At 69.9% G+C, this 55,956-nt stretch carries 53 protein-coding genes and 1 tRNA gene (2 of these 54 running past the window's edge); 21 read left to right on the top strand and 33 right to left on the bottom strand.

What is annotated here, in order from left to right; translation table 11 throughout:
- Positions 1-405: the 3' portion of a universal stress protein gene (locus MPPM_RS18680; RefSeq protein ID WP_096487917.1), read on the top strand. It extends 414 nt beyond the left edge of the window; 405 of the gene's 819 nt are visible here — the last part of the coding sequence; the start codon falls outside the window, past its left edge; it ends in the stop codon at positions 403-405.
- Positions 406-534: 129 nt separating this feature from the next.
- Here the strand turns inward: MPPM_RS18680 and MPPM_RS18675 are convergent, their stop codons facing one another.
- The 4 genes from MPPM_RS18675 to MPPM_RS18660 form a co-directional block, all read right to left on the bottom strand.
- Positions 535-984, bottom strand: coding sequence for a host attachment protein (locus tag MPPM_RS18675; protein ID WP_096486350.1), 450 nt, complete (start codon positions 982-984; stop codon positions 535-537).
- A 25-nt stretch (positions 985-1,009) separates the two neighbouring features.
- Positions 1,010-1,822, bottom strand: coding sequence for a universal stress protein (locus MPPM_RS18670; protein WP_096486349.1), 813 nt, complete (start codon positions 1,820-1,822; stop codon positions 1,010-1,012).
- A 217-nt stretch (positions 1,823-2,039) separates the two neighbouring features.
- On the bottom strand, positions 2,040-2,516 hold the full coding sequence (locus tag MPPM_RS18665) for an Hsp20/alpha crystallin family protein (protein WP_096486348.1): 477 nt from the start codon (positions 2,514-2,516) through the stop codon (positions 2,040-2,042).
- A 181-nt stretch (positions 2,517-2,697) separates the two neighbouring features.
- Entirely contained in the window at positions 2,698-3,630 is a 933-nt protein-coding gene (locus tag MPPM_RS18660; protein WP_162296271.1) for a helix-turn-helix domain-containing protein, read from the bottom strand.
- 711 nt (positions 3,631-4,341) lie between these two features.
- On the opposite strand from MPPM_RS18660, the gene MPPM_RS18655 reads away from it, so the two are divergent.
- On the top strand, positions 4,342-9,030 hold the full coding sequence (locus tag MPPM_RS18655) for a flagellin hook IN motif-containing protein (RefSeq protein ID WP_096486346.1): 4,689 nt from the start codon (positions 4,342-4,344) through the stop codon (positions 9,028-9,030).
- Between the two features lie 121 nt (positions 9,031-9,151).
- Here MPPM_RS18655 and MPPM_RS28570 read toward each other — a convergent pair whose 3' ends face one another.
- Entirely contained in the window at positions 9,152-10,153 is a 1,002-nt protein-coding gene (locus tag MPPM_RS28570; RefSeq protein WP_197705054.1) for a hypothetical protein, read from the bottom strand.
- 501 nt (positions 10,154-10,654) lie between these two features.
- Here MPPM_RS28570 and MPPM_RS18645 point away from each other — a divergent pair.
- Genes MPPM_RS18645 through MPPM_RS18625 form a run of 5 tightly spaced genes read left to right on the top strand, consistent with a single transcriptional unit; the run spans position 10,655 to position 15,191 of the window.
- On the top strand, positions 10,655-11,425 hold the full coding sequence (locus tag MPPM_RS18645) for an ABC transporter ATP-binding protein (RefSeq protein WP_096486345.1): 771 nt from the start codon (positions 10,655-10,657) through the stop codon (positions 11,423-11,425).
- A 22-nt stretch (positions 11,426-11,447) separates the two neighbouring features.
- Entirely contained in the window at positions 11,448-12,674 is a 1,227-nt protein-coding gene (locus tag MPPM_RS18640) for an ABC transporter substrate-binding protein (protein WP_096486344.1), read from the top strand.
- Positions 12,671-13,528, top strand: coding sequence for an ABC transporter permease (locus MPPM_RS18635; RefSeq protein WP_096486343.1), 858 nt, complete (start codon positions 12,671-12,673; stop codon positions 13,526-13,528). The genes MPPM_RS18640 and MPPM_RS18635 overlap by 4 nt, the downstream gene beginning before the upstream one ends.
- A gap of 11 nt (positions 13,529-13,539) precedes the next feature.
- Positions 13,540-14,097: an OsmC family protein gene (locus MPPM_RS18630; protein ID WP_096486342.1), complete on the top strand. Its 558-nt coding sequence runs from the start codon at positions 13,540-13,542 to the stop codon at positions 14,095-14,097.
- A gap of 5 nt (positions 14,098-14,102) precedes the next feature.
- Positions 14,103-15,191, top strand: a complete 1,089-nt coding sequence (locus MPPM_RS18625; RefSeq protein WP_096486341.1) for an acyl-CoA dehydrogenase family protein — start codon at positions 14,103-14,105, stop codon at positions 15,189-15,191.
- A gap of 111 nt (positions 15,192-15,302) precedes the next feature.
- Here MPPM_RS18625 and MPPM_RS18620 read toward each other — a convergent pair whose 3' ends face one another.
- Both MPPM_RS18620 and MPPM_RS18615 read right to left on the bottom strand, forming a co-directional pair.
- Entirely contained in the window at positions 15,303-15,740 is a 438-nt protein-coding gene (locus MPPM_RS18620) for a phospholipase A2 family protein (protein WP_096486340.1), read from the bottom strand.
- Positions 15,741-15,870: 130 nt separating this feature from the next.
- On the bottom strand, positions 15,871-16,134 hold the full coding sequence (locus tag MPPM_RS18615) for a hypothetical protein (RefSeq protein ID WP_096486339.1): 264 nt from the start codon (positions 16,132-16,134) through the stop codon (positions 15,871-15,873).
- Positions 16,135-16,404: 270 nt separating this feature from the next.
- Here MPPM_RS18615 and MPPM_RS18610 point away from each other — a divergent pair, with 270 nt between their 5' ends.
- A complete protein-coding gene (locus MPPM_RS18610) occupies positions 16,405-16,659 on the top strand; it encodes a hypothetical protein (RefSeq protein WP_096486338.1) in 255 nt (84 codons plus the stop codon).
- 47 nt (positions 16,660-16,706) lie between these two features.
- On the opposite strand, the gene MPPM_RS18605 is transcribed toward MPPM_RS18610, so the two are convergent.
- The 6 genes from MPPM_RS18605 to MPPM_RS18580 form a co-directional block, all read right to left on the bottom strand.
- Positions 16,707-17,456 carry a Crp/Fnr family transcriptional regulator gene (locus tag MPPM_RS18605; RefSeq protein WP_096487916.1) on the bottom strand — a complete coding sequence of 250 codons (750 nt, stop codon included), beginning with the start codon at positions 17,454-17,456 and terminating at the stop codon, positions 16,707-16,709.
- A gap of 5 nt (positions 17,457-17,461) precedes the next feature.
- Positions 17,462-17,842, bottom strand: a complete 381-nt coding sequence (locus MPPM_RS18600) for a hypothetical protein (RefSeq protein WP_096486337.1) — start codon at positions 17,840-17,842, stop codon at positions 17,462-17,464.
- 544 nt (positions 17,843-18,386) lie between these two features.
- Complete coding sequence (locus tag MPPM_RS18595) at positions 18,387-19,652, bottom strand: DegT/DnrJ/EryC1/StrS family aminotransferase (protein WP_096487915.1); 1,266 nt, start codon at positions 19,650-19,652, stop codon at positions 18,387-18,389.
- Positions 19,653-19,921: 269 nt separating this feature from the next.
- A tRNA-Gly gene (locus MPPM_RS18590) sits at positions 19,922-19,996 on the bottom strand.
- A gap of 116 nt (positions 19,997-20,112) precedes the next feature.
- A complete protein-coding gene (locus tag MPPM_RS18585) occupies positions 20,113-20,589 on the bottom strand; it encodes an NUDIX domain-containing protein (RefSeq protein ID WP_096486336.1) in 477 nt (158 codons plus the stop codon).
- A gap of 43 nt (positions 20,590-20,632) precedes the next feature.
- Positions 20,633-21,328, bottom strand: a complete 696-nt coding sequence (locus MPPM_RS18580; RefSeq protein WP_096486335.1) for a fumarylacetoacetate hydrolase family protein — start codon at positions 21,326-21,328, stop codon at positions 20,633-20,635.
- Positions 21,329-21,533: 205 nt separating this feature from the next.
- Between MPPM_RS18580 and MPPM_RS18575 the strand changes: the two genes are divergently transcribed.
- The 3 genes from MPPM_RS18575 to MPPM_RS18565 all read left to right on the top strand — a co-directional run bounded on the left by MPPM_RS18575 (position 21,534) and on the right by MPPM_RS18565 (position 25,016).
- On the top strand, positions 21,534-22,988 hold the full coding sequence (locus tag MPPM_RS18575; RefSeq protein ID WP_096486334.1) for an FAD-binding oxidoreductase: 1,455 nt from the start codon (positions 21,534-21,536) through the stop codon (positions 22,986-22,988).
- Between the two features lie 402 nt (positions 22,989-23,390).
- Positions 23,391-23,684 (top strand): DUF2218 domain-containing protein, encoded by a 294-nt coding sequence (locus tag MPPM_RS18570; protein WP_012455535.1) that lies wholly within the window; start codon positions 23,391-23,393, stop codon positions 23,682-23,684.
- A gap of 72 nt (positions 23,685-23,756) precedes the next feature.
- Positions 23,757-25,016, top strand: coding sequence for an aminopeptidase (locus MPPM_RS18565; protein WP_096486333.1), 1,260 nt, complete (start codon positions 23,757-23,759; stop codon positions 25,014-25,016).
- A gap of 28 nt (positions 25,017-25,044) precedes the next feature.
- Here MPPM_RS18565 and MPPM_RS18560 read toward each other — a convergent pair whose 3' ends face one another.
- The 3 genes from MPPM_RS18560 to MPPM_RS18550 all read right to left on the bottom strand — a co-directional run bounded on the left by MPPM_RS18560 (position 25,045) and on the right by MPPM_RS18550 (position 28,366).
- Positions 25,045-26,019: a lipid A biosynthesis lauroyl acyltransferase gene (locus MPPM_RS18560; RefSeq protein WP_096486332.1), complete on the bottom strand. Its 975-nt coding sequence runs from the start codon at positions 26,017-26,019 to the stop codon at positions 25,045-25,047.
- Between the two features lie 179 nt (positions 26,020-26,198).
- On the bottom strand, positions 26,199-26,927 hold the full coding sequence (gene phbB / locus MPPM_RS18555; RefSeq protein WP_096486331.1) for an acetoacetyl-CoA reductase: 729 nt from the start codon (positions 26,925-26,927) through the stop codon (positions 26,199-26,201).
- Between the two features lie 254 nt (positions 26,928-27,181).
- Positions 27,182-28,366, bottom strand: coding sequence for an acetyl-CoA C-acetyltransferase (locus MPPM_RS18550; protein ID WP_096486330.1), 1,185 nt, complete (start codon positions 28,364-28,366; stop codon positions 27,182-27,184).
- Between the two features lie 323 nt (positions 28,367-28,689).
- Between MPPM_RS18550 and phaR the strand changes: the two genes are divergently transcribed.
- On the top strand, positions 28,690-29,304 hold the full coding sequence (gene phaR / locus MPPM_RS18545; protein WP_096486329.1) for a polyhydroxyalkanoate synthesis repressor PhaR: 615 nt from the start codon (positions 28,690-28,692) through the stop codon (positions 29,302-29,304).
- A 289-nt stretch (positions 29,305-29,593) separates the two neighbouring features.
- Positions 29,594-29,842, top strand: a complete 249-nt coding sequence (locus tag MPPM_RS18540; RefSeq protein ID WP_096486328.1) for a hypothetical protein — start codon at positions 29,594-29,596, stop codon at positions 29,840-29,842.
- Between the two features lie 43 nt (positions 29,843-29,885).
- On the opposite strand, the gene rpmF is transcribed toward MPPM_RS18540, so the two are convergent.
- The 4 genes from rpmF to MPPM_RS18520 form a co-directional block, all read right to left on the bottom strand.
- On the bottom strand, positions 29,886-30,074 hold the full coding sequence (gene rpmF / locus MPPM_RS18535) for a 50S ribosomal protein L32 (protein WP_003601373.1): 189 nt from the start codon (positions 30,072-30,074) through the stop codon (positions 29,886-29,888).
- A 171-nt stretch (positions 30,075-30,245) separates the two neighbouring features.
- Positions 30,246-31,166: a transglycosylase SLT domain-containing protein gene (locus tag MPPM_RS18530; RefSeq protein ID WP_096486327.1), complete on the bottom strand. Its 921-nt coding sequence runs from the start codon at positions 31,164-31,166 to the stop codon at positions 30,246-30,248.
- 248 nt (positions 31,167-31,414) lie between these two features.
- Positions 31,415-32,218 carry a Cof-type HAD-IIB family hydrolase gene (locus MPPM_RS18525; RefSeq protein ID WP_096486326.1) on the bottom strand — a complete coding sequence of 268 codons (804 nt, stop codon included), beginning with the start codon at positions 32,216-32,218 and terminating at the stop codon, positions 31,415-31,417.
- 20 nt (positions 32,219-32,238) lie between these two features.
- Positions 32,239-32,781: a gluconokinase gene (locus MPPM_RS18520; protein ID WP_096486325.1), complete on the bottom strand. Its 543-nt coding sequence runs from the start codon at positions 32,779-32,781 to the stop codon at positions 32,239-32,241.
- A gap of 305 nt (positions 32,782-33,086) precedes the next feature.
- On the opposite strand from MPPM_RS18520, the gene MPPM_RS18515 reads away from it, so the two are divergent.
- Both MPPM_RS18515 and MPPM_RS18510 read left to right on the top strand, forming a co-directional pair.
- Positions 33,087-34,253 (top strand): polysaccharide biosynthesis/export family protein, encoded by a 1,167-nt coding sequence (locus tag MPPM_RS18515; RefSeq protein WP_096486324.1) that lies wholly within the window; start codon positions 33,087-33,089, stop codon positions 34,251-34,253.
- A 12-nt stretch (positions 34,254-34,265) separates the two neighbouring features.
- The gene (locus MPPM_RS18510; RefSeq protein ID WP_096486323.1) at positions 34,266-34,943 is read left to right on the top strand and encodes a phosphorylase; all 678 of its coding nucleotides are present in this window, start codon (positions 34,266-34,268) and stop codon (positions 34,941-34,943) included.
- Positions 34,944-35,037: 94 nt separating this feature from the next.
- On the opposite strand, the gene hpnH is transcribed toward MPPM_RS18510, so the two are convergent.
- On the bottom strand, positions 35,038-36,201 hold the full coding sequence (gene hpnH / locus MPPM_RS18505; RefSeq protein WP_096486322.1) for an adenosyl-hopene transferase HpnH: 1,164 nt from the start codon (positions 36,199-36,201) through the stop codon (positions 35,038-35,040).
- A 772-nt stretch (positions 36,202-36,973) separates the two neighbouring features.
- Here hpnH and hpnN point away from each other — a divergent pair.
- On the top strand, positions 36,974-39,622 hold the full coding sequence (gene hpnN, locus MPPM_RS18500) for a hopanoid transporter HpnN (protein ID WP_096486321.1): 2,649 nt from the start codon (positions 36,974-36,976) through the stop codon (positions 39,620-39,622).
- A gap of 30 nt (positions 39,623-39,652) precedes the next feature.
- Here hpnN and MPPM_RS18495 read toward each other — a convergent pair whose 3' ends face one another.
- The 6 genes from MPPM_RS18495 to MPPM_RS18470 form a co-directional block, all read right to left on the bottom strand.
- Entirely contained in the window at positions 39,653-40,168 is a 516-nt protein-coding gene (locus MPPM_RS18495) for a hypothetical protein (RefSeq protein ID WP_096486320.1), read from the bottom strand.
- 299 nt (positions 40,169-40,467) lie between these two features.
- Complete coding sequence (gene hpnK, locus MPPM_RS18490; RefSeq protein WP_096486319.1) at positions 40,468-41,310, bottom strand: hopanoid biosynthesis-associated protein HpnK; 843 nt, start codon at positions 41,308-41,310, stop codon at positions 40,468-40,470.
- Between the two features lie 122 nt (positions 41,311-41,432).
- Positions 41,433-42,857, bottom strand: coding sequence for a hopanoid biosynthesis associated radical SAM protein HpnJ (hpnJ, locus tag MPPM_RS18485; protein ID WP_096486318.1), 1,425 nt, complete (start codon positions 42,855-42,857; stop codon positions 41,433-41,435).
- A 53-nt stretch (positions 42,858-42,910) separates the two neighbouring features.
- Entirely contained in the window at positions 42,911-44,107 is a 1,197-nt protein-coding gene (gene hpnI, locus MPPM_RS18480; protein ID WP_096486317.1) for a bacteriohopanetetrol glucosamine biosynthesis glycosyltransferase HpnI, read from the bottom strand.
- Positions 44,108-44,282: 175 nt separating this feature from the next.
- On the bottom strand, positions 44,283-44,906 hold the full coding sequence (locus MPPM_RS18475; protein ID WP_096486316.1) for an MlaC/ttg2D family ABC transporter substrate-binding protein: 624 nt from the start codon (positions 44,904-44,906) through the stop codon (positions 44,283-44,285).
- Entirely contained in the window at positions 44,897-46,030 is a 1,134-nt protein-coding gene (locus tag MPPM_RS18470) for an HpnL family protein (protein ID WP_096486315.1), read from the bottom strand. Before MPPM_RS18470 ends, MPPM_RS18475 begins: the two co-directional genes overlap by 10 nt.
- A 211-nt stretch (positions 46,031-46,241) precedes the next feature.
- On the opposite strand from MPPM_RS18470, the gene MPPM_RS18465 reads away from it, so the two are divergent.
- The gene (locus tag MPPM_RS18465; protein WP_096486314.1) at positions 46,242-47,435 is read left to right on the top strand and encodes an amidinotransferase; all 1,194 of its coding nucleotides are present in this window, start codon (positions 46,242-46,244) and stop codon (positions 47,433-47,435) included.
- Positions 47,436-47,624: 189 nt separating this feature from the next.
- Here the strand turns inward: MPPM_RS18465 and MPPM_RS18460 are convergent, their stop codons facing one another.
- From MPPM_RS18460 to MPPM_RS18435, 6 genes are all read right to left on the bottom strand, one after another.
- Positions 47,625-47,837 (bottom strand): hypothetical protein, encoded by a 213-nt coding sequence (locus tag MPPM_RS18460; RefSeq protein ID WP_096486313.1) that lies wholly within the window; start codon positions 47,835-47,837, stop codon positions 47,625-47,627.
- Between the two features lie 170 nt (positions 47,838-48,007).
- Positions 48,008-48,619, bottom strand: a complete 612-nt coding sequence (locus MPPM_RS18455; protein ID WP_096486312.1) for a glutathione S-transferase — start codon at positions 48,617-48,619, stop codon at positions 48,008-48,010.
- 43 nt (positions 48,620-48,662) lie between these two features.
- Positions 48,663-49,805: a dienelactone hydrolase family protein gene (locus tag MPPM_RS18450; protein ID WP_096486311.1), complete on the bottom strand. Its 1,143-nt coding sequence runs from the start codon at positions 49,803-49,805 to the stop codon at positions 48,663-48,665.
- Between the two features lie 136 nt (positions 49,806-49,941).
- Positions 49,942-50,163 carry a hypothetical protein gene (locus MPPM_RS18445; RefSeq protein WP_096486310.1) on the bottom strand — a complete coding sequence of 74 codons (222 nt, stop codon included), beginning with the start codon at positions 50,161-50,163 and terminating at the stop codon, positions 49,942-49,944.
- A gap of 93 nt (positions 50,164-50,256) precedes the next feature.
- Positions 50,257-51,105, bottom strand: coding sequence for a metallophosphoesterase (locus MPPM_RS18440; RefSeq protein WP_096487914.1), 849 nt, complete (start codon positions 51,103-51,105; stop codon positions 50,257-50,259).
- Between the two features lie 32 nt (positions 51,106-51,137).
- Positions 51,138-51,758: a cation efflux transmembrane domain-containing protein gene (locus MPPM_RS18435; RefSeq protein WP_096486309.1), complete on the bottom strand. Its 621-nt coding sequence runs from the start codon at positions 51,756-51,758 to the stop codon at positions 51,138-51,140.
- 200 nt (positions 51,759-51,958) lie between these two features.
- On the opposite strand from MPPM_RS18435, the gene croR reads away from it, so the two are divergent.
- The 4 genes from croR to crtI form a co-directional block, all read left to right on the top strand.
- The gene (gene croR / locus MPPM_RS18430; protein ID WP_017486645.1) at positions 51,959-52,432 is read left to right on the top strand and encodes a 3-hydroxybutyryl-CoA dehydratase; all 474 of its coding nucleotides are present in this window, start codon (positions 51,959-51,961) and stop codon (positions 52,430-52,432) included.
- An 8-nt stretch (positions 52,433-52,440) separates the two neighbouring features.
- A complete protein-coding gene (locus tag MPPM_RS18425) occupies positions 52,441-53,250 on the top strand; it encodes a TrmH family RNA methyltransferase (RefSeq protein WP_096486308.1) in 810 nt (269 codons plus the stop codon).
- 112 nt (positions 53,251-53,362) lie between these two features.
- The gene (locus MPPM_RS18420; protein WP_096486307.1) at positions 53,363-54,865 is read left to right on the top strand and encodes a helicase HerA domain-containing protein; all 1,503 of its coding nucleotides are present in this window, start codon (positions 53,363-53,365) and stop codon (positions 54,863-54,865) included.
- Positions 54,866-55,037: 172 nt separating this feature from the next.
- Positions 55,038-55,956, top strand: partial view of a phytoene desaturase family protein gene (gene crtI, locus MPPM_RS18415; protein WP_096486306.1) — the 5' portion only. The gene runs 674 nt beyond the window's last position; only the first 919 of its 1,593 coding nucleotides appear in the window; it begins with the start codon at positions 55,038-55,040; its stop codon lies beyond the right edge, outside the window.

Genomic DNA, 55,956 nt, shown 5'->3' with positions numbered 1-55,956 from the left:
GTGCTGGTGGTGCCCCCCAGTCTCGAACGGCTCGGGCTCGGATGCGCCGTCGTGGCCTGGAAGGAGACCCGCGAGGCGCGGCGGGCGGTGCACGACGCCCTGCCCCTGCTGAGCCTGGCGGAGCGGGTCTGCGTCGTCGCCGTGGGACCCGACGCGCATCGCGCGGGCGCCGAGGGCACGGCGGCCTACCTCACGCGCCACGGCCTCGCGGCGACGACGCACCTGCTGCCGGATCAACCGGCCGTCGGCGCGGGCGACGCCCTGCTGCGCTTCGCCGGGCGCGAGGGCGCCGATCTGCTGGTGATGGGCGCCTACGGCCACAGCCGCCTGCGGGAATGGATCTTCGGCGGCGCCACGCACGACATCCTCCAGGCGACGCATGTCTGCTGTCTGATGAGCCACTGATCCCGGATCCGCCATCGCGCGGAGGATCGACCGGATCGGGCATGAGGCCTCCGATCCGGCGCGGCGAACCGCCAGCGCCGGGAGCGAGCCTCATTCGAGGGCCTCATCGGAGGGCCGCATCCAAAAGCGTCACCGATGGGTCAGGCGCTGCCCGATTTCCTCGATCGGCAGCTTGGTCAGATCCTTATCGATCTCGGCGATGACGACGCGCTTCAGGCGGTCGGAAAGCGCGTGCCGCAGGGCCGCCAGCGTGCGCGGCGGGGCGACGACGATGAGCGCGGGAATGGCGTCGGCGATGCGGTCGAGCGTAGCCGCGACCTCCTCGGCGAAGCGGTGCTCCGCGATCTCGTGCCAATCCGTCTGCGCGATGGCGCTGCGGCGCTCGCCCTGCTGCACGCGGGGCGGCCGGTCGGTTCCCTGCTCGCGCGTCGGCGGATTGGGCGGCGCCTCGAAGAGATGCTGCACCTTCAGGCTGACATGCAGGGCATGGCCCTCGTTGCGCAGCACCAGGGCGCGGCGGCCGTCGCCGACCAGGACGTATCCGCCGTGGGGGATCTTGATGTTCAACGCCTCGGTCATCGGGGGCTCCGGGCCGGATCTCGGGTCAGTGGCTCATCAGGCAGCTGATCGGCGCGCCGGCCAGCAGGTCGCGGGTGACCCCGCCGAAGACCCATTCGCGCAGGCGCCCGTGGCCGTAGGCGCCGAGGACGATGAGGTCGGCGGCCTGCTCCGAGGCCGCCTCGACCAGCGCTTCGGAGGTCGCGGCGCCGCCCGCCTCCCAGCGCGTCGCCGTGGCGTCGATGTCGTGCGCCTGGAGGAAGCCGACGACGTCCGCCGTGTCGTCCGTGCCCTGCCCTTCGTCGATGGACACCACGACGACCCGCGAGGCCCGGGACAGGAACGGCAGCGCGTCCCTGACCGCGCGGCGGGCCTCGCGGGTGTTCTTCCATCCGACCGCGACCCGCCGGACGTCGAGGTGATCGATGCCGGGGGGCACCACCAGGATGGGCCGCCCGAGATGCATGACGAGATCACCGGGATCGACCGAGAACAGCAGCGGACCGGATGGGGCCTTTCGGCCGACGACCACGAGGTCGGCCGCTGCGGCCTGCCCGATCAGGAACGGTAGCGGGAAATCGAGGTTCGAGCGCCATTCGATGCGGCTGCGCCCGCCCGCCGCCGCCTCGAAGACGGCATGCGCGCGCTTGAGATCGTTGAGGATGAGCTCGTTGTTGGCGGCCAGCGCGTAGGCGCTCGCCGGGATCGGGCCGATCGGCGGGACGGTAAAGGACGCCTCCTCCGCCGCGACGCCGATCAGCCGGGCGCGGAAGTCGTCGGCCAAATGTCCGGCGATGTGGACGCGCTCGCGCGCCTCGGCCGAGAGATCGACGGCCACCATGATGCTGGCATAGGTCATGGAAGTGCTCCTGCCGCAGGAGATTGACGGTGGGCGCGCCGCGCGGCCGGCGGATCGGCCTCGGACCGGCGGAGCCGAAGCCGGATGCGGCATCGCAGGCGCCGTTCGGTGGAAGCCGAGGCTAGGCGCGGTGGGCGGACGGACCTTGATCCAGCGCAAAACGTGACCCGCGGCGGCGATCGCCGCCCGGGCGGCCGAGCGGGCGTCCGCGCCGTCCTCAGGGTGACTTGATGTCGATGCGCTTCGGCTCGCGCGGGGGCAGCGCGCCCTTGGGCAGCGTCACCGTCAGAATGCCCTTGTCCATGCTGGCCTGGATATCCTCGGCCTTGATGCCCGCTGGCAGTTCCAGGCTGCGCACGAAGGCGCCGTAACTGCGCTCCGTGACCTTGCGGGCCCCCTCGGTCTGCTCCTTCTCCTGCCGCTTCTCGCCGCTGATGACGAGGGTGTCGTCGGCGAGCTCGACCTTGACGTCGTCACGCGCGAGCCCCGGCAGCTCGGCGGTGATCTCGACCTTGCCGTCCTTCTCGACGACATCCATCCGCGGCACCGCACCGCCCTGGAAGAGCGGGAGCCCGAGGCGGAGATCGCCGAGCATCGACTCCACGAGGGAATGCGAGGGGAGCGGCATGGCCCCCAGATCGGCCGAGGGAGCGTGGGAGCGGTGGCCGAGCGTGAGGAGCGATTTGAGATTCATGGATCATCTCCCGTCAGGCGGCTGCGTTCCGCCGTCCCGGGAGAGTCTGCTGTCGGCGCGCCGTCTCGGCGTTGAGGTGGATCAAGCGGTGACGATCAAGTCGTCGCGCAAAGTCTCAAGGACAGGCCGCGGCCCTCGCACCCTCCCGTGATGCGGGCGAGACATCGCCGTCCGTGCGGGGTCAGGCTGCCAACTCCTTGAGCCAGGATTGCAGAACCGGCTGCGCGTCGTCGGCCCGACCCCAGACGGCGGAGCCCGCCTCGGTTTCCCGCGGCAGGAAGCCGAACCGGCGCTTGAAGGCGCGGCTGAAGGTCTTCTCGTCGGAAAAGCCCGTCGCGTAGGCCACCGCCGAGACGCGGGGGCGGCCCGTGGAAGAGGGGTGTGTCAGCATCCGCATCGCCCGCAGCAGGCGCCGCTCGCGGATGAAGCGCTGCACGCCGCCCTCCGCGGCGAATTGCCGGTAGAGGGTCGCGCGGGAGAGCCCGAAATGCGCGGCCAGCGTTTCGGCATCGAGACGCGGCGAGCCGAGTTCCTTCTCGATGTGCCGCCGGATGGTGATGCTGAGCTGCACCTCGCTCGCCGGCCGATCCGCGGCGCGCCCCCGCAGACAGGCGCTGCCGAGCATCGCGACGGCTTGGCTGATATGCGGCAGCTGGCGGACGTCGAGCGCGTCGGCGCAGTCCACGAGCTCGCGCACGCAGGTGAAGAACAGACGACTGACGCGATCCGCCGCGTAATCGAAGGCGTGGCCGTGCAGCGACTCGATGTTCGGCACTTTTTCGGCGACGAGGGCGCGCGGCAGGAGGAGATTGGTCGCGTGGACCGGTTCCGCGACGACGGTTGTCGGCTGGGCGAGGTCGAACAGGACACACAGGTTCGGGCCGACATCCGTCTCGCCCCACGCCACTTCGACCCGGCTGGTTCCGGAGTGGTAGAACTGAAGCAACAGATGGTCGAGGCCCTGCTGCGCGACCATGCGGGGCGTCCGTTCGAGGATCTGCGCCGGAGCGCGAACCTCGCCGACGAGCAGATCGCCGAGATGGTAGTTGTCCATCATGATCGACCCGGACAGCGGGCGTCCGCTCGGCAGGGTCGCCTGAAAGACCGGTGACATCGCCGCGATCCAATCCGCACGCAGCGCGGCAGGATCCGCCGATGCTTCGAAGCGGTCTCGAAGGATTCTCGACATGGCTGGCAAGTCTCTGACTAGGGATGCCGCGGCTCGTTTCACATTTGCGGCCGAGAGTTGGCCGCAACTCTGCATTGATCTTCGCGCCGATACGCATGGCGACAAGATTTTATTGCGATAAATACAAATGATTGCATCTGACATGTCAAATTATAATTTTGTATCGTTAGATAGGTGCGGATATACCAATCATTTTCTGTGCTTTCATTTGATATTCTAGGAACTACAGATTGTCTCGAAATCGGACAATCGGGCTGCTGCGTCAAATTTTGCGACGATCGGAGCGGCTTCGGCCTCGGGCTTCGCGGGTCGGGTTCGGACGCGGCGGACGAGTGCCGCATCCCTTCATCGTGACGCTCCACGGCCATGCTTCAGGGCGACGCGTCAGGATTTGCAGAAGTGGAGGGCGGCCGGCAAATGCCGCGCCGCGGGATCAAGGGCGGATTCGAGACGAAATGGGAGTTTTTTGATATACTTCGTGACAAGAAGAATGCTTGAGATGAAATGAGACTATCTTGAGATATTCTGCGACCAAATTCCAGGGATCTCCTGCAAATACTTAGATCGGCATCAATTGCGCCGGGCGCTTGATCCCCTCACCGCCGACACGTCGGCTCCAGAGGATCGGGTCGCTCCATGTCTTCCAGCATCACGCTCTCGGCCGCGACGCGGCAGAACCTGCTCTCGCTCCAGGATACTGCGAGCCTGCTCGCGACGACGCAGAGCCGGCTCTCGACGGGCAAGAAGGTCAACTCGGCGCTCGACAATCCGATCAACTTCTTCACTGCCAACAATCTGAGCTCCCGCTCGACCGAGCTGTCGTCGCTGCTCGACGGCATCTCGAACGGCGTGCAGACGATCCAGGCGGCCAATACCGGCCTGTCCAAGCTCCAGAACCTGACCAGCCAGCTCAAGTCGACGGCGCAGCAGGCGCTCGCCGCCACCAACGCCTTCACCTCGAAGGCCGCCTCGGTCTCGACCGCCCTGTCGGGAGCGAGCGCTACCAACCTGCTCTCCACGGGCCCGACCACGGCGGTTTCCGACAAGTCGGTCGGCACCCTCACCAACGGCCTTCCCACCGCGGCGGTGGCGGCGACGGTGACCGGCAGCGTCGATTACAAGCCGACCGCCGCGCCGTCGACGATGCGCGGCACCACCTTCACCGCCACGACGCCGACGGCGGCCAAGGCGGCGGGCGTCTCCGCGTTCAGTGCACCGGGCAACGCGGTCGCAGGGACGGTGACCGGAGGCAGCGCCTTCGCCTCGGCCGGCTTCGACGGTACCACGAAGCTGACCATCAAGGCCGGGACCGGCACGTCGGAGCGGACCATCGAAGTCAATCTGGCCCAGAACATCACCGCCGACCAAGCGGTCGAGGCGATCAAGACCAGGATCAACGCATTCAACGCGGACCCGGCCAACCCGAACAATCGCTCGACGGTGGCGGTCTCGCTCGACCGCGACGGCAAGCTCGCCTTCACGGGCGACACCAACGGCGACCAGATCCGGGTCTCGGCCAGCGGCACCGGCGCGGCCGGTACGGGCTTCGGAGCCACGGCGGCGGTCTCGGCCAACAACGTCGCGGCCCAGAGCCAGAAGCTGACGATCGGCACCCGCGAGATCACGATCTCGGGCGGCCGGGCGGGCGACGACGCGGCCGACGTCAGGAAGGCGGTGCTCCAGGCCATCAACGACGCCACCAGCGCAGGCAGCCCGCCCACCGGCGTCACCGCCACCTTCGAGTCGGACGGCGGCACCGGACAGCGGCTGGTGCTCAGCGGCAGGACGGACGGCACGAACTTCACCGTGACGGGCAGCCCCGGCAACACCCTCGGCTTCGGCTCGACCGCGCTTACCACGGCGAACGGCGCCCCGGCGGCAAGCCAGACGCTGACGATCAACGGCACCCAGATCACCATCGCGGGCGGCGGCGACATCGACGCGGCGGTCACGGCGATCAACAATCAGAAGGGCACGACCGGCGTCTCCGCCGCCAAGGATCCTGCCGACGCCACCCGCCTCCTCCTCACCGGCAAGGCCGACGGCTCCGCCTTCACCGTCGCCTCCTCGAACCCCGCCTCCAGCGGCTTCGCGGCGACGCCGACGAGCACCAGCCTCGCGGCCACGGTGAGCGGCGTCTTCACGCCCGACGGCACGGCCGCCACGACGACGGCCAGCGGCGCCTTCCAGGCGCCCGCCGGCGCGGTGGCCGGCACGCTGACGGCGGCCTACAGCGCTCCAACCGCGGGCGGTGCACGCCTCGCGATCACTTCGGGGGCGGGCGGCAGCGGAAACACCTTCACCGTCGATCTTGCGGCCGGCGACTCGAAGGAGATCGCGGCCCGGAAGTTGAACGACGCGTTCGGCACCAGCGGCATCAAGGCTGCGGTGAGCGGCGGCAACCTCGTCTTCACCGGCAAGGCCGACGGATCCGCGCTGAGCATCACCGGCGCCGCCGCGCTGACCGGCTTCACCGCGCCTGTGAGTGCCACCAATGCCGTGGCGGCGCAAAGCGGGACCGTCACCGGCGGGACCTACGCGGCTCCCGGAGCGGGCGGCGCGAAGCTGACGATCAAGTCGGGAACGGACAGCCCGATCACCGTCGAACTCGCGCAGGGCGATGCGATCGGCACCGCTCTGGGCAAGATTCAAGCGGGGCTCGGCCAGAACAGCGGCATCTCGGTCGCGCTCAATGCCGGCGGCAATGCACTCGTCTTCACCGGCAAGACCGACGGGAGCGCCCTGACCGTGTCCAGCAGCGGACCCGGTGCCGGCATCGCCTCCGCTTCGACCAGCACCAACGCTGACGCGACAACGAAGGGCAGCGTCACGGGTGCCACCTACGTGGCGCCGGGTGCCGGCGGCGTTCGTCTCGCCATCTCCGACACCGCCAACACGACGCCGATCTCCGTCGACCTCGCCGCGGGCGCCAGCATCGATGCGGCCGTGACTGCGATCGGCGGCGCCCTGACCGCCGCGGGCTCATCCATCACCGTCGGCAAGAACGCCGGGGGAACAGCTCTCGTCTTCACGGCGAGCGCGAACAACGCCAACGTGACCGTCAGCCCCGCGTCGGCTGCAGGGGGCTTCTCCGGCGCGGGCACGGCGTCCACGGGCAATCAGGTCGGGACCGCCGGCACCGTCACTGGCACTGCCTCCTACGCGGCTCCCGGCGCCAGCGGCGCGAAGCTGACGATCACGTCGGGCTCGGGCGCCACCGCGACGACCTACGCGGTCGATCTCACGTCGACGGAGACGTCGGCCACGATCGCCGCCGCGAAGATCCAGGCGGAACTCACCCGGACCAACAGCGGCATCACCGTCGATGGCAGCAGCGGCAGGCTGGTGTTCACCGGCAAGGCCGACGGCTCCGCGCTGAACATCGCCAGCACCGGCCCCGGCGGCGGCTTCACTGCCACGCCGTCGCTCTCGACCGGCCAGAAGGCCGCCGACAGCCAGACGATCACGATCAAGGGGGCGACCGGCGGCGACCAGCAGGTCACGATCCGGGGCGGCGCGGCGGGGGACAGCGATGCCAAGGTTCTGGCGGGCGCCCTGGCAGCCATCAACGACAAGTCCGGCACGACCGGCGTGACCGCTTCGGCCTCGGCGGACGGCAAGATCATGCTCAAGGGCGCGGCGACCGGCGCCGGCTTCACGGTGACGGGCGGACCCAACAGCACGCTGGGCTTCGGGACCAGCCCGGTGACCGCTGACAACGGCAAGGCGTCGGCCGCGCAGACGCTGACGATCAATGGCAGCCCGATCCCCATCGCGGCCGGCGCGAACCAGGCGGCCGCCATCGCCGCCATCAACGCCGCCACCACGACCACCGGCGTCAGCGCCGCCGTCGATCCCGAAAACGCGGGCAAGATCAAGCTCACCGGCAAGGCCGACGGCTCCGCCTTTACCGTGCAGTCGAGCAACGCCGCCTCCAGCGGCTTCTCGGGCATCACGCAGAGGGTCAACAACAACCAGGGCGCCGCGCAATCCGTGACGGTGAACGGCACGGAGATCGCCATCGCCGGCTCGGCCACGCTCGACGAGGCGATCGCCGCCATCAATGCCAAGAGTTCGATCACCGGCGTCGCCGCGGGCAAGGACCAGGCCGGCACCAAGCTCACCTTCACGGGGGGCGCCGACGGCAATTCATTCACGATCAAGGGCTCGGAGTACAACACGCTCGGGGTCGCGAGCACGGAAGCCTCGGTCGCTGGCATCTCCGACCCGGGCCAGACCTCGCTGATCTCGACGCTCGGCTTCAAGGGCGGCGACAGCTTCTCGGTCAACGGCCAGACCGTGAACCTGACGGCGACCGACACGATCGGCTCGCTCGTGCAGAAGGTCGGTGCGGCGACCAACGGCGCGGTGACGGCAAGCTACGACGCGACGACCAACAAGTTCAGCTTCACCGCCGCCGATTCGCGGACCGCGGTGCAGCTCGGGGACGGTTCGACCGCCACCTCGAAGGTGTCGAACCTGGGCTTTACTGCGACGGACTTCGCGGCAGGCGCCGGCCAGCCGTCCTCGCAGAGCGCGCTGGCCGGCAAGTCGATCACCGTCCAGGTCGGCAGCGGGACGAGCATGAACACGGCCACCATCACCTTTGGAAACGCGCCGGGCCAGGTCTCGACGCTGGCCCAGCTCAACGAGGCGCTGGCCCCGGCCAATGCCCAGGCGACCATCGACTCGCTGACGGGCAAGATCTCGATCACCACCTCGAACGACGTCGGCGCCCAGAACCTGTCGGTCATCGCGAGCGGCATCGGCAACCCGTTCACCACCGGCTCGGCCACGGCCAATCTCGGCGGCGACGGCCTCAACGCCCGCAACAACCTCGTGGTGACCTACAACGATCTGCTCAAGCAGATGGACCAGCTCGCCTCGGATGCCGGATTCAACGGCGTGAACCTCCTGTCCGGCGACAACCTCACGATCAACTTCAACGAGAAGGGCTCGTCCTCGCTCAAGGTCCAGGGCAGCGCCACCAACGCGGCCAGCCTCGGCCTCTCGGCGGTGGGCCAGACCAATTTCCAGGAGAGCAGCGCCATCAAGAAGATCGTCGATCAGATCAACAGCGCCAGTAGCCAGCTCCAGTCGCGCGCGGCCGCGCTCGGCTCGAACCTCGCGGTGGTGCAGAACCGGCAGGACTTCACCAAGCAGATCATCACCGTGCTCGATACGGGGGCTGCCAACCTGACCAGCGCCGACCTCAACGAGGAGGCGGCCAACTCCCAGGCGCTCTCGACCCGCAACTCGCTGGCGATCTCGGCGCTGTCGCTGGCCAACCAGTCGCAGCAGGGCATCCTGCAGCTCCTGCGATAAGGCGATCCGCGCCGCAGCGCGGCTCGGCACGACGGACGGGCCGGCTTCCTTAAGGGGAGCCGGCCCTTTTCTTTTGCCCGGCGCAAGCGGCGGGAGGCCGCTCGCCGAAGATGCCGTCGGATCAGGCGGGCGTGCCCGACGACCGGGCCGGTTCCGCCTTCAGGCTCGCGAGCGCCATGCGATAGGTCATGTCGTGCGAGGCGAGGGTGTCCGCGATGAAACGGTCCACGGCCGCCAGACCGCGGGGTGTCGGCCCGAGATGCTTGCGTCCCCGGCCGTCATGCGTGAGCAGGCCCCCCGCTTCGGCCGCTGCCAGGGTGTTGCGGACATGGGAGCGGGATACTCCGAAGCGCGTCATGATGTCGGAGAAATCGCCGTCGCGGATCGTGGCCTCCGCATCCGCCTCCCTCAGCAGGATCACACGCATCAGGATTTGGAAGCCCTGGTACATCTGCAGGAACGGGACGATGTCGCCGTTTCGCGCGATGAACCGGCCGATGACGTTGAACATCCCGACCGAGACCCGGCGCTGGGCCAGATGAAAGGCCGGATCGCGGGCCACGGCGGGACCGTATCCGGGGTCCGGATAGAGGTCCTGCAGCACGCCGTAATAGGATGACAGCAAGACCCGGTCCCAGGCCAGGAGCTTGTCCGTCGGCACCAGCAGCCGCAGCCGGCCGTCGGCGTCGGGGCGCTCCAGAACGACGTAGTTCGTCTCGACGAGGCGGGCGACGAGATCATCGATCTGCCGCGGGCTCGAGAGCCCGAAGGTCGCCCCCGCCTCCTTGAGCCGCGCCAGCGTCGGCCACGTCGCCCGGTCCGCCGGATTCCAGGCCGCATGGAGGCAGATGATCGCGCTGATGATCGCGACCCGATAGGCCGCGCTCTGCCAGCCTCCGGGGAAGGAGGCGATCTCGTAGCACGCCATCGTGCCGGCGACGTAGCGTCGGCGCATCGGCGCGAAGTCGGGATGGGTCAGGATCTCGCCGCTCGTCCGGTGCGCGATCTCGGGGATGAAGCGCTGGAACAGCGACGGATCCGGCGCGCTCGGCGCGAGGCCGCCCCGATGAGCGGCAGGTTCGTCCGTTCCCGCGACCTGCGCGGAACCGCTCGTCGTCGACATGGGAGGCTGTCGTCTCGGCTGCACCGTGAGGGTCGAGCACCCGGACCGCGGCTGTTGGCACAGCATCGACCCGTCGCGGCGCAGAGCCCTCGTCGGCCTGTTCATGGATACCGGTTTCGACCTGTCGGGGCCGCACCGGCTTGAAGGGTCGTGCGAGGGATCTTGCAATCCGGGACGGACGGCAAGGCACGTTTTCGTTGCCGCCGCATCCGATTCGGCCTCCGTTGCGGGAGCACTCGCTCCAACGGCCCCCAAGGCGATGGTGCAGGGTCGACGATGCGGAGCTGGCGGTGCCGCGAAAGGGATTTTCGTTTGACGTTCGTGATGGCGAAATAATCCTGTCGCAACATCTATTTATTGGAGATTTTCTCTTCAAGTTAGCGCAAATATTTGGATTTTGCTTTTATTGATCTTGGCGGATGCAATCGTCCATCTTGGCCTGACGTCGCTCGAGGCCGCCTCCCCGGTGCCGTCACCTGATGCGTCTGATGTCCGGATACGATGTCGCGTTCCGCTCCCCATCTCGCCCTCGCGGCCGTCGCCTATCGCTACGGCCCGAATCCGGTGATCGATCGCGTTGATCTCGAGATCGGCGCGGGCGAGCGCATCGGCATTCTCGGCCGCTCGGGCGTCGGCAAATCGACCCTGCTGCAGATCATGGCCGGGCTCGTCGCGCCCTCCTCCGGCAGCGTGCGGCTCGACGGCGCGCCCGCGTGCGGGCCGGTGCCGGGCTGCACGGTGATGTTCCAGCGCCCTGCCCTGCTGCCCTGGGCCAGCGTGCTCGACAACGTGCTCCTGCCCGCCCGCCTCTCGGGGCGCCTCGGCCGCGACCGGGGAGCCTGCGCGGCGCAAGCGCGCCGCCTCCTCGACGATCTCGGCCTCGGCGCGCGCGCGGAGGCCAAGCCGCACCAGCTCTCCGGCGGTCAGCAGCAGCGGGTGGCGCTCGCCCGGGCGCTGGCGAGCGAGCCCTCGATCCTGCTCCTCGACGAGCCGTTCTCGGCCCTCGACCCCGAGATGCGCGCGAGCCTGCGCGCCGACGTGCTGCGGCTCGCCCGCGCCCGCGACCTGACCCTGATCGTCGTCACCCACGACCTCGCGGACGTCGCCGCGCTGGCGGACCGCGCCGTGGTGCTCGACGGGCGCCCGGCCCGCATCGCCGCGGACTTCGCCCTCGGTGACGACGCGGAGGCCGAACTGCGCCGCCGTCTCGCTGCCCTGCCTCGCGACTCCGTTGCCCACGACGCCGCCGGCGTGACCGGCCGCGCCGCCTGATCCTTCCTCTCCGAGACCGCAGATGACCGCCCCCGACGACCTCTCCGCCCTCTGGACCCACGAATGGGCCCGCGCCGACTGGACGCGCCGCAACACCCTCGACGCACTCGCCCGCGGCGGCCTCGCCGCCCTGCTCGGCGGCGGCGGTCTCGCCCTGTCGGGCCGCGCGGTGCATGCCGCCGAGGACGACACCGTGCGCATCGGCTACCTGCCGATCACCGACGCGACCGCGCTGCTGGTGGCCCATGCCAAGGGCTATTTCGAGGAGGTGGGCCTGAAGGTCGCCGAGCCGACCCCGGTGCGCTCATGGTCGGCGCTGGTCGAGGGCTTTGCCGCGGGCAGGTTCAACCTCGCCCACCTCTTGAAGCCCATCCCGGTCTGGATGCGCTACAACAACAAGTTCCCGGTCAAGATCCTGGCCTGGGCCCACACCAACGGCTCGGGCATCGTCGTCGGCGGAAAGAGCGGAATCGAGGACTTTAAGGGGCTGGCGGGCAAGCGCGTCGCGGTGCCGTACTGGTACTCGATGCACAACGTCGTGCTGCAATATGCGCTGCGCGAATCCGGCGTCACGCCGGTGATCCGCGGCGAGGCCGGCCCGAACGAGTGCGCGCTGCAGATCCTGGCGCCGCCCGAGATGCCAGCGGCGCTCGCGGCGGGCAAGATCGACGGCTACATCGTCGCCGAGCCGTTCAACGCGCTGGGCGAGCTGAAGGCCGGGGCGCGGATGCTGCGCTTCACCGGCGACATCTGGAAGAACCATCCCTGCTGCGTCGTGGTCGCGCATGAGAGCCAGATCGCGGCGAGGCCCGAATGGGCCGGCAAGGCGGTCGATGCCATCGTGCGGGCGCAGGCCTATTGCGTGAAGAACCGCGAGGAGGTTGCCCGGCTGATCTCGAAGGAGGGCCGCGGCTACCTGCCGATGCCCGCCGACGTCGTGATCAAGGCCACCACCGATTACGGCCCGGCCTACGAGGCGAGCGGCGCGATCCGCCACCGCGACTGGGCGGCGCAGCGCATCGACTTCCAGCCCTGGCCCTACCCCTCCGCCACCAAGCTGATCGTCGAGGCGATGGGCAACACCGTGGTCGAGGGCGATGCCGGCTTCCTCAAGGGGCTCGACCCGGATTTCGTCGCCCGCGATCTCGTGGACGACCGCTTCGTGCGCGCCTCGCTCCAGCGCTATCCCGAATGGCCGGGCGCGGCAGATGACGCCGCGCTCACCCGCCAGGAGACCTTGAGCCTGTGAGCGGGGGCGCGATCGAGGCGGCGCTCGCCGTCGAGCGGCAGGTCGCGGCTCAGGCGCCGCGCCGGGTCTGGATCGGTGCGCGGTTGGGGAGTTCCTTCCTCGACCGGCTGGCTCCGCTCGTCGGCCTCGCGGGGCTGCTCGCCCTGTGGTTCGTGGGCGGCTTGGTTCTGGAAAGCGTGCCGGCCTACGCCGCCTTCGCCGGCTTCGCGCCGGGGCCGGCGCTGGCCTCCTTCGCCGAGCTGATCGGCTCCGGCGAGGCGTGGCGGGCCGCGGCGCCGAGCCTCGCCCGGATCGGCCAGGGCCTCGCCGCGGCGTTTCTCCTCGGCGCGCCGCTCGGGCTGCTGGTCGGCTCGGTGCCGCTCGCCGAGCGCATCCTGCAGCCGCCGTTCCAGCTCCTGCGGATGATCTCGCCGCTCGCCTGGATGCCCGTCGCGGTGCTGGCCTTTCCGAGCTGGGACGGGGCCATCGTCTTCCTGATCGCCGCCGCCGCGATCTGGCCGATCCTGTTCGCCACCGCCGCCGGGGTGAAGCGGGTCGATCCGGTCTGGCTCGCCATGGCGCGCAACCTCGGCGCGGGCCGGCTCGCGGCTCTGCGCGCCGTCATCGTTCCGGCGGTGCTGCAGGACATCCTGACCGGCCTGCGCCTCGCGCTCGGCGTCGCCTGGATCGTGCTGGTGCCGGCCGAATATCTCGGGGTCACGAGCGGGCTCGGCTACGCCATCAACGATGCCCGCGACACCCTCTCCTACGACCGGCTCGCCGCCCTCGTCCTGCTGATCGGATTGATCGGCTACGCCCTCGACACCGGTCTCGGGCGGCTCGCCGCCCGCGCCCGCTGGATTCCCGCCACCTGAGGAGACACACCATGACCGCCACTGCCGCCAAGGAGATCGTCCAGACCTTCGAGCGGGTGTTCGAGCCGATCGACCGCGATAGGCTGCACGCCCTGTCCGAGAAGGGCCGCGCCGATCCGAGCGTGGTGAAGACCGTGCGCGCCCGCACCGTCGCGGAGGGCCGCCGCTTCCGCCACCTCAACTACATCCGCAACCTCGACGCCCACATCGTCGACGAGCCGCCGGCCCTGCTCGGCGACGACACCGCCCCGAACCCGACCGAGGCGCTGCTCGCCGCGCTCGGCACCTGCGTCGCGGTCGGCCTCCAGGCCAACGCCATCGCCCGCGGCTGGACCGTGAAGGGCATCGAGGTCGAATCTGAGGGCGACATCAACATCACCTCGGTCTGGGGCACCGGCGACCTGTCGGAGAAGCCGGTCGGGCTCACCACTGTCCGGCTCAAGGTGCATCTCGACATCGAGGGCGCGAGCCCGGCCGAACTCGACGAGCTCGTGGCCCATGCCGGGCAGTGGTCGCCGGTGCTCAACACGGTGAAGAACCCGGTCGCCGTCACCCTGGCGCGGGCCTGAACGCGATGGCCGCCAGCGCCCGCATCGCGGAATCCCTCCCGCCCGACGTCGCAGGGATCGTGGCCGGGATCGTGCGCGACGCCCTGCGCCCGCGCCTCGGCGCCATCGATGCCGGGGCGTATCCCGACGACATCCTGCGGGCGCTCGGGGCCGCCGGGGCCTACGGGCACCACGCCGACGGCACGGCGGTGGGGCTTCTCGCCGCCATCGACGCGATGACGGAGGCGGGGCGGGCCTGCCTCTCCACCGCCTTCTGCATGTGGTGCCAGGACGCCCTGGTCTGGTATCTCGCCCGCGGCGACGAGGCCGGCCCGCGCCGCCACCTGGCCGCCTTCGCCGCGGGCGCGGCGCTCGGCGGCACCGGGCTGTCGAACCCGATGAAGGCGTTCTCCGGCATTGAGCCGCTGGCGCTCCAGGGCGAGCGCGCGGGCGACGGCTACCGGGTGCGCGGGCGCCTGCCCTGGGTCTCCAATCTCGGCCCCGGCCACCGCTTCGCCGGCATCGTTTCCCTGCCCGACGGGCGGCGGGTGATGGGGCTGTTCGAGGCCGGCGCCGAGGCCGTGTCGATCGCGGCCAATGCCCGCTTCGTCGCGCTCGAAGGCACCGGCACCTACACGGTGATGATCCGCGACGCGCACCTGGCCGATGACGACGTGATCACCCACGATGCTGCCGCCTTCGTGCCGCGCATCCGCAACGGCTTCGTGCTGCTCCAGGCCGGGATGGGGCTCGGGCTGGCCCGCGGGGTCGCGGCGCTGATGCGGGAGGATGCCCGCGGGCGCGCCGACGCGGCGTTCCTGCCGCTCGGGCCGGAGGCGATCGAGGCGCGGGCGGACGCCCTGCGCGCGCGTGTCGACGCTGCGGCGCACGCGCATGCCGAGACCGACCGCGCGACCTTCCTGGAGACCCTGCGCCTGCGTCTCGACGTGTCGTGGCTGGCCCTGGAGGCGGCGCAATCCGCGATGCTGCAGGCCGGCGCGCGGGGATATCTGGAGGGCGCCGAGGCGTTCCGGCGCCTGCGCGAGGCGCAGTTCGTGGCGATCGTCACGCCGTCGGCGAAACACATCACGACGGAACTCGCCCGGGGGGCCTGAAGGGCCTCGCGAAACCCTCGATCCGGTGTCCCCTCGAAGCGGAGGGGATACCGGATCGGCCAGCCCGCGTGGGCGCTACCGGAGCTTCGCGCGAGATCGAACGGGGACGTCCTATTCCGGCAGCAGATCCGGCTCGGGGCGCATGTCGGCGTCGGGCTCGGGCGGGACCTCGACCGCCGCGGGGGCAGCGGTGGGGACGCGCGGCGCAGCCGACGGGGCCGAGGGCATCATCGCCGCGCCCGAGGCGACGAGCCCGGCCAGCATCCGCAGATCGGGCGGCTGGCGGGGATCGTCGGCCACGCGCTCGGCATCCACCTGGAGCCGCAGGTTGCAGGCTTTCGGGGCGAGCGCGCCGTCCGGCGTGCAGGCGTCGTGGCGGGCGCAGGCGGCGTCCAGCGCATCGACGGGGGCCGCCGGCGCGTTGTTGCCGGGACCGCAATAATTGCCGTGAAGCAGCATCGGGGGGCCATCGACCGCGGCGGCCGGCTGGCTGAACGCAGGGACCGCCAGGCCGGAGACCAGAATGAGGGGAAGAATCGAACGCGTCATCGGACGGCGTATCTCCTGTCGTTGATCGAGGGCGGGCGCGGGTACCGTCCCGGCGCCGCCCGGTCGCGCTGCGAGCGTGGCGTCCGGTCTGGAGAGGGCATGTCGACGATGAACCGTCGCCCTCCGCCCTTCAGCGGAGGCTCGCGGAGCGCCGCCCGGCCGAGGCGGTCATTCCTTCGTCGAAGGCGGCCCGGCAGCCGGGACTCAGGCTCGCCCGCTGGGCCTTCATGCAGCTCACGATGCGGCCGCGGTCGGGGATCGATGTCAGGCACAGCCGCATGACGTCGTCGCGGCAGAGGGCGGCCTGCTCCTCCTCACCGGCCCGCACGCTGACCGTGCCGGCGGCCGAGAACGCGATCAGAGCCAGCGCCGTGCGGGTTCCGATCCTTATCATTCAACGTCTCCTGTCTCCTGCCGGCCGGGCGAGCGCTCCAGCCAAGGTCCGACGGTGAACGCCAGGAACTGTCGGCTCGTTCCTTGAGCCCGCCGGGCACCGCTGCGGGGCGGTCTCAGCCCGCCCGACACGGCGGAACGGATCGGTTGCCATTTCGGTGGCGCAAGCTCTGGATGATCATAAAATATTTCTAAAAAACCTTCGGCTTTTTGCTTTGAAACATAACGCCGTTGTTGAGTTTTTGATAGTATCACTCTCGGGAGATCGTTCATGAGAACGCTGCGCGTTGCTTGTTTGACTTCACTTTTTCTCGCTGGCGGCTTCGGTGCCGCAGCCGCACAGGAGACACCCGCGCCCTCAGACACGTCCCGTGCCGGGACGGCGGGCGAGATGCGCAAGGGTGATGCGATGAAGGCCGGGGAGATGGGCGGCGGCTCGGGGAATACGGGCGTACTGGGAACGTCCCCCGCTGCGGAGGGCAATAGGAATCAGGATTCGCGCACCACGAAGACCCGCGACCGCTGAGGCGGCTTCCGCGCGTCCGAGACCGCTCGTATCGGACGGTTCCGGCCTCAGGCCGCAGCCGACATCTCGCGATGCAGGTAGTTCGGCCGGAACTCGGCCATGTCCATGAGGCGCGGCAGATCGCACAGGGTAAGGCGCCGGCCGGTGCGCTCGATCAGCCCCGCGCGCTTGAGCTCGCCCAGCGAACGGTTCACGTGCACGCTGGTCATGCCGGTGGTATCGGCAAGGTCGAGCTGCGTGATCGGCAAGTCGTAGCTGTTCCCGAAGGTCAGCCCCACGGCCCGCAGGCGCACGAGCAATTCACAGAACAGGTGGGCGAGGCGCTCCACGGCGGAGCGCCGGCCGAGATTCATGATCCATTCGCGCAGGATCGCCTCGTCGACCAGTGCGGCCGTGCGCAGGCTGCGGGCCAGGGCGGGGCGCGAACGCAGATCCCGGCCGGCCTCCGGTGCGATCCGCGCGACACGACAGGTGGAGAGCGTGCCGATGGCGTGATCCATCCGGTTCAGGACCGAGCTGTCGAAGTCGCAGATATCGCCCGGGATGAGGTAGGCCATGATCTGGCGTGCCCCGTTCTCCCGCAGCTTGTAGCGGCAGGCGAAGCCCTCGGTGATCGCGATCATGCCCTCCGGCCGGTCGCCCTCGCAGATGAGGTCGGCCCCGGCCGGGACCGGACGCGGTCCCGCCTCGAGCATCGCCAGGGCCGCCGCGTCCGCCTCGTCCAGCCGGCTGAACCCTTGCAGCTTGCGCAGGACGGGCCCGCTCATCGCCGTTCCGCTGCCCGGTACGACCTGCATCGCACTCATTGCGCCCTTCCTGCCCGATCGGCCGGTTCACCCGTCACGTGGACGACGTCGCGCGGCCAGGCCGACTCGGTCAGGAGCGGTGGCTCCGCGAGATCCGCGAGCGCAGCGGCGGTGCCGCTCTCGGCGCGGGCCGGAAAGGGGACCCCGCGTCGGCGAAGGCTTGGCGCCAGCCGCGTTCCGTCATCGTCCGCCGCCGCGAGATCGAGAGCCGTCAGGGCCGGGCTCCCGCCCGCGCGCCATCGCTGCCCTTCCGCAGCCGTACCGAACGGTTCGCGGACGCGGCCACCCGCTCCCGCCACGGCATCAGCCAGATCCAGGCCGACGATCGGATTGGCCTGGACGAGCAGGACGAAATCTCTCTGATCCGGCTCGGTCATGCCCGCTCCCGAAACGTGAAATGCCCGAGCCGCCGCGAGACCCGGCGACGCGGCTTCCCACCCTGCCCTCCCGGATCCTCCGCCCGACCGGCACGGCCGACGGGAGCACGCGGGTGATCGGGAAATTTGAGAACACTCTAAGCATTGATGCGAGGAGATGTAAGCCGGTCCTCCGCGTGCGTACGATTTCCGACATTCCAATATTTGTCATGGCCTCGGTACGGGGCGCGACATGCGTCATTTGACATCGTCTCTTTTGCTGCGCCCCGGTCGGGCATGGTCACCGGCAGGTCGAGACGGTGCACTCGGCACGTGACTCTTCATCGACGGCGTCTGGACCATCGGAGGCGGGTTTGCCTTCTCGCGCGTCCCGTTCGGCGATCGTGTGCGACGAGCGTTGGCCGCGACCGGGTCGGTCATCGGTCGATCCGGGCATCCAGGCGCTCCGCCGGCGGCCGGCAACGCCCGTCCCCCGGGGGGCCGGAAGCGGCCGGGAGAGGGGGGACGGAAGACGGCCGTGCGATCGCGGCCGTGTCGGGCAGCGTCAGGGCTGCGCGATCCGCCGGACGATCCGGGCCACGGTGGCGGGGTCGAGATCGGGATAGATCGGCAGGCACAGCACCCGGTCGGCGGCCATGGCGGCGACGGGCAGATCCTCGCGCCGGGCGCTGGGCAGCGTCCGGTACATCGGATGGTCGGAGATCAGGGGGTGGAAGTAGCGCCGCGGATGGACGCCATCCCGCTTGAGCGCTTCGTAGAGCGCGTCGCGGCCGATCGGATAATCCGGGCCGACCAGGATCGGGAAATAGGCGTAGTTGGCCGCCCCCTCCCCCGCGCGGTCGAGGCAGCGGAGGCCGGGAATGTCGCGCAATCCCTGCCGATAAGTCTCGTCGATGGCCCGCCGACGCGACAGCACCGTATCGATGTGCCGAAGCTGGACGAGGCCGAGCGCCGCGTTCAGCTCACTCATCTTGCCGTTCAAGCCTACGCCGATGACCGAGGTCTCGTCGTCGAAGCCGAAATTCTTGAGCTTGTCGATCCGGTCCTTCATCGCCGGATCGGCACAGACGATGGCCCCGCCCTCGAAGGTGTTGAACACCTTGGTGGCGTGGAAGCTCAGGACCGAGAGGTCGCCGTGGTTCAGCACGCTTCCGTCGCCGTGGCGGACGCCGAAGGCGTGGGCGGCATCGTAGATCACCTTGAGCCCGTGCCGGGCGGCGATCTCCGCGATGGCGTCCACGTCGCAGGGCTGGCCGTAGCAGTGGACCGGCAGGATCGCGCTGGTGCGCGGGGTGATCGCGGCTTCGATCCGGGCGGGATCAAGGTTGAGGGTCACCGGATCGATGTCCACGAAGACGGGGGTGAGGCCGCTCCAGAGAAGGGCGTGCGACGTCGCCACGAAGGAATAGGGCGTCGTGATCACCTCGCCCGTCAGGTCGAGCGCCCGCAGGGCCATGATCAGCGCGGTGGTCGCGTTGTTGAACAGGGCGACCTGCGGCACGCCGAGATGATCGCTCAGCCGCGCTTCCAGCTCCTGGTGGAACGGGCCGCCATTGGTCAGGATTCGTGTCTGCCAGATCTGGCGCAGCAGCGGTTCGAACTCTTCGAGCGGCGGCAGGAACGGCCGGGTGACGTAGACAGGCTCGGCCGCTCTCTCCGCATCCGGAGCCATTTGCGGCCCGGAATCGAGGATGCGCGCGAATTCCTGCTCCAGCCGTCGCAGGGTCTCCTGCACGGGCAGCGCGCCCGGAGGCGCGGAGAGCGGGGGGGAGTCCACCCCCGGCGTAGGATCAAGCGGCGCGGTGCGCATCGGCCCGGCGCCCATTCAGGAGGTGCGATGTGCCTGCGACTTCTGCGGCGCGGCGGGTGCGGTTGACCGGCGCCCTGGCCGCCACCGATCCGGCCGTCCGCGTTCTGCGATGTTCGAGCATGCCCGGCCTTCCTGCACCGGCCGGACGTTAGGAATTGTTTGGCTAACGAACCCTTAACGCCGCATCGGCAGCGCATTTTGATAGGTCAAAACGACGAAAGCCGCCCAAAGGCGGCTTCTCGTAGGTCGGTCAGTTCTTACGAGGAAACTGGAGCGGGCGAAGGGATTCGAACCCTCGACCCCAACCTTGGCAAGGTTGTGCTCTACCCCTGAGCTACACCCGCTCTCTTGTCCGTCCGTTCGGCGCCGTGGGCGCCGCCGTCGGTGGAGGTGTGTAAACACTATCCCGCCGGAGGATGCAAGCGCCAAGTTCGAGACCGGTTCGAGATTTTTGCGCGGCTCACCAAAGCTCGGCCGGAGGCCGTCCGTCGCGGATTTCGGCGAGGCGCGCGCGGGTGGCGCGGGTGGTGTCGGCCGGCAGGGCGTCGAGGGGGAAGAAGCCGGCTTCGGCAATCTCGCGGTCCGGCCGCTTCGGCCCCGTCACCGTGAAAGCCGGGACGACGTAGACGGCGATGTGGTCCCGGCGCAGCGCGCCCGGATTCAGGAAGAAGCCGTGCAGCCGCAGGCCGGCCTCGGGCGTCACCACGATCTCGGCCTCTTCACGGAACTCGCGGGCCATCGCCGCGGGGCCGCTCTCGCCCGGATCGATCCCGCCGCCGGGAAGGTGCCAGCCGCCGACATAGGTATGGCGCACGAGGCAGACGCGCCCCTGCCCGTCGATGGCGACGCCGCGCACCCCCAGCGTCATGCCGCGGGTCAGGAGCGCGACCCGCAGGGACAAGCGGTGAAGCCAGGGGCGGTCGAGATTCAGGATCATGCCGCGTGTTGTAGACGGTGGCGTCCGGCCCGTCCCGTCTGCCTCACACGACCCTCAGCGCGATCGACCCGACCCCCTCGATCCGCGCGTTCATGGTCTGCCCGCGCCGCACCGCCCCGACGCCGGACGGCGTGCCGGTGAAGATCAGGTCGCCCGGATGCAGTTCGAAATAGGTCGAGAGCAGCGCGATCTGCTCCGGCACCGACCAGATCATCTCGGACAGGTCGCCCCGTTGGCGCTCCTCGCCGTCGACATCGAGCGTGATCGCGCCCGAGCGCGGATGGCCGATGACGCCGGCCGGCCGCAGCGGGCCGATCGGGGCGGAACAATCCGCCGCCTTGCCGAGCTCCCAGGGGCGCGCCTGCCGCTTGGCCTCGTCCTGCAGGTCGCGCCGGGTCATGTCGAGGCCCACCGCGTAGCCGTAGACATGGGTGCCGGCGCTCTCCACCGGGATGTCGCGCCCGCCGCGGCCGAGGGCCGCCACCAGCTCCACCTCGAAATGGTAGTTCTCGGTGCGTGGCGGATAGGGATGCGCGATCGTCTCGCCTTCGGGCGCCACTTGCAGCGTGTCGGCGGGCTTGAGGAAGAAGAAGGGCGGGTCGCGCTCGTCAGCACCCATCTCGCGGGCATGGGCGCGGTAGTTGCGGCCCACGCAATAGACCCTGCGCACGGGGAACAGGTCGGGGCTGCCCTGGATCGGCAGCGTGGTGCGCGACGGGTTCGGAATCACGGACAGCATGGCGCCTCAGGCCTCGTTTCGGTCGGACGATGAAACAGGTTCGATCGGGCGGCGACCCGCCGCGGGAAGGAAACCCGCAAGAAAACCCCGAGTGCCCGAAGCGTGCCATCCTTCGAGCGCGCCCGTCCCCACCATCCACGGCGCTCGGTGCAATCTCCGGCCCGCCGGCCTATCTGAGGCGGACGATGCCTTCGCCCGCCCGCCGATGACCGACGCCCGCCCCGCTCAGGATCGCCTTCTCGCCGCGCTTGCCGAGCGGCTCGGGACGCGGCACGTCCGCACCGATCCGGCCGAGATTGCGCCGCACCTCGTCGAGTCGCGCGGGCTCTATCGCGGTCATGCGCTCGCCGTGGTCGCGCCGGGCACGACCGAGGAGGTCGCCTTCACCGTGCGGGCCTGCGCCGCGGCGCGGGTGCCGGTGGTCGCGCAGGGCGGCAATACCGGTCTCGTCGGCGGCGGCGTGCCCTTCGGCGGGATCGTGCTCTCGCTCAACCGCCTCGACCGGATGCGGGCGATCGATCCCCTCGGCGCCAGCATGACGGTGGAGGCGGGCATGATCCTCGCCGACGTCCAGGCCGCGGCCGAGGCGGCGGGGATGCTGTTCCCGCTCTCCTGGGCGGCGGAGGGCACGGCGCGGATCGGCGGCGGGCTCGCCACCAATGCCGGAGGCCTCGCGGTGCTGGCCTACGGCAATGCCCGCGACCTCGTTCTGGGGCTCGAAGTCGTGCTTGCCGACGGACGGGTCTGGAACGGGCTCAAGGCGCTGCGCAAGAACAATGCGGGCTACGACCTCAAGCACCTGTTCGTCGGCTCGGAGGGCACGCTCGGCATCATCACAGCCGCGACCCTGAAGCTTTACCCGAAGCCGCTGTCGACCTGCGTCGGCTTCGTCGGCCTGCCCTCGGCGCGGGCCGCGCTCGCCCTGTTCGAGCGGCTGCGGGCGGGCGCCGATCGGGGGCTGACGGCCTTCGAGTACATCCCCCGCTTCGGCCTGGAGATGGTTCTGGCGCACGGCATCGACGTGCGCCCGCCGCTCGCCGGCGCCCACGCGGCCTACGCCTTGATCGAGCTGTCCTCGCCCCGCCCCGGCGCCGACACCCGCGCCGAGCTGGAGGCGTTGCTCGCCGAGGCGATCGAGGCGGGACTGGGGGAGGACGCGGTGATCGGCGCCAGCGCGGCGCAGGACGCTGCCCTGTGGCGCCTGCGCGAATTGCTGCCCGAGGTGCAGAAGGCGGAAGGCGGCTCGATCAAGCACGACGTCGCGCTGCCGCTCTCGCGGCTGGCCGATTTTCTCGAAGAGGCCAGTGCCGCCTGCGAGGCGGCGATGCCGGGCCTGCGCCCCTGCCCGTTCGGGCATTTCGGCGACGGCAACATCCACTTCAACCTGACCCAGCCGGTCGGCATGGACAAGGCCGAATTCCTGAGCCAGTGGAGCCGGTTCAACGCCATCGTTCACGGCATCGTCGAGCGGATGGACGGTTCGATCGCCGCCGAGCACGGCATCGGCCTGATCAAGCGCGACGAACTCGCCCGCACCGCCGACCCCGTCGGCCTCGATCTGATGCGCCGCCTCAAGCGCGCCCTCGACCCGCACGACCTGCTCAATCCCGGCAAGGTCGTGGCCCTGTCCGACGAACCGCCGCCGGCCCTCCCAGTCTGAGCCGCGCTCGCACGAAAGTGACGTGACGGGGCGCACGCGGGAACGCGTCGTGTCGCCCAGCGGTTATTGTGCAACGCACAAGAACGCGGCATGATCTTCGCTCTACGGAGGGGAAACCGCCTCGCGCGCAACTGGAATCGCACGCCGGATGATCGAATCGTTAACCCTTGTGACACGACAATCGCCCTCCACTGCCCTCTGCGACGGCCGCGGATGGCGGGCCCCGCCTCGGTTTTGTCGCATGACGATTTTACCCCCTCGTCCCATATGCTGCATTGCGGCGCTGCCTCTTCGGAAGGCGTTGCGCCGCAGCGGCGGAAGGCGGGGGCCGCTCATCCGAAGCGGGGTTCGCGGTGCGCCCTTCGCGCTTTCCCGCCCGCACCGAACTTGAAGGAGACCATTATGCCTATCTCGCAGGCCCGGGTGCCCACTGCGGAAGCCAGCCGCTACCTCAAGCAGCTCTGCCGCCACTGGAGCCACAAGTTCCCCGTCGAGGAGACCGGCGACAAGGGACGGGTTCCGTTCGGTGAGGACCGCATCTGCACCTTCGAGGCGAGCTCCGACGCCCTGCTGATGCAGGTCGCCACCCCCGACCCGGCCGGCCTGACACGGTTGGAGAATGTGGTCTCCGACCACCTCCTGCGCTTTGCCTTCCGCGAGAATCTGGGCGAGATCACGTGGTCGCGCGCGGCCTGAGCCGCGTCAGGGTCTGACACCCGGATCGAGCCGGGGCGATCGCGCGCGGCGGGACAGCGTGGAGATCACCCCATGAGCCAGATGCCGGGAACGGCCGCCCTCCCCTTCACCGAGCGCCTCGACCGGCTGGCAGAGGTCGCCGTGCGGGTCGGCCTCGGGCTGCAGCCGGGGCAGGAACTGGTGATGACGGCGCCGCTCGAAGCGGTGCCGCTGGCCCGCGCCATCACCGAGCACGCCTACAAGGCCGGCGCTTCCCTGGTCACCACCTTCTACGCGGACGACGCCGCGACGCTTGCCCGCTTCGCCCACGCGCCGGACGAGGCCTTCGACAAGGCGGCCGGCTGGCTCTATGCCGGCATGGCCGACGCCTATCGCGGCGGGGCGGCCCGGCTCGCCATCTCCGGCGACGACCCGTCCCTGCTGGCGGGCCAGGATCCGGCCAAGGTCGCCCGCGCCAACCGCTCGCGCTCCCAGGCCTACGTGCCAGCGCTGGAGCTGATCGCGGGCTTCTCCACCAACTGGACCATCGTCTCTGCGGCGACCAAGCCGTGGGCCCGCACGGTCTTCCCCGATCTGCCCGAGGACGAGGCCGTCGCCCGCCTCTGGGACGCGGTGTTCTCCGCCTCGCGCATCGACGGACCCGACCCCGTCGCCGCCTGGGGCGAACACAACCGCGACCTCGCCCGCCGCACCGAGCGGCTCAACAGCTCGCGCTTCTCTGCCCTGCGCTTCCGCGGTCCCGGCACCGACCTGACGGTGGGCTTGGCCGACGACCACGAATGGTGCGGCGGCGCCACGACCGCCAAGAACGGCGTCGTCTGCAACGCCAACATCCCGACCGAGGAGGTGTTCACCACGCCTCACCGCCTGCGGGTCGAGGGTTATGTCGCCAGCACCAAGCCGCTCTCCTACCAGGGCACTCTGATCGACGACATCCGCGTGCGCTTCTCGGAAGGCCGCATCGTCGAGGCGAAGGCGCGCACCGGCAGCGACGTGCTCGCCAAGGTGCTCGACACCGACGAGGGCGCCGCCCGCCTCGGCGAGGTGGCGCTGGTGCCCGCCTCCTCGGCGATCTCGGCCTCGGGCCTGCTGTTCTACAACACGCTCTACGACGAGAACGCGGCGAGCCACATCGCCCTGGGGCAGGCCTACTCGAAGTGCTTCCGCAACGGCGGCGAGGGGCTGAGCGAGGCGGATCTCGCCGAGCGCGGCGCCAACCGCAGCCTGATCCATATCGACTGGATGATCGGCTCGGCCGAGATCGACGTGGACGGCCTCACCGCCTCCGGCGAGGCGGTGCCGGTGATGCGCCGCGGCGAGTGGGCCGACTGATTTTTTGTAAATTCGCCGTCCGCCGGGATCAGGTGCTCCGCACGTCCCCGGCGGGCTGCACCGGCAGCGTTCCCTTCGGCAGCATGTTGGGCCGCCAGCGGCGGTGCATCCACAGCCACTGGCCGGGATGCTCGCGCACCCATCCCTCGATCACGCGCGTCATCGCCTGCATCGCGCCCTGAACCTCGATCAGCCCGTCGGGGCCGCGGGGCAGGTCGAGGGGCGGCGTCAGTTCGAGGAGGAAGCGCCCGCCGGGCTTGCGCACCACCCGCGCGCCGTGGACCGGGCAATCGTGATGGCGGGCGAGCTTGCCGAGCAGCGGGTTGACCAGCACCGGCCGGCCGAAGAACTGAACCACGACGCCGCGGGTGAAGTGCTGGTCGATGAGCTGGCCGAGATGGCCGCCGCGCTCCACCACGCCCTGCATGGCGAAGACGGCGCCGGGTCCGGAGGCGGCGAGCCCCCCCATGGTCTTGCGGCGCACCTCCTGCACGAGCTGGGCAGCGGCCGGGTTGTTCGGCGGCCGGAACACCGCGGTGGTCTCCAGCCCGAACTTTTCGGCGCAGATCGCCGGCAACTCCCAATTGGCGAGGTGGGCCGAGAAGATCAGCCCCGGCCGGCCGTCGTCGCGGATCGCGAAGAACTGCTCCAGCCCCCGCACCTCCATGCGCTGGGTCGCGAGATTTTCCGGGTCGTAGTCGAAGATCGTGTCGAGATGGGCGTATTCGGCGCCGGTACGCCCGAGATTGTCCCAGGCCTCCAGCGCGATTCTCCGTAGCCGTGCCTCGTCCTCCTTGGGATAGGCCGCGCGGAGGTTGGCCATCGCCGTGCGGTGCGAGGGCAGGAACGGGCCGACGAGCCGCGCGAGCCGGCCGCCGGCCGCGCTCGCCCGGTCGGTGCCGAGCATCCGCGCCAGCAGGAACACCGCCCGGATCAGCGGGATGGTCGCGAGCCCCGCCAGCCGGGGCAGGTTCCGCCGCAGGATCAGCGCGAGGCGCAGCACAGCCGGTTCATCGATTGGAAGTGGCAGGGAAGTGGGCAGGGAGTTGGGGATGCGGCATAAAGTATTTTTTTCGGGCAGGCGAGCACGTTGCCCGGAAAACGGCGCCCGAGAAACGGCGAAGACCGCCGGCCCGTGGAGCGGACCGGCGGCCTCCGGAGCGTTCGGACGGACGGCTTCGATCAGACGAAGTGCTGGCCGCCGTTGATCGTCAGGGTCGAGCCGGTGACGAAACCGGCCTCGTCGCTGGCGAGATACTCGACCGCGTGGGCGATCTCGTCGGCCTCGCCGAGGCGGCCCGTCGGGATCGTCGAGATGATCTTGTTGCGGATGTCCTCGGCCACGGCCATCACCATCTCGGTGGCGATGTAGCCGGGGGCCACGACGTTGACGGTGACGCCCTTGGAGGCGCTCTCCTGCGCCAGCGCCTTGGCGAAGCCGATCACGCCGGCCTTGGCCGCCGAGTAGTTGGTCTGGCCGGCCTGGCCTTTCTGGCCGTTGATCGACGAGATGATGATGATGCGCCCGAAATTGCGCGAGCGCATACCCTCGATCAGCGGGCGGGTGCAGGTGAACATCGAGTCGAGGTTGGTCTTGATGACCGCTTGCCACTTCTCGAAGGTCATCTTGTGGAAGGCGCCGTCGCGGGTGATGCCGGCATTGTTCACCAGGATGTCGATCGGCCCGACCTCGGCCTCGATCGCCTTGATGCCGGACTCGCAGCTCGCGAGGTCGCCGACGTCGAACTTGAACACCGGGATGCCGGTCTCGGACTTGAAGGCGTTGGCGGCCTCGTCGTTGCCGCCGTAATTGGCGGCGACCTTGTAGCCCTTGTCCTTGAGGCGCTTCGAGATCGCGGCGCCGATGCCGCGCGTTCCGCCCGTGACGAGGGCGACGCGTTCCTGAGCCATGATTTCCTCCGTTTTCCCGTATCGGGTTATTGTTAAGCCGCTTTGCGAAACACCCGCTAGGCTTGTGGTCGACAGGTCACCGATCCTGTCATGGCCCGTCCGGGGCGCGGCCTGTCATCCCCGCTTGTGTAGCCGGACGATGACAGGCCCGCATCGCATTTAAATTTCACAAACCATCAAGCCGTTTTCGTCAAATTCGGCTTGAAGTCGGGAGTGGGAGGGCAAGGGCCGCCCTCCCCTCCGCGCCCGGTCGCTCAGACCCGCTCGACGCACATCGCGACGCCCATGCCGCCGCCGATGCACAGCGTGGCGAGGCCCTTCTTGGCGTCGCGGCGCTTCAACTCGTGCAGCAGCGTGATGAGGACCCGGGCGCCCGAGGCTCCGATTGGGTGGCCGATGGCGATGGCACCGCCATTGACGTTCACCTTCTCGTCGTCCCAGCCCATGTCCTTGTTCACGGCGAGAGCCTGGGCGGCGAAGGCCTCGTTGGCCTCGATCAGGTCGAGGTCGGCGGGCTTCCAGCCGGCTTTGTCCAGGGCCTTGCGCGAGGCCGGGATCGGGCCGGTGCCCATCACCTTCGGATCGACGCCCGCAGTCGCCCAGGAGACGATCCGGGCCAGCGGCTTGACGCCCCGGCGCTCGGCTTCCGAGGCCGACATCAGCACCAGCGCGGCGGCGCCGTCGTTGAGGCCCGAGGCGTTGGCGGCGGTCACGGTGCCGTCCTTGGCGAAGGCGGGCTTGAGCTTGGCCATCGCCTCGACGGTGGCGCCGTCGCGGATGTACTCGTCGGTATCGACGACCGTGTCGCCCTTCTTGCCCTTCACCGTGACCGGGACGATCTCCTCCTTGAACCGGCCCTCCTTGCGGGCGGCCTCGGCCTTGTTCTGCGAGCGTACCGCGAACTGGTCCTGCTGCTCACGGGTGAGCTGGAAGGCCTGGGCCACGTTCTCGGCGGTCTGACCCATGTGGTAGCCGTTGAAGGCGTCCCACAGGCCGTCCTTGATCATGGTGTCGACGAGCTTGAGGTCGCCCATCTTCTGGCCGCCGCGCAGGTACTGCGCGTGGGGGGCGAGCGACATCGATTCCTGGCCGCCGGCCACGATCACCTTGGCGTCGCCGTTGGCGATCTGCTGCATGCCGACGGCGACGGTGCGAAGCCCCGAGCCGCAGACCTGGTTGAGACCCCAGGCGGTGGCCTTCTCCGGGATGCCGGCGGCGATAGCGGCCTGACGCGCCGGGTTCTGCCCGGCGGCCGCCGTGAGCACCTGGCCGAAGATCACCTCGTCCACGTCGTCGGGCGAGACGCCCGCGCGCTCCAGCGCGGCCTTGATCGCCACCGCGCCGAGTTCATGCGCCGGCACGGAGCCGAAGGCGCCGGCGAACGAGCCCACCGGCGTGCGCGCCGCCCCGACAATGACGATATCTTCGCTGGCTGCCATCGTGACGTTCTCCTCGTTCGGCGGCGCGATATTTGGTAGACCAGAATGTCCAGTGCGCGACCTGCCGTTCTCCGGATGAAGAGCGCAGGACTGGCGAAGTCAAGCGTGCTTTCGGACAAGATGGCTCGAACGTCGCGTCGGCATCGCACTGGCACAGCCGGATTCTGCGGGGACAGAGATAAATTGCTGTTTTCGCCGCGTCGCGAAAGCCTTAAGGTCGGCTCTGAAGAATGCAGAACCCGGCCTGCGCAGGCGGGCAGCCGATCATGGCGGAGCGTTGAGCTTTGCGCAGACTCATGACCGAAGCGGGAGGTGTCGCAACGATGGCCGAGAACGGCAGGGCGCATCAGACCGTCATCAAGAAGTACGCCAATCGCCGGCTCTACCACACCGGCACATCCACCTACGTCACGCTCGAAGACCTCGCGACGATGGTGCAGAACGGCGAGGACTTCATCGTCTACGATGCGCGCTCGGGCGACGACATCACGCGCTCGGTCCTGACGCAGATCATCTTCGAGCAGGAGAACAAGGCCGGCGAGGACAACCTGCTGCCGGTCGCCTTCCTGCGGCAGCTGATCCGCTTCTACGGCGACAGCATGCGCACGATGGTGCCGAGCTTCCTCGAATTCTCCATGGCGAACTTCGCCAAGGACCAGGACGGCCTGCGCGAGAAGATGGCCCAGAGCTTCGGCCCCTCCGCCTTCCAGCAGGCGCTGCAGGAGCAGGTGCGGGCCAACATGACCTTCTTCGGCGACGCGATGAAGATGTTCACCGGCGGCTTCGGGCCCCCTGCCCCGCCGTCGAGCGCGGTGCCGGCACCGGCATCGCCGTCCGCCCCGGCTCCCGTCGCCCCCGCCGGGGCGAGCGACCTCGACGAATTGAAGAAGCAGATGGCGGAGATGCAGGCCCGTCTGGAATCGCTGGCGCGCAAGTAGCTCTCGAGCCGCGAGCCGGTCTTCCCCAGGGTCATCGCTCGCGGGCGATGACCCTGTTTTTGTTTGGCTTCGAGCACCGGCGGCCGCGCCCGCAGACGCTCGAATCCATCCTTGGGCTCTCTCGGGCTTCTCGCTCTGCTCTGCCGCCGAGCACAGTTCCGGCCAAGCGGATGCGCTCCCCGTGTCCCGTCGGCCGCGTCGGATGGCCCGAGACAGATCGTTAAGATCCGGTTAACGTCGGCCCCGGCCTTGCACGCGAATCCGTGCGAGGCCGGAGGCGTGGCGCGAGATGGACCGTTCCGAGACCGATTGTGCCGATCAGGGCCGCGTCGCCGGCCCGGAGGCTTCCTCGCGCGCCCTCGTGGCCGGATCCTGCAGCGGCGCCGGGCCCCGCCTCCGGGGCGGCCGCCCGATGGCGGGCTTCCTGACACAGCTGATCGTCAGCGCCGATCCCACCCTACGCCCGGCCCGCCCTGAACGCACGAAGGCCGCGGCCGCGCTCTACGCACGGGCCGCGGCCTCCGGACGACGGTTCTGACCGTCAGATGGCGACCGCCGGACGCGCCGGCGGCCCACAATCATCACGCCTCGGCGGACTTCACCTTCAACACCTGACGGCCGCGATACATGCCGGTCTTCAGGTCGATGTGGTGCGGGCGGCGCAGCTCGCCCGAATCCTTGTCCTCGACATAGGTCGGGGCCTTGAGGGCGTCGGCGGAGCGGCGCATGCCGCGGCGGGAGGGGGAGGTCTTTCGCTTCGGAACGGCCATGGGAGTGTACCTCAGGCAAAAAGGGCGCCCAAGGCCCATCCTCCTGATCGGAGGATCGCCGATGGCACCGCGTTGAATAACGGAGATTCGAGGCCGGCTGTATAACCGCAGGAAGGGCGACTGGCTAGAGTGCCGGTTCGGCTATGGACAGGCGGCTGATGTGCGCTGGATTCACGGCGTGCCGGGAGCGGCCGAAGCCTCCAGGATCGGAGCCGGCTCGGCGGTCCTGCGGGCCACCGCGACGTGCGGGCGGGCGATCGCCGCGAGCACGATTTCGGAGGGGCGGCGCGGCGGCAGCGGCACCTCGACGGCGTCGGACATGGCGGCGACCACTTGCGGCGCGGCCGTGCCTTGCGGAGCGGGTTGAGCCGGGGCGGCGGCTTGAACCGCGGCCTGCAGCTGCGCGGCCGCCGGTTGCGCGAGGCTCGCCACCTGTACCGGTTCGGCGCTGCCGGAAAGGGCGGCGGGGCGGCGCGGCGGCAGCGGCACCTCGACGGCGTCGGTCGGCCCCGGACCCGGCGCGGCGTAGGCCAGCGCCTGCTGAACGCCCCCGGCCGGCGCGCTGCCCGATGCGCTCCCCGATGCGCTGCCGCGCAGGGCGAACAGGCCGTCGAAGCCGTTGGCGGAGCGGGCGGTCGGGCTGGCGGGCGGCGCGGCGGCGACGGTCGTCGTGCCCGCGTCGTCGGGCGGCGTGGCATCGATCCCGAGGCGCTTGGCGGCGTAGTAGTAGCCGCGGTTGTAGTAGCGGTAGGCCTGTTCCAGATCGCCCTTCGCGGCGCGGTAGGCGCCGGCGAGATAGGCAATGCCGTATTTCAGGTTGGTCTCGGGATCGAACAGCCCGGCCGCGTCGCCGGTATAGCCGAGGCCCCGCGCCGTGGCGTGCTTGATCTGCATCAGGCCGAGCGCCGAGCCGCCCTTGGCGCGGGCGTTGTAGTTGCTCTCCCGCTTGACCACGCGATGCACGAACGCCTCGGGCACCTTGTTGGCGCGGGCCTGCTCGGCGATCAGCGCATCGATGTTGTCCCGCGCCGCCTCTTGAGCGAAGGCCGACGCCGGAGCGGCGGCAAGCAGGGCGGCGAGGAGAAGGCGCATAGGAGACCCGGTCGTTTTGGGCGCCTCGCTCAGGTCTCCGGCCGACCGGTCGCACGCTCCGATCGGAGGGCGGCGTTCGCGGAGCCTCGCGAGGATCGCTCGTTACGGCTCAGTTTGTCTCGCCTGGGTCGGGGCCAAATGAGGCGGGAACGTGGAGCCCGGGGAAATCCCTGCGGATGCCGGAGCGCGCGGACCCGCCCCTGTCGCAGAAGGGGCACAGGTGGCCGCGGCGATGGCGGGCGCGAACCTCAGGTGTCGCCGAACACGAACCGGTTGATCGCGCGGGCGAATCCGTCCTCGTTGTTGCTCCGGGTCACCGCCGAGGCCGCCCGCTGCACGGCGGGGGCGGCATTGCCCATGGCGATCGACAACCCGCTCTCCCGGAACAGGGCGATGTCGTTGGCCGCGTCTCCCAGCGTGGCGATTCGCTCCCGCGGGATGCCGAGCTGCCGCCCGAGATCGGCGACGAAGCTGCCCTTGTCGAGGCCGGGCGGCGTCACGTCGAGGTAGTAGGGCTGCGAGCAATGCACGGCGGCCCGCCCGTCCAGACCCGCCGCGAGCGCCCGCTCAAGCCGCGCGAGCCCGGCATGGTCGCGGCTCACGCCGACGATCTTGGCCGCGCGCCCGAGCAGGGGCGACAGGTCCGGCACGACCCTCGGCTCGGTCTGGAGGGTGCGGCGTTCGAGGTCGGTGTAGGGGGCCTGGTCGTCGCGCAGGTTCCAGGCGCCGTCGGCGAAGACCCAGAGATCGATGCCGGCCGCGTCGAGGCGCGCGGCCGCCTCGCGGGCGACCGTCTCGGGAATCAGTTCCTCCGAAAGCGACCGGAGGTCAGGCGTGCACAGGGTGCTTCCGTTGAACGCGCCCATCGGCAGCTTGAGGTCAAGCGCCGTCGCCAGGTGGCGCAGGCCGACCGGCGGCCGGCTGGAGGCCAGGGTGAAGCCGATGCCCGCTGCGCCGAGCCGCCGCACCGCCGCGACGGCGGCCGGTGTGAGCTGCTTGTCGTCGGTGACCAGCGTTCCGTCGACGTCGGAGACGACGAGGGCGATGTCCATGGGCTCTCCTGTGAGCTCCCCTAGCCGCAGACGTCGTCGGCCGGGATGTCGAGCCGCGCGGCGACCGCCGCGACGATGGCGTCGGGGCTCTCCTCGATGCCGACGGTAATCGGGGCCTCGTCCGGTCCCGGCGGTTCGAGGGCGGCAAACTGGCTGTCGAGGAGGGTCGCCGGCATGAAGTGCGCGTGGCGCCCCCGAACCCGGCTCTGGATGGTGTCCCGGCTCCCCTCCAGGAAGACGAGGCGGACCTGAGCGTTCCCGTGGATCAGGGTTCGGCGATAGGCGCGTTTGAGGGCGGAGCAGGCGACGACGGCGCTCTCTCCGGCCGCGAGCCGCCCATCGATCCAGGCGCGGATGCGTTCGAGCCAGGGCTGACGCGCCGCATCGTCGAGGGGGTGGCCTTCGCGCATGCGGGCGATGCTGTCCGGCGTGTGAAAATCGTCGCCGTCGGCGAAGGTCCAGCCGAGCCTTTCGGCGAGCAGCGCGGCCACCGTGCTCTTGCCGGAGCCGGAGACGCCCATCACGACGAGGACGGTTGGGGCATTGGGTCGAGGGTCGGTCATCCGGCTCCTTGTCCGGCTCCCCGTCCGGCCCCGTGGAGGAGCGATGGGATCCTGTGCCGGGCGCCTCGACCCACCCGCGGGCCGGCCGGTGCCGGCTTGGCCGGGACCGGACAGTTAGCGGACGGCGGCCGCAGGACCATCCTCGCGGGACCAGGACACGGCGTCCGGCGAGGGTGGGAGAAGTGTGAGCACCGGGGAAAGACCGACGCGTTCCGTGCTCCCTCGCCCGGTGTGGCGGCCTCGCCACGGACAGCTTGGCCGCTTTCGGCTACCCACCCGATGAGAGAAACCGCCAGGCGATCTGAATGCGCGCTCTAGCCATTGCCCTCCTCGCCGCCACGGCGGTGTCGGGGTGCTCGATCCTGCCGGCCGCGGGGCCGACCACCTCGGCGATCGAGAGCGGCGCCGACATCGCCACCGCCGAGGGCCTGTTCGCCCGCTACGAGATCATCGACGTCACCCCTGCCATCGTCGAGGCCCTGCGCACCCGCCCCCTCGACAGCCTCCTCGTCACCTTCGGCGACAACCGGCCGGCCCTGGAGCCGGTGATCGGCGTCGGCGACTACGTGGCGGTCCAGGTCTGGGAAGCCGGCTCCGGCGGCCTGTTCTCGGGCCCGCTGGTGGCCGATCGCTTCTCCGCCGGCTCCAAGTCCGCGATGATTCCCGAGCAGGTGGTCGGGCCCGACGGCGGCATCACCGTTCCTTACGCCGGCCGCATCAAGGTCGTCGGCCGCCGCACCCAGGACGTCCAGGCGCTGATCGAGACCGAACTCGCCGGCAAGGCGATCCAGCCGCAGGTGCTCGTCTCCGTCACCAAGCCGGTCTCGCAGTCGGTCACCGTCACCGGCGAGGCGGCCACCGGCATGCGCGTGCCGCTCTCGGGCCGCGGCGACCGCCTGCTCGACGTCATCGCCCAGGCCGGCGGCGTGCGCACGCCGGTGGCCGAGACCTTCGTGCGGCTGTCGCGCGGCAACCGCACCGTCACCGTGCCGATGAGCACCGTGGTCGCCAATCCGCGCGAGAACATCTTCGTGCGCCCGAACGACACGCTGACGCTGGTGCGCGACCCGCAGACCTTCCTGGCGGTGGGTGCGCTCGGCGCCACCACCGAGGTGCCGTTCTCGGCCGACGGGCTGACGCTGTCGCAGGCGCTGGCCCGCGCCTCTGGTCTGCGCGAGACCCAGGCCGATCCGGAAGGCGTGTTCCTCTTCCGCTACGAGCCGGCGGCGGTGGTGCGGCGGCTGCGGCCGAACTCGCCGCTCCTTGCCTCGCCGCAGGTGCCGGTGGTGTACCGGGTCAACCTGCGCGACCCGCAGGGCCTGTTCCTGTCGCAGAGCTTCCGCATGCGCAACCGCGACCTCGTCTACGTGTCGAGCGCGCCGTTCGCGGAGCTGGGCAAGGTGCTGAGCGTGTTCTCCACCGTGACGGCGCCGGTCGCCGCGGGCGCCTCGCTCTACACCGTCACGCGCTGATCCGGCGCGGCGATGGAGGGCGGCACGGTTCTGGCGGTGGTGGGCCTTGCCCGCGAGGCCCGCATCGCCGCCGGGCCGGGTGTCGAGACGATCCAGGCCGGCGGCAATCCCGCGCGGCTGAGGCTCGCGCTCGACGGACGACCTGCCCACGGCCTGCGCGCGATCGTCAGCTTCGGGATCGCCGGCGGCCTCGATCCCGCCCTGAAGCCGGGTGACCTCGTCGTCGCCACACATCTCGATGCGCAGGCGCGTTTTCCGGCCGATCCCGAGATCGCCCGCCGCCTGTCCGTGGCCTTGAACGGAGTGCCGGGCCGCGTCGTCGCCGGCGGCCTCGCGGGCTCTGACGTCGCGGTCATGACCGTGGCCGACAAGGCGAAGCTGCACGCGCGCACCGGCGCCCTGGCAGTCGACATGGAATCGCACGTGGCCGCCGCCTATGCGGCCCGCCACGCCCTCCCCTTCGCGGCGCTTCGCGTGGTCTGCGATCCGGCACAGCGCGCCCTTCCCGCCTTCGCGGCGGCGGCCCTGACGCCGGAGGGCGAGCCGGACATCCGCGCGGTGCTCGGCGCGCTGCTGCGCGGTCGCGCCCGGATCGGCGAGCTGATTCGGCTCGGCCGCGATTCCTCTGTGGCCTTCGCGGCGCTCGCCCGCTGCCGTGGCCGGCTCGGGCCCGGTCTCGGGGTGGCGTGAACGGCCGCCTCGTCACCGAGCGCGGATCCGGAAACGAGAAGACCCGCGCGGCCGGTACCGCGCGGGTCTTCTTGCATGCGATGGAGAGCCGGGATCAGGCGGCGGTGCGCTTGCGGGCTTCCTGCTTGGTGTCGACGCCCGAGGCTTTGATCTCGGACAGCTTCTGGGCGACGTTGCGCGAGAACACGAACTCGGCCGGGCGCTGGTTTTCGAGCGAGATCTCCGGCGCCATGTCGCCCTCGGTCTTGATGCCGCGGATCGCGTGAACGAGCGGCTTCCACGGCTTCTTGACCGAATCGACCACCGAGGAGGCCTCGTAGCCCGAGTGGACCATGCAGTCGGCGCACTTCTCGTAGTTGCCGGTGCCGTAGGCGTCCCAGTCGGTCTCCTCCATCAGCTCCTTGAAGGTGGCCGCGTAGCCCTCACCGAGCAGGTAGCAGGGCTTCTGCCAGCCGAACACGGTGCGGGTCGGGTTGCCCCACGGGGTGCAGTGGTAGGACTGGTTGCCGGCCAGGAAGTCGAGGAACAGGCCCGACTGCTGGAAGGTCCACTTCTCGCGGCCCTTCTCCTTGCCGTGGCGGAACACGCCGCGGAACAGCTCCTTCGTCGCCTTGCGGTTGAGGAAGTGCTTCTGGTCCGGGGCGCGCTCGTAGGCGTAGCCGGGCGAGACGGTGATGCCGTCGATGCCCATGCGGGTCACCGAATCGAAGAAGTCGGCGATCTTGTCGGCCGAGGAGTTGTTGAAGAAGGTGCAGTTGATGGTGACCCGGAAGCCCATCTCCTTGGCCTTGGCGATGGCCGCGACCGCCTTGTCGTAGACGCCGCGCTGGCACACCGACTGGTCGTGCATCTCCTTGTCGCCGTCGAGATGGATCGACCACGTGAAATAGGGGCTCGGCTTGTAGTCCTTGATCTTCTTCTCAAGGAGCAGCGCGTTGGTGCAGACGATCGCGAACTTCTTCTGCGCGATGATGCCCTCCACGATCTGCGGCAGATCCTTGTGGAGAAGCGGCTCGCCGCCGGCGATCACCACCACGGGTGCGCCGCACTCGCGCACGGATTCGAGCGCCTCGTCCACCGGCAGGCGCTTGTTCAGGATCTCGTCGGGGTAGTCGATCTTTCCGCAACCGGCACAAGCGAGATTGCAGCGGAACAGCGGCTCCATCATCATGACGAGCGGGTAGCGTTTCCGCCCCGTGATGTGCTGCTTGAGGATGTAGCCGCCGATCTTCGCGACGTACCGTATGGGGATTCCCAAGACGCGGCTCCTTAGATGCTGTGGTTCCGGACTTAGCCGGGCTGCTTAGCGTGAGAAGGACAGGAATTCCAGCGCATTAGGCTGGAACTGTTCCCAAGGGGCGCTTGTCAGGCGCGATTTCGAGGGAGTGTGGCGTACCGGTGTCGCGGCCGGCCGCAAGCTTCGGGGACGAAGCCCGCGGACGTGCGATCCGGCAACGGGATGATCTTCTGATTTCCGCCTTCTGCGGCGGATTTTTGACCTTTTCTCGTGCAAGGCAAACCGCACGGGATGCAACGAGTTCACGATTTCTCGTGCAGGGTTCGTGCCGGCTCCCGAGATCCGTGCCGCCCGGCCCGACTCCATCGTCAGGGCATCCGCCTCGTCCCAATCGTATCCGGAACGCTTGAGCGAAGCGATATCCTCGCGCAATCCGGTTGCAGTGCGCAATCGCACCGTCGTCGCCGCGACGGACCGGTTTGCCGGGGCGCGTTGCATTCCCTCGCCGGGACAAGTAGGTAGCGCGCCAACGACACGAATGATCGCCGTGGAGTCGGTTCGCGTCTCCCCGCGCATTCGCCGTCCGCTGGACAAGGGGCTGCCGACAGGTGCGTCCCATCCGGGTTTCCCGCTCGCGAGGGTCACGTCCCGCGGGCCATGAACGAGGATCGATTCGGCGCGTCGCCGCCTGCTGAGGATGCCGCGTCCAGTGTCGCGGGGAGGACGGGACCGAGGCGTCCCGGCCCGTCGTCACGCGGGGACAGGCCGGATCGTTAGGCAGGCAGGGTTTTACGTGATCGAACGTCTCGTCGCGTTTTCCGTCAGGCGCCGCTGGCTGGTACTGGTGGCCGCGGCGCTCCTCACGGTCGCGGGCGCGGGCGCCGCCGCCCACCTGTTCCGCATCAACACCGACGTCGAGCGGCTGATCGAGCCGAGTGTTCCCTGGCGCCAGGACGAGATCGCCTTCGAGAAGGCGTTCCCGCAGCGGACGAACCTCGTCGCCGCCGTCATCGACGGGCAGACGCCGGAGATCGCCGAGGAGGCGGCGGCGCGGTTCGCCGAGGCGCTCAAGACGCACCGCTCCGAGATCGAGACCGTGTACCGCCCCGACGGCGGTCCGTTCTTCGACCGCAACGGCCTCCTCCTGATGTCGCAGGAGGAACTGGAGCAGACAACCCAGCGCCTGATCGAGCAACAGGGCCTCCTCGGGCCGCTGGCCGCCGACCCGTCGCTGCGCGGCGTGATGCGGGTGCTCAATCTCGGCGTGAAGGGCGTGAAGAGCGGCGACGCCAAGCTCGACGACCTCGCCCAGCCGATGACGCAGATCGACGAGACCCTGCGCAAGGTGCTCGACGGCCAGCGCGCGCGCATGTCGTGGCAGACCCTGCTCGCGGGCGGGCGCAGCGAGACCACGGACACCCGCAAGTTCGTGATGATCCAGCCGGTGCTCGACTACAACGCCCTTGAGCCGGGGCGCGAGGCGACCAAGCTGATCCGCCGCGTCGCCGCCGAGCAGAACATCGACGCCGCCCACGGCCTGCGCATCCGCCTGACCGGCCCGGTGGCGGTGGCCGACGACGAGTTCGCCACCCTCGCCGACGACGCCTTCCTGAACTACTCGCTGACCACCGCCGCCATCGTCCTGTTCCTGTGGCTGGCCCTGCGCTCCGGCCCGCTCGTCGTCGCGGTGCTGATCACCACCTTCTCGGGCCTCGTCGTCACGGCGGCACTGGGGCTCCTCATGGTGGGCGAGCTGAACCCGATCTCGGTGGCCTTCGCCGCCCTATTCGTGGGGCTCGGCATCGATTTCGGCATCCAGTTCGCCGTGCGCTACCGGGCGGACCGGTACGAGCTCGGCAATGTCGATGCCGCCTTGCGCGGCGCGGCGCGCGGCGTCGGCTGGTCGCTGACCCTGGCGGCGGTCTCGCTGCTCGCCGGCTTCTTCGCCTTCCTGCCGACGAAGTTCCGCGGCGTGTCCGAGCTCGGCCTCATCGCCGGCGTCGGCATGATCGTGGCCTATCTGTTCTCGCTCACCCTGCTCCCGGCCCTGATCGCGGTGTTCAACCCGCGCGGCGAGAAGCGGGCGGTCGAGACGACGTGGATGGCGGGGGTCGATCACTGGATCATCGAGCACCGCAAGTGGGTGCTGATCTTCGTCGGCCTGATCACGGTCGCCGGCATTCCGCTGCTGCTGAAGCTGCCGTTCGATTCCAACCCGATGCACCTTCGCAGCCCGAAGGTGGAATCGATCGCGACCTATCTCGACCTGATCAAGGACCCGGCGACGAGCCCCAACTCGATCGACGTGCTGGCCCCGAACGTCGATGCGGTTCCCGAACTGACCAAGCGCCTGGAAGGGCTCGAGGCGGTCGCCAAGGTGATCTCGATCGACACCTTCGTGCCCCGCGATCAGGACCAGAAGCTCGCCACCATCCAAGAGACGGCGCAGCTCCTCGCGCCAGCTCTCAACCCGGCGCGCAAGCCGCCGCCGCCGACGGATGCGGAGAACGTCAAGGCGCTGAAAGAGACCGCCGCGGCGCTGAAGACCATCGCGAACGGTGATTCGGCCGGCGCCAGGGCGGCGGACCGTCTGTCGGGGACCCTCGACACCCTCGCCGCCGCCCCGGCGGAGAAGCGCGAGGCAGCCAGCGTCGCGCTCACCACCGACCTCAAGACGCTGATGAGCCGCCTGTCCGGGCTGCTCGATCCGAACAAGATCACCCTCGACAACCTGCCCAAGCCCCTCAAGGCCGAGTGGGTGACGAGCGACGGCCGCGCGCGCATCGAGGTTCACCCGAAGGGCGACTCGAACGACGACGAGGTGCTGCGCCGCTTCGCCAAGGAGGTGCAGACGGTCGATCCCCACGCCACCGGCGCGCCGATCGCCACGACGGAGTCGAGCTACACCATCCTCGGCGCCTTCGTGCAGGCAGGCCTGACGGCGCTGGCGCTGATCTTCATCCTGCTCTCGGTCGCGCTGCGCAAACCCTGGGACGTGGCGATGACGCTCGGCCCGCTGGTGCTGGCGACCCTGTGGACGCTGATGGCGCTCAAGGTCATCGGCATGCCGCTGAACTTCGCCAACATCATCGCCCTGCCGCTGATGCTGGCGGTGGGCGTGGCCTTCCACATCTACTACGTCATCGCGTGGCGCGCCGGCGTCGTCGACATGCTGGCCTCCAGCCTGACGCGAGCGATCTTCTTCTCGGCGATGACCACGGGTACGGCCTTCGGCTCGCTGATCCTGTCGAGCCATCCCGGCACCGCCAGCATGGGCGAACTGCTCGCGCTTTCGCTGTTCTTCACGCTGATCGCGGCGTTCTTCGTGGTGCCGGCCTTCCTCGGACCGCCGCCGAAGCAGCCGGATGCGAACCGCCCCGAGGGTGAGGAAGCCGGCCGGCAGCCGGGAGAGGTCGCCCGCGAGCACGCGGCGGTGAAGTAGCCGCCCGCTCAAGCGCTTGGCGGTCCGGCTTCAGTCGCCCGCCAAGCGCCCCTGAATCGCCTCGAGGATCCAGGCGTCGCGGGTCTTGCCCGCCTTGGCCGCGGCGGCCTCGATCTGCAGCGACAGCGCCGGCTTGACCGGCAGGCTCAGGATGAACGCAGTCTCGCCCTGCCCCGGCTCGGGGGTATCGTAGACGAGGCTCGTCAGTGTGGAGGCGAAGCGGCGGATCGCCTCGCGCTGGCGATCGAGCGTCAGGCTTCCGTCGCGGGCGACCAGCGGGCAATAGGCGGCGACGGCGCGATCGACGATGGTCGCGCGCGGCACGCCCTCGCTCCTGAGACGCCGGACCGCCGACGCGAGCGCCGTGCCCGCATTCGTGTCGAGCTGCGGCGAGACGATCGCCTGGGTCAGGACGGCGTCGGCCTGCGGGTGCGGGGCTGAGGTCGGCCCGCAATCGAGCCCGGCCGACGAGGCGGGGGCACCGGTCAGGGCGACGGCCATGCCCGTCGCGATGCCGAGCCCCGTGAGGGCGGCACGTCGTCTCATGGATCTGCGGTTCCTCTCGGATCTGCCGCGACCCGACGCCGTCCGGACCTGCTTGCGCCGCCCGGCCCGAGCGGCAGGCGTCGCCGCCTCCGCTGCACCGTTCCGTCCGGACGCTCCCAGGGACAGATCGAGCCCCGGCCCTTCGGAGCATGCCCTCCGGCACATCACCCGGCGTTGATTTCGATCAGCGTCCGATCATCGCCCGCGCGGGTGATTCTGCGAGGTGTCCGGCGGCGACAGAACGGTGCGGCTCCCGAGAGCGCCGATGATCGCGTCGCGCCACTGCTCAAGGCAGATGCTCAGGAAAGAAAATCCGAGAATCCGCCCCGCGCAGCTCCGCTGTGGTCGGCGGCTTGCCGCGCCTGCGGTGCGATCAGAGCGTCCCGCTCGGCCGCGTAGAGATAGCCGGGCGCTTCTCCGGGGAAACCGCCCGCCGTCGCCGGGTGGGTGTAGAGTTCGGTCAGCCCGTCCGGCAGGTGGCGCAGCAGGGCGGTGACGCGCTCCGGGGTCATGGCGCCGGACCATGCGAGGCCGAGCGTCCGGGTCGGGATCAGCAGGCCGGCCTGGCGGGCGCGCACGGCGAGGAGGGCGGCCCAGGGCGCCGTGTCGAGGGCGGGTTTCGGCTGGAAGCCGGGCTCGGCGCGCCGCAGCAGGTCGCGCGGCTCGCGCGGCACCCGCAGCGCCCGCATGCCGTAGTCGCGGCCGATCCGCAGCACCAAGCCGGCGATCAGCGGGTGGATGTGGAAGTGCTTATGGGCGTTGACGTGATCCAGCGGCAGGCCGGTGGCGCGATAGGCTTCGAACTGGGCCCGGATCTCGGCGGCGAGCTGCCGGCGGGTGCCTGCCTTCAGAGCGAGGTCGAGTCCGAGGCGCTCCATGTCGCGCCGCATCAGCCCCTGCGCGTCGGTGAGGTCGGGCAAGTCCGCGGCCGGCAGCGTCGGCCAGGCCTCGACCAGCACGAGGTGCAGCCCGACCCGCAGGGATGACATCCGGCGCGCGCGGGCTACCGCGTCGTCGGCGCCGGGGGCGGAGACCATCAGGCTCGCGGCAGTGAGGATCCCGTCGCGATGGGTCTGCTCGACGGCCTCGTTGACCTCGCGGCTCAGGCCGAAATCGTCGGCGGTGACGACCAGTCGCTTCACGCTCTGCCCCTGTCTCGGTGTCGAGAGGGCGAGCCCTCTCGCGGGTCCAGGGCGGAGCCCTGGAAACGATGAAGGCCGGGCTCGCGCCCGGCCTTCATCGTTTGCTCGGATCTGCGTCGGCGTTACGCGGCGGCCTTGCGGTCGCGGAGGAAGTGCCAGAACTCGACGCCCTCGCGCAGGCGGCGCTTCATCATCTCGGGCGAGCGGACCATCTCGTTGACGATCGAGGCGATCTTCGGGGCGCGGAAGTAGAACTTCCGGTAGAACTCCTCGACCGCCGAGAAGATCTCCGAATGCGACAGGTGCGGGTAGTGCAGCGGGGCGATCTGCACGCCGTTCTCGTCGACCAGCTCGGCATTCTCGACGTCGAGCCAGCCGTTCTCCACCGCCTGCTTGTAGAGGAAGGTGCCCGGATACGGCGCGGCCAGCGAGACCTGGATCGTGTGCGGGTTGATGCGCTTGGCGAACGCGATCGTCTCCTGGATCGTCTCCTTGGTCTCGCCGGGCAGGCCGACGATGAAGGTGCCGTGGATGGCGATGCCGAGGTCGTGGCAGTCCTTGGTGAATTTTTCCGCGACTTCGACGCGCATGCCCTTCTTGATGTTGTTCAGGATCTTCTGGTTGCCGGACTCGTAGCCGACCAGCAGCAGGCGCAGGCCGTTTTCTTTCAGCACCTTCAGGGTCTCGCGCGGTACGTTGGCCTTGGCGTTGCACGACCACGTCACGCCGAGCTTGCCGAGTTCGCGGGCGATCTCTTCGGCGCGGGGCAGGTTGTCGGTGAAGGTGTCGTCGTCGAAGAAGAATTCCTTCGTCTGAGGGAATTCCTTCATGCAGTACTTGATCTCTTCGATCACGTGGGCGACCGAACGGGTGCGGTAGGTATGCCCGCCGACGGTCTGCGGCCACAGGCAGAAGGTGCAGCGGCTCTTGCAGCCGCGGCCGGAATAGAACGAGATGTAGGGGTGCTTCAGGTACCCGATGAAGTACTTCTCCATCTCGAGATCGCGCTTGTACACGCTCGTGACGAAGGGCAGCTGGTCCATGTCCGTCATGATCTCGCGGTCCTCGTTGTGGACCACGACGCCGTTGGCGTCACGATAGGACAGACCCTTGATCTCCGACATCGGCACGCCCTCGGCGACTTCCTTGACGGTGAAGTCGAACTCGTTGCGGGCGCAGAAATCGATGCACGGGGCCTGGGCCATGGAGCCGGCGGCATCCACCGCGACCTTGGCGCCGATCAGGCCGGCGATCAGCTTGGGGTTCGCGGCCTTGAGCGCCTCGACGGTCTTCACGTCGGACTTGAAGGACGGGACCGAGGTGTGGAGCACCACGAGGTCGAAGTCGTTGGCCTGGGCCACGATCTCTTCGAGCTTGATGTTGTGGGGCGGCGCGTCGATCAGCTTCGAGTTCGGCACCAGGGCTGCCGGCTGGGCGAGCCAGGTCGGGTACCAGAACGACTTGATCTCGCGCTTGGCCTGGTAACGGGAGCCGGCGCCGCCGTCGAAGCCGTCGAAGGTGGGGGCCTGCAGGAAAAGCGTGCGCATGGGGTTCAAGGCCTCAAGGCTCGAGACAGTATTGATGTGAAGTGTTTGGAAGCTCAGACCGAGGTGGCGCGCGACTCGCGACCGAGGCCGTGCTCCGGAATCAGCGTACCGTCCGCAACCACACGGTAATCGTGACCTTTCCATGTCACCGCACCCGAGACGAAGCTCCAAGTGAAGTTGATGAAGGAGAGCATGTCACGAATCGGCAACAGCCAGTAGGCGTGGGGCGCGAGCCCGAAGGCCCGCTCGATGCGCAGGCACAGGACGATGCGGCAGGCGAGCGCCAGGGCGGCGACGGCCAGCGCGCCGGAGCCGGCGCCGGGCATCAGCGCGGCGATGAGCGCCAGCGGGAAGGCGTGGGTGACGACCGAGCCGGCATAGCCCTTGGGATCGACGTTGCGGATGGTGCGGTTCCAGCGCAGCTCGTGCCGCCACAGGCCGGACAGCTCGGTGTCGACGCAGGCATGCCCGATGGTGAGCGCGGGGATCGCCACCGTGCCGCCCTCGGCGCGCAGGGCCTCGCCGATGGCGTAGTCGTCGGCGAGATCGTCCTTGAAGGCGCGGAAGCCGCCGATGCGGGCGAGCGACTCGGCCGTCATCGCGATGGTCGAGCCGAAGCAGGGCCGGGCCAGATCGAAGGTGGTGCCGAGGATGACGTTGGGCACGAACTGGACGTCGATGGCGAGCGCGGCGAGCTGAGCGCAGACGCCGCGTTCGCCCGGCACGCCGTGATAGAGGCAGGTCACGCCGGCCACATTCGGCTGCGACAGGGCGGCGACGACGCGCTCCAGATAGTCCGGCTTCACCGACATGTCGCTGTCGGCCAGCACCACGACGTCGTGGGCGATCTTCTCCGACATGTTGATGAGGTTGGAGACCTTGCGGTTCGAGCCGTGCTGGCTCGCATCCACCACGAGGTCGATCCGCAGGCGCGGATGGGCCTCGCGCAGGCGCTGCACCACACTGAGCGCCGGGTCGGCGGCGTTCTGGACGCCGAACACGACCTGCATCGGGCCGGAATAATCCTGGCGGCAGAAGCTGTCGAGGTTCTCGAACAGATCCGGCTCGAGGCCGCAGAGCGGCTTGAGGATCGTCACGCTTGGCCGCGGCGCATCTTTTGCGAGAGCAGGCGTCGGCCGGGCGGCGAAGCGGCCGACGAGGCAGGCGGCGAGCAGGGCATAGACGCAACCGGCGAGCGCCGTCAGCAGAAGCACGGGTGCGATCCAGGCCGGCAGCTCGTTCAGGTCCATGGCGCGGCGTTGCTCGCTGCTGTCTTGGGTCGGGGCCGCGGGCGGCGGTCGGAATGGATCAAGGCCCGGATGCCGACCCGACCGGGTCACGGTCGGCTCCGGGCCTTCTGTCCTGAGGGTCTCGTTGCTGCCGAATCGGGGAGGCGCTTCGGCAGGAGGGATCGCTTCTAAGCCCCTATTCTCGGGGCGAGACTTTGGCGGCGAGCATGCCGTCGGTGCGTTCGCGCATGAATTTCAACAGGCCGTCGGCACCACCCTTGAGCGGATCGGCGAAGCTCGCCCGCATCGAGGCGACCTCGCTGACATTGCCGTTGAGCAGCACGTCCTGCACCCGGTTGCCCGCGTTCACGACGTAATCAACGTCCGACTCGTCGCCGTCCTTGTTCGAGACGCGCGTGGCGACGACGCGGTTGGGCCCGCGCTCCTCGCTCTGCGGCTTGATGTCGAATTTGCCGCCCGCCGCCTGCGAGAGGCGGTTGGCGTAGAGCGTGACGAAGTACTTGCTGAAGGCCTCGGTGAGCGCCTCCTGCTGCTCGGGCTTGAAGGTCTTCCACTTCGGACCGACGGCGGTGCGCACCATGGCCGCCGTGTCGAAGGTCGCGGCGAGGGTGTCGCCGACGATCGCCAGCCGGCTCTTGAGGTCACCCGCGCCGTTCTTCAGCGCTTCCTCGAACTTGGCGTAGAGCCGCCGGATCGGCTCGACCGCCGGATCCTCGGCGGCGCGGACGATCTGCGGCGTTCCCGTGACGGCGATCGCGGCGATCGCGGCGGCGAGGAGGGTGCGGCGGTTCAGGCGCACTTCTGGAGCGCTCCAGCTTCGTTGTCGGAGGAGAGGGCGGCCGGGGTCCGGGGGGCGGGAAAGCCGTAGGCCGGAGCGAGCGGGGCGGGCCCGGCACGGCGGCCGAGCCGATCCCGGATCGCGCCGAGTCCCGCGCGCACCGCGTCGGCGCCGTCGGGCTCGGCCGAGCTCGAGACCTTCCGCTCCATCAGGCTCCACAGGGCGAGGCTCGGCAGGCCGACGGCGAGATCGGCGACGCGCTTGACCAGGGACAGGGCGAGCGCGGCCTCCGCCGGGATGCCGAACAGGGCGCCGAGCGCGATCAGGCCGCCCTCCTGCGCGCCGATGGCGCCGGGTACGACGAAGGCGGCGCCGCGCACGGCCTGGGCGAGGCTCTCGATCACCAGGGCGTCGAGGAAGCTGATCGAGTAGCCCATGGCGTTGAGGGCGATCCACACCTCGACGGTGCCGGCGACCCAGCCGGCGAGATGGATCAGCAGCGCCGCGCCGACGCGGGCACGGTTGCCGTACAGCCGGCGCAGGTTCTCGTAGAGCACGTCGATCGCGCCGAGCGCCCGCCACTCGCGGCCGGCAGCGAAGCGGCTGAGCGCCGCCTCGATCAGGCGGTGACCGCTGCGGCGCTGGATGACGTAGAAGGCGGCGAGCGCCGGGATCGCGACCAGCACGCCGCCCCCGACCGTGCGGACCAGGGGGCCGTCGCCGGTGATCTGGATCAGCAGGAGAAGACCGGCGACGGTGAAGACGAGTTGCGTCACCGCCTGGGTCATCAGATCGACGAACATGCTGGCGCCGGCCATGCCGCCCGGCGTGCCGCGGCGGGTGAGCAGGCGCGCGCCGATGAGGTCGCCGCCGACCTGCGCCACCGGCAGCAGCGTGTTGATGCCCTCGCGCACGAAGCGCAGCGAGATGCAGTCGCGCAGGGTCGGCCCGGCGCCGCGAGGGAACACCGCGTGCCAGCCGAGACCGGCCCAGGCGACCGCCGCGTAGCGGGCGAGCACGACGGCGAGCGTACCCCAACCCACGCTCACGACCGCGGCCGTGACATCGGACACGCCGGAAGACAGGAACAGCGCGAGCGCCGTGCCCAATCCAACGATCGATGCCAGTGTTGTGAGACGCTTCATCAGCCTCTTTCGAATGATCGCGAAGGCTTGTGTTGTCGAAATCCCACCCGAAGCGACCATCGAAGCTTAGCCGGTGGCGGGAAGCGTTCCGGCAGGTTGCAGCTTTGCCCAGCCGTGTCTATCACCCGATTGACACACCGGGGAGCAAAGCGGCGCCCGCGGTGGACGCTGGCGACGATTGTCGCGAGACGCCGCTTCTAGGGAGCCTCAAATGGATCGCGAGCCGCAGATCACGGCGGATTCCGCCCTGATCGACGACGCCTCGGCGAACGGATTTTCGCAGGGCTACGAGGGCCGCCACGACGTGGAAGGCCGTTCGCCCGCCACCCGCAGCCCGGTGATGGCCTGGAACGAGTGGGATCCGCTGGAAGAGGTGATCGTCGGCTCGCTCGACGGGGCCACGATCCCGACCCATCACCTCACCGTGATCTTCAACCTGCCGCGGGCAGCCCAGCCGTTCTACCGCTTCGCCTCCGGCTGGAAGTACCCGAAGTTCATGAAGAAGCTGGCTCAGCAGGAGCTGGACAACTTCATCTCGATCCTGGCCGGCGAGGGCGTGAAGGTGCGCCGTCCCGATCCGGTCGACTTCTCGAAGAAGTTCAAGGCACCGCGCTGGACTTCCCGCGGCTTCTGCGTCGCCTGTCCGCGCGACCCGTACCTCGTGATCGGCGACGAGATCATCGAGAGCCCGATGTGCTGGCGCTCGCGCTACTTCGAGGGCGACGCCTACCGCTCGCTGTTCAAGGAGTACTTCCGGGCCGGCGCGCGGTGGACGTCCGCGCCGCGTCCGCAGCTCACCGACGACCTCTACAACTACGACTATCGGGTGCCGAACCTGAAGGCCGGCGAGCCGATGCAGTTCACGGTCAACGAGTTCGAGCCGGTGTTCGACGCCGCCGACTTCGTCCGCTGCGGCCGCGACCTGTTCGTGACCCGCTCGAACGTGACCAACCTGATGGGCATCGAGTGGCTGCGCCGCCATCTCGGTCCCGGCTTCCGCATCCACGAGATCGAGAGCCGCTGCCCGCAGCCGATGCACATCGATTCGTCGTTCATGCCGCTCGCGCCCGGCAAGGTGCTGGTCAACCCCGACTACATCGACGTCGAGAAGCTCCCGGCGGTGCTCAAGAAGTGGGACGTGCTGATCGCCCCGCGCCCCGACCCCGTCTCGGGCTTCATGAGCAAGATCTCGATGTGCTCGCCCTGGACCTCGATCAACGTGCTCGCCATCGACGAGAAGAAGATCGTCGTCGACCAGAGCCAGCCGACCCTGATCAAGGCCCTGAAGGATTGGGGCTTCGATCCGATCCCGGCGCCGTTCCTGTCCTACGGCCCGTTCGGCGGCTCGTTCCACTGCGCCACGCTCGACGTGCGCCGCCGCGGCGTGCTGAAGTCCTACTTCTAAGGGATGCGCCTCGCCGCGGGCGGGGCCTGTCATCGAACCGGAGCCTGCCGCGTGTGCCGCGCGGCAGGCTCTTTTCGTTCCCGGCCGCTGATGCGGTGCCGGGGATCGTGCGCCCGGCTCCTGATCCGCGAGCGCAGAGAATCCGAATAGAGCGCTGAACAGGAAACCGTTTCGGCGCCTAGGAAAAGCTCAATCGCCGACGAATTGTCCGGGCAGGCGCACGCCCCGCCGGTAGGTCGTCCCCGCGAGCACCAGCGCACCGCCGTACTGCAGGAACCCATTCTCGGCGAAGCCGTCAGGGGCGAGATGGGCCTGGAGCGCGAGGCGGGTCAGCGCATTGAGCGCGATGACGGCGAGGCAGAAGACGGCGGACGCGAGGGCGGCGGCAACGAAATCGGGCATGGCGGGCCTCCCGGATGGGACGGCCCAAGCTTAGCAAGGGCCGAGCCAGCCGGAAGACCCCCGAAAGGCTAGAGCATCATCCCGAAAGGTGGTTTCCGGCTTTCGGAAAAAGATGATGCAAAAACAAAAGCCTAGCGCATCGTGCTGGATCCGATATCCAGCACGATGCGCTAGGCTGCGGGCGGGCGCGTCGCCACCATGGACGGCCGCTCCTCGAAGCGGGCGAACCACGCGGCGAGCCGGGGGGCGTCGTCGCGCCACGCGATGTCGGAGAAGCGCAGGTCGAGATAGCCGAGCGCGCAGGCGAGCGCGACGGTGCCGATGTCGACCCGGTCGCCCAGGGCGTCCCCGTGCTCCTCGAACCACGCCAGCGCGCTCTCGATCTTGGCGGTCTGCCCCTCGATCCAGGCGGCCGAGCGCTCGGATTCGGGTCGCGCCGTCAACTCGTAGCGGATCAGCAGGGCGGCATCGAGCACGCCGTCGGCGGTGGATTGCTCGTTGAGCGCCCGCCAGCGCGCGGCACCCTCGGCGGGGAACAGGCGCCCGCCGGCCTCGGCATCGAGATACTCGCAGATCACCCGGCTGTCGGCGAGGCTCTCGCCGCTGTCGAGGATCAGGGTCGGCACCTGGGCGAGCGGGTGCTGCGCCAGCACCGAGCGGTCGCGCTTGACCGGGTGGACGGCGCTCGGCAGCAGCTCCAGCCTCCCGGCGAGGCCGAGTTCGTGGGCGACCACCATCACCTTCCGCACGAAGGGCGAGCTGTGCGAGTGGAACAGCTTCATCGGCGTCAAGAAATCCTCTTCGGTTTGCGGGGGATGCGGGCGCTCAGCGCTGCACGGCGGCGGGGGGCGCCGGCACCTTCGGCGTCTCGACGCCGAGGCGCTTCACCGGCCAGCCGTCGCCCCAGCGGCGCATGTCGCTGAAGGCGGGGTCGTTCTTCAGGCTCTGGGCGTCCTTGCCGGCGAAGGCGGCGGCCGCCGCCATGTCGAAGGTGCGCCAGTAGGCGAGAAAATCGAGGCTGTCGGCGCGGGCGTTGTTGATCTGCGAGACCAGCGTGGTCTGCTCGCCCGAGAGCGCCATGTCCGCCGACCAGCGGAAGGGCGGCGGCTTCTCGCCGGGCGGGTCCGGCGGCAGCTTGATCGCGCCGCCGTCATAGGCCGCGTCGAGCCCGGCCGGCGAGGCGAGCGTCGCGGTGAGCGCCGGGAAGCCGTGATCGTCGGAGAGTGCCCGCACGAACAGTTTGCGCTCCGGCGGCACGGAATGGGCGTCGCGCAGGATGCGGCGAGCGGCGGCGTCGGCGGCGCGCGCGTCGCGGTCGCCGATCACCGTCACGAGCAGGGTCTTGGGCGACATGCCGTCGAGGTCGCCGAGCGGGATGCCGCGGGACTTGGCATCCCGGGCGATGCCGCCGGGCATCACGACGTAGACGAGTTTCGGCGCCGGCAGCCCCTCCTTCTCGGCCTCGGCCGCGAGATGGGCGGCGAGCGGCGCGCCGGCGAGATGCCCGATCAGGGCGAGGCGACCGGTATCCGGCCGCGCATCGGCGTCGTTCGCGAGTTCGGCGAGCGCCGATTTCAGCAGGCGGGCGGCGATGGCCGGGGCGTCGGCGGGCCGGGTGCGGTTCACCTCCTGGAAGCGCGGGAACAGCACGAGCCAGCCGTGGCGCGCAAGGTGATCGATCCAGGCCCCGTAGGCCTGCGGGTTCGGCGCCCCCCAGGCGTGCAGCAGCACCGCGACCGGACGTCCACCGTCGGGCGCCGGACCCGCCTTGTAGAAGGCGTAGGTCGCCGCGCTGGCCTTGCCGACCGCGCGCTTGGTGATGGTGGCGGATTTGTCGCCGACGCCCCCCGGTCCCTCCGTCGGCTGGGCCGGCGGCGCGGCGGCAAGGGCCGGCCCGGCGACGGACAGGGCGGCCAGCAGGCCCAGTGTGGGCCAATGCAGGGCGGCAAGTCCGGACTTCAGGCGCATCAGTCTCTCGACGATCGGCGAAAATCTGCGCCGGCCCCGTTCGCCCGAGCGAATTTCAGGGGTCGGCCGCGCCTGAATAGCAGATTCCGGCGCGGAGGCGACGCCGGAGACGCTTCGCTCCGGTTCTATTCGCGTGCTATTCGCGCTCCTTCACCCGGCGGCACTCGGTCTTGAGGTAGCTCGTCTTGCCGACCTCGTCGCGCAGGTCGGTGCGGGCGATGATCTCCTGCCAGCCGCTGGTGCAGCCGAGTTCATTCGCGACGCGGACCTTGCGCACCTCGCTCGCCCGGTCGTCGGTGCAGTCCTGCTGCGGGATGCTATTGGCGCAGACGAGCACGACGGCGATGAAGGCGTTCACGGCGAATCTCCCGGAATTTTTGTCGATTCTACCCGCACGGTGCGGCCGGGAGGCTACGCACGATGTCGTCATCGGGTTGCACCGGCGGGACCGTCAGTCCAGCGTCGCGATCAGATCGCTGCGAAAGGTCTTTCCTTCCACGGGGTTGGCGAGCCAACGGGTGCGCCCGATCCGCAGGTCGTGCCCGGCATGGAAGTGCCCGGAGATCCAGAGATCGGGGCGGTCCGCGTCGGGGAGATCGTCGAGGATTGTGGTGGCGTAGAAGGCCGGCACCCACCACGGCACGCCGGGAGCGTCGCGGAACGCGTCGGCGGCGAGCGGGCTCGGCGGATGGTGCGTGACGGCGACCGTCGGCCCGTCATGCGGCCGGGCCAGGGCTTCGAGGAGGGCGGCCTTCTCGCGACCATGCGCCTCCATCGCGTCCGCCGGTGACCAGGGCTCGCGGTCGGCGCGGCGGATCGAGCCGCGGTACTCCCGCGAGCCGGTGATGGGGTCGGTCATCCGCGCGGCCGCGAAGGCGACCGGGTCGTCGGGCCGGTCGGGCGTGTCGTCGGTGAGCCAGCGCCCGGCGAGCGACCAATCGCTCCACAGCGTCGTGCCGACGAAGCGCACGCCGCCGATCACCACGGCCTGCCCGCCCTGGAGCAGGTGGATGCGGCGCCCCTGCCCGTTCAGCCGGGCGACCTCGCGCTCAAGGGCGGCGAGGAGTTCCGGCGCGGTGCGCCGATCGCCGGTCGGGGCGTAATGCTCGTGGTTGCCCGGCACCAGCACCACCGGCCGCCCGCCCGCCAACGCGAGCACCGTGGCGAGCCCGGCCTCGGGATGACCCTCGTGCAGGTCGCCGGCGCAGACGAGCACGTCGAAGGGCGCGGCCAGTGGCGGGATCATCTCGGGCCGGCGCCGTTCGAGATGCAGATCGGAGAGGGGAAAGAGGCGCAGCACGGAATCCGCGGGTTCGAAGGCGAGGGGAAGGATCAGGCGCGAGCCTGCGATGCGGCGTCCTCGGCCGCGGCGCGCCATTCGCGGCGGGCGGCCTTGAGCACGTCGAAGGCGGAATCGGCGTTGAGGACGGCGATGCCTGCCGCCGCCACGAGGTCCGGCCAGGGTGAGAGCGTCAGGGCGGTGACGAGGCCGGCGGCGATGATGGCGAGGTTGGCGGCGACGTCGTTGCGGGCGGAGAGATAGGCCGCCCGGGTCAGGCTGCCGTGGCCGTCGCGGTGGCGGGCGAGCATCAGGGCGCAGGCGAGGTTGACGAGGAGCGCGCCGAGGCCGGTCAGCGTCAGCGGGACCGGGGCCGGCGCGGTGAAGTCCGAAAACTTCTCGTAGGCGGCGTAAGCCGTGGCGAGGCCCGGCACCAGCAGGATGCCGGCGAGGAGCGTGCCGAGCCGAGCCCGGTTGCGCACGCTCCAGCCGAGGCCTGCGAAGATCAGAAGGTTGATCGCGGCGTCCTCGAGGAAGTCGAGGCTGTCGGCGATGAGCGCCACCGAGCCGATGGCGAGCGCCACCGCGATCTCGACGCCGAAATAGCCGAGGTTCAGCGCCGCCACGCGGGCGACGACCGGGCGCAGGCCCGGCGAGGGCGGCAGACGAGGCACCGGTGGGTTCCCGAGGGTGGAGCGGAGCGGGCCGGTGATTGCCCGAGGCGCCGGGCCCTGTCGAGGGCCTTCCCGCTCGAAGCCGCTTTCGGCCTATTCTCCGTCTGGATTTGCGCGCGCGGCTATGCAAGGCGAAGAGACTGCCAAAGCATAGCCAAGCCGCCTACCGAGTGGCGGTCCGGACCGGGGAGGCCTTGAGAATGTTGCCCGAACTGCGCGTGCTCTATTTCGAGGATCTCGAAGTCGGGCTCACCGAGATCCTAAGGAAGGAGATCTCGTCCTCCGACGTGGTCGGCTTTGCCGAGATCACCGGCGACCGCAACCCGATCCACCTCTCCGAGCACTTCGCCGCGCGCACGCCCTTCGGCACCCGCATCGCCCACGGCCTCTACACCGCCGGCCTGATCTCGGCGGTGCTCGGCACCCGCCTGCCGGGGCCGGGCGCGGTCTACATCTCGCAGACCCTGAACTTCCGCGCCCCCGTGCGCATCGGCGATATCGTCGAGGTGAAGGTCGAGGTGGCCGAGCTGATTCCCGAGCGCCGCCGCGCCCGGCTGGCCTGCACCTGCTCCGTCGGCGACGAGGTGGTGCTCGACGGCGAGGCCCTGGTGAAGGTGCCGAAGAAGGAAGAGGCCGACCCGCTCGCCATGCGCATGGGCGGCGGACGCGCCTAATCCCGCGCTTGTCCCAACCGATCGCCATCGACGATCCGGACGATCCGCGGCTCGCCGCCTACCGGTTCGTGCGCGAGCGCGACCTCGTGGGCCGGCAGGGCCGCTTCATCGTCGAGGGCGAGGTGACCCTGCGGCTGCTGTTCTCCGGCAGCGCCCGCTTCGCCGCGGAATCGGTGCTGCTGGCGCCCGAGCGCTGGCCGGGCTTTTCGGATTTGCTGAGCGCGGACGGGCCGCCGGTCTACCTCGCCGGCAAGGACGTGATGAGCGCGGTGGCGGGTTTCCCGATCCATCGCGGCGTGCTGGCGGTGGGCCTGCGCGGCGCCGAGCCCGCGCCGGAGGCGCTGATCCCGCCCGCGCCCGCCCCGGCGCTCGTCGTCGGGCTCGTCGGGCTGACCAACCACGACAATGTCGGCGGCCTGTTTCGCAACGCCGCCGCCTTCGGTGCCGACGCCGTCTGGCTCGATGCCGAGACCTGCGATCCGCTCTACCGCAAGGCGATCCGCGTCTCGGCCGGCGCGGCGCTGACCGTGCCCTTCGCCCGCGCGGCGAGCGGGGCGGCGCTGCTCGATCTTGCCGAACGCCATGCCCTGACGCCGTTGGCGCTCACCCCCGGCGGTCGCGAGACACTCGACCGGCTGGAGCCGCCGGCCCGCGCGCTGCTCCTGCTCGGCACCGAGGGGCCCGGCCTGCCGGTGGCCCTGATGGCACGGGCCCGCCGCCTGCGGATCGCCATGGCGCCGGGCTTCGACTCGCTCAACGTCGCGACGGCCGGGGCGATCGCGCTGCATCATCTGGCCGGACGGCGGCTCGCCGGCTGAAGCCGCTTCCTCAAGCAGCGGCTGCGGCCTCCCGCCTGTGGACGGCTTGCGCCCTCGCGGACCCCGGCCGGTCCGCGCATGTTAGAAAGCTCGGGCGCCAGCGGGGAGCGGGATGGGCTACGAGATCGATCTGGGGCGGGCCGGCGACAGGCCCGGGACGATGGACCTCACCGAGCTGCTGGCGACACGCCTGCTCGTCCAGGGCAATTCCGGCTCGGGCAAGTCGCACCTGCTGCGCCGCCTGCTGGAGCAGAGCGCCGGCCTCGTGCAGCAGGCGATCATCGATCCCGAGGGCGATTTCGTCACGCTCGCCGAGCGCTACGGCCACGTCGTGGTCGAGGCGGACGGCAACGAGGCCGAGCTGCTGCGCATCGCCGCCCGCGTGCGCGAGCACCGCGTTTCCGTCGTGCTCTCTCTCGAAGGGCTCGACGCCGAGGATCAGATGCGCGCGGCCGCCGCCTTCCTCGGCGGGCTGTTCGATGCCGATCGCTCCCTCTGGTACCCGATGCTGGTGGTGGTGGACGAGGCGCAGCTCTTCGCACCCGCCGCCGCGGGCGAGGTGTCCGACGAGGCCCGCCGCCTGTCGCTCGGGGCCATGACCAACTTGATGTGCCGCGGCCGCAAGCGCGGGCTCGCCGGCATCATCGCCACGCAGCGCCTGGCCAAGCTCGCCAAGAACGTCGCGGCGGAAGCCTCGAACTTCCTGATGGGCCGCACCTTCCTCGACATCGACATGGCCCGCGCCGCCGACCTGCTCGGCCTCGACCGCCGCCAGGCCGAGACCTTTCGCGATCTCGCCCGCGGCCATTTCGTCGGTCTCGGGCCCGCGATCTCGAAGCGTCCGCTGCCGATCGCCATCGGCCCGACGGTGACGGAGAGCCGCAACGCCGCCCCGGCCCTGCTGCCCCTGCCGACCATGGGCGAGGAGGCCCGCGCCCTCATCCTTACCGCTTCTCCCGAGGAGGAGGCGCGGCCGCTCCCCACCCCCCGGCCGAAGCCGGTGCGGGCACCGGGGCCGGACGTTCTGGTCCAGCTCGCCAATTACCGGCCGCCGGTGCGCGAGGACCTGCCGGAGGAGGAGCCGATGGACCCGGCCGAGCGCGAGGCGGCCATGGCCGAGATCCTCGCCTCGGTGCTGGCGGATTCGGACGCCGCCGCCTGCACGCCCGCCACCCTCTATCAGGATTTCACCGTCCGCTGCCGCATCCGCCGGATCGGCGGCGAGGCGATGGGCCTGCCCGAGTTCAAGCGCCGCCTCGCCGTGGCGCGGGCCGGCGTCCAGGGCGCCACTGCCGAGGGGCCGGGCTGGGAGCGGGCGCAGGAGATCGCCGCCGGTCTGCCCGAGGATCTCGCCGGGCTGTTCCTGCTCATCGCCCGCACGGCGCTCGAAGGATCGCCCTGCCCCTCCGACGCGGCGCTGGCGGAGGCCTACGGCACCTCCTCGGCGGGCCGTGCCCGGCGCATGCTCGGCTATCTCGAAGAGCGCGGCGCCATCGTCATGCGCCGGGATCTGCGCGGTGCGCCGATCATCGCCGTGCCCGATCTCGACGCCGAGACCGGCCCGCAGATCGGCGCGGCCGCCGTGCTTCCGCTGCGGCGGCGCGGTCGCCCCTGAGGGACAAGGGGTGCGATCCCGCACGACGCTGCCTCAGGTTGATCGGGCGGTGTCGGGGATACAGGGCTGGAACCTGTTGAGGGCGGCCGCACGCGACAATCCGCGCCCCTTGCCCCTGGCGCGAGTCCGGCCAAGATTGGCCGCACAATTTCAGGTCGGGAGTCCCAGAGCGTTGCTGCAGTCGCGGGAAGGTTTGCGTACCCTGTCGGGCCGCCGCGTCGTCGTCGTCGGGGCCGGCCCCGGTGGGCTCGCCACTGCACTGCTCCTGGCCAAGGCCGGCCTGCACGTCACCGTCATCGAGCGTGACGCGGTCGTCGGCGGGCGCACCAAGACCGTCGAGGCGCCGGGCGGCTACCGCTTCGACATCGGCCCGACCTTCTTCCTCTACCCGCAGATCCTCGCCGACATCTTCGAATCCTGCGGCGAGCGCCTGGAGGACCATGTCCGCCTGGAGCGGCTCGACCCGCAATACAACCTCGTCTTCGAGGGCGAAGGCGGCGTCTCGGGGCAGATCCGCGCCACCGGCGACGTGCCGCGGCTCAAGGAAGAGATCGCCCGCCTCGCCCCCGCCGATGCGGAGAACGTCGAAGCATTCTTTGCCGAGAACCGGACCAAGCTGAACTACTTCAAGCCGGTCCTGGAGCAGCCCTTCGACAACATCCTGTCGATGGCGAGCCCGGCGATGCTCGCGGCGCTCCCCCATCTCCATCCCGGCCGCAGCGTGGACCGGGATCTCAGGCGCTACTTCGCCGACCCGCGGGTGCGCCTCGCCTTCTCGTTCCAGACCAAATATCTCGGGATGAGCCCCTTCCGCTGCCCGAGCCTGTTCACGATCCTCTCGTTCCTCGAATACGAGCACGGGGTCTATCACCCGGTCGGCGGCTGCGGCGCGGTCTCGGAGGCGATGGCCGGTCTCGCCCGCCGCATGGGCGTCGATATCCGCCTCGGCCAATCGGTCGACCGGGTGCTGTTCGAGGGCAAGCGCGCCTGCGGCGTGGTCGTCGGCGGCGAGACCCTGAAGGCCGACGCCGTGGTCGTGAACGGCGACTTCGCCAAGGTGATCCGCGACCTCGTGCCGGAGGAGCGGCGCC

This window comes from Methylorubrum populi (assembly GCF_002355515.1).
GTDB classification, from domain to species: Bacteria; Pseudomonadota; Alphaproteobacteria; order Rhizobiales; family Beijerinckiaceae; genus Methylobacterium; species Methylobacterium populi_A.
The sequence above is the reverse complement of the archived record's forward strand: the minus strand, read 5'-3'. Positions and strand labels throughout refer to the sequence as shown.

Bases quoted from the DNA above. Each gene is read 5' to 3' on its own strand.
- MPPM_RS18675 (WP_096486350.1), bottom strand. From the start codon at position 984: ATGACCGAGGCGTTGAACATCAAGATCCCCCACGGCGGATACGTCCTG.
- MPPM_RS18670 (WP_096486349.1), bottom strand. From the start codon at position 1,822: ATGACCTATGCCAGCATCATGGTGGCCGTCGATCTCTCGGCCGAGGCG.
- MPPM_RS18665 (WP_096486348.1), bottom strand. From the start codon at position 2,516: ATGAATCTCAAATCGCTCCTCACGCTCGGCCACCGCTCCCACGCTCCC.
- MPPM_RS18660 (WP_162296271.1), bottom strand. From the start codon at position 3,630: ATGTCACCGGTCTTTCAGGCGACCCTGCCGAGCGGACGCCCGCTGTCC.
- MPPM_RS18655 (WP_096486346.1), top strand. From the start codon at position 4,342: ATGTCTTCCAGCATCACGCTCTCGGCCGCGACGCGGCAGAACCTGCTC.
- MPPM_RS28570 (WP_197705054.1), bottom strand. From the start codon at position 10,153: ATGTCGACGACGAGCGGTTCCGCGCAGGTCGCGGGAACGGACGAACCT.
- MPPM_RS18645 (WP_096486345.1), top strand. From the start codon at position 10,655: ATGTCGCGTTCCGCTCCCCATCTCGCCCTCGCGGCCGTCGCCTATCGC.
- MPPM_RS18640 (WP_096486344.1), top strand. From the start codon at position 11,448: ATGACCGCCCCCGACGACCTCTCCGCCCTCTGGACCCACGAATGGGCC.
- MPPM_RS18630 (WP_096486342.1), top strand. From the start codon at position 13,540: ATGACCGCCACTGCCGCCAAGGAGATCGTCCAGACCTTCGAGCGGGTG.
- MPPM_RS18625 (WP_096486341.1), top strand. From the start codon at position 14,103: ATGGCCGCCAGCGCCCGCATCGCGGAATCCCTCCCGCCCGACGTCGCA.
- MPPM_RS18620 (WP_096486340.1), bottom strand. From the start codon at position 15,740: ATGACGCGTTCGATTCTTCCCCTCATTCTGGTCTCCGGCCTGGCGGTC.
- MPPM_RS18615 (WP_096486339.1), bottom strand. From the start codon at position 16,134: ATGATAAGGATCGGAACCCGCACGGCGCTGGCTCTGATCGCGTTCTCG.
- MPPM_RS18610 (WP_096486338.1), top strand. From the start codon at position 16,405: ATGAGAACGCTGCGCGTTGCTTGTTTGACTTCACTTTTTCTCGCTGGC.
- MPPM_RS18605 (WP_096487916.1), bottom strand. From the start codon at position 17,456: ATGCAGGTCGTACCGGGCAGCGGAACGGCGATGAGCGGGCCCGTCCTG.
- MPPM_RS18600 (WP_096486337.1), bottom strand. From the start codon at position 17,842: ATGACCGAGCCGGATCAGAGAGATTTCGTCCTGCTCGTCCAGGCCAAT.
- MPPM_RS18595 (WP_096487915.1), bottom strand. From the start codon at position 19,652: ATGCGCACCGCGCCGCTTGATCCTACGCCGGGGGTGGACTCCCCCCCG.
- MPPM_RS18585 (WP_096486336.1), bottom strand. From the start codon at position 20,589: ATGATCCTGAATCTCGACCGCCCCTGGCTTCACCGCTTGTCCCTGCGG.
- MPPM_RS18580 (WP_096486335.1), bottom strand. From the start codon at position 21,328: ATGCTGTCCGTGATTCCGAACCCGTCGCGCACCACGCTGCCGATCCAG.
- MPPM_RS18575 (WP_096486334.1), top strand. From the start codon at position 21,534: ATGACCGACGCCCGCCCCGCTCAGGATCGCCTTCTCGCCGCGCTTGCC.
- MPPM_RS18570 (WP_012455535.1), top strand. From the start codon at position 23,391: ATGCCTATCTCGCAGGCCCGGGTGCCCACTGCGGAAGCCAGCCGCTAC.
- MPPM_RS18565 (WP_096486333.1), top strand. From the start codon at position 23,757: ATGAGCCAGATGCCGGGAACGGCCGCCCTCCCCTTCACCGAGCGCCTC.
- phbB (WP_096486331.1), bottom strand. From the start codon at position 26,927: ATGGCTCAGGAACGCGTCGCCCTCGTCACGGGCGGAACGCGCGGCATC.
- MPPM_RS18550 (WP_096486330.1), bottom strand. From the start codon at position 28,366: ATGGCAGCCAGCGAAGATATCGTCATTGTCGGGGCGGCGCGCACGCCG.
- phaR (WP_096486329.1), top strand. From the start codon at position 28,690: ATGGCCGAGAACGGCAGGGCGCATCAGACCGTCATCAAGAAGTACGCC.
- MPPM_RS18540 (WP_096486328.1), top strand. From the start codon at position 29,594: ATGGACCGTTCCGAGACCGATTGTGCCGATCAGGGCCGCGTCGCCGGC.
- rpmF (WP_003601373.1), bottom strand. From the start codon at position 30,074: ATGGCCGTTCCGAAGCGAAAGACCTCCCCCTCCCGCCGCGGCATGCGC.
- MPPM_RS18530 (WP_096486327.1), bottom strand. From the start codon at position 31,166: ATGCGCCTTCTCCTCGCCGCCCTGCTTGCCGCCGCTCCGGCGTCGGCC.
- MPPM_RS18525 (WP_096486326.1), bottom strand. From the start codon at position 32,218: ATGGACATCGCCCTCGTCGTCTCCGACGTCGACGGAACGCTGGTCACC.
- MPPM_RS18520 (WP_096486325.1), bottom strand. From the start codon at position 32,781: ATGACCGACCCTCGACCCAATGCCCCAACCGTCCTCGTCGTGATGGGC.
- MPPM_RS18515 (WP_096486324.1), top strand. From the start codon at position 33,087: ATGCGCGCTCTAGCCATTGCCCTCCTCGCCGCCACGGCGGTGTCGGGG.
- MPPM_RS18510 (WP_096486323.1), top strand. From the start codon at position 34,266: ATGGAGGGCGGCACGGTTCTGGCGGTGGTGGGCCTTGCCCGCGAGGCC.
- MPPM_RS18495 (WP_096486320.1), bottom strand. From the start codon at position 40,168: ATGAGACGACGTGCCGCCCTCACGGGGCTCGGCATCGCGACGGGCATG.
- hpnJ (WP_096486318.1), bottom strand. From the start codon at position 42,857: ATGCGCACGCTTTTCCTGCAGGCCCCCACCTTCGACGGCTTCGACGGC.
- hpnI (WP_096486317.1), bottom strand. From the start codon at position 44,107: ATGGACCTGAACGAGCTGCCGGCCTGGATCGCACCCGTGCTTCTGCTG.
- MPPM_RS18470 (WP_096486315.1), bottom strand. From the start codon at position 46,030: ATGAAGCGTCTCACAACACTGGCATCGATCGTTGGATTGGGCACGGCG.
- MPPM_RS18465 (WP_096486314.1), top strand. From the start codon at position 46,242: ATGGATCGCGAGCCGCAGATCACGGCGGATTCCGCCCTGATCGACGAC.
- MPPM_RS18460 (WP_096486313.1), bottom strand. From the start codon at position 47,837: ATGCCCGATTTCGTTGCCGCCGCCCTCGCGTCCGCCGTCTTCTGCCTC.
- MPPM_RS18455 (WP_096486312.1), bottom strand. From the start codon at position 48,619: ATGAAGCTGTTCCACTCGCACAGCTCGCCCTTCGTGCGGAAGGTGATG.
- MPPM_RS18450 (WP_096486311.1), bottom strand. From the start codon at position 49,805: ATGCGCCTGAAGTCCGGACTTGCCGCCCTGCATTGGCCCACACTGGGC.
- croR (WP_017486645.1), top strand. From the start codon at position 51,959: ATGTTGCCCGAACTGCGCGTGCTCTATTTCGAGGATCTCGAAGTCGGG.
- MPPM_RS18420 (WP_096486307.1), top strand. From the start codon at position 53,363: ATGGGCTACGAGATCGATCTGGGGCGGGCCGGCGACAGGCCCGGGACG.